The organism is Ruminococcus flavefaciens, assembly GCF_900108555.1.
GTDB classification, from domain to species: Bacteria; Bacillota; Clostridia; order Oscillospirales; family Ruminococcaceae; genus Ruminococcus; species Ruminococcus flavefaciens_P.
Genome location: NZ_FNWV01000004.1, coordinates 57,672 through 114,732, shown reverse-complemented (window position 1 = coordinate 114,732; position 57,061 = coordinate 57,672). Strand labels below are relative to the sequence as shown.

64 protein-coding genes and 3 tRNA genes (2 of these 67 only partly in view) are annotated in these 57,061 nt (G+C 44.5%); 55 read left to right on the top strand and 12 right to left on the bottom strand.

The window, feature by feature from the left end; genetic code table 11:
• The 3 genes in view from BLW60_RS07260 to BLW60_RS07250 are tightly spaced (at most 27 nt apart) and all read right to left on the bottom strand, a layout consistent with a single transcriptional unit that may run on beyond the window.
• Nucleotides 1–598 carry the start of an adenylosuccinate synthetase gene (locus tag BLW60_RS07260; protein WP_074715856.1) on the bottom strand. 605 nt of this gene lie to the left of the window's left edge, so the window shows 598 of its 1,203 coding nt (coding positions 1–598); its start codon is at nt 596–598; its stop codon lies off the left edge, out of view.
• Nucleotides 599–608: 10 nt separating this feature from the next.
• Nucleotides 609–1,517 (bottom strand): hypothetical protein, encoded by a 909-nt coding sequence (locus BLW60_RS07255; RefSeq protein ID WP_074715853.1) that lies wholly within the window; start codon nt 1,515–1,517, stop codon nt 609–611.
• Nucleotides 1,518–1,544: 27 nt separating this feature from the next.
• On the bottom strand, nt 1,545–2,516 hold the full coding sequence (locus tag BLW60_RS07250) for a J domain-containing protein (protein ID WP_074715850.1): 972 nt from the start codon (nt 2,514–2,516) through the stop codon (nt 1,545–1,547).
• Nucleotides 2,517–2,782: 266 nt separating this feature from the next.
• Between BLW60_RS07250 and BLW60_RS07245 the strand changes: the two genes are divergently transcribed.
• A complete protein-coding gene (locus BLW60_RS07245) occupies nt 2,783–3,577 on the top strand; it encodes an NrtR DNA-binding winged helix domain-containing protein (protein WP_175460905.1) in 795 nt (264 codons plus the stop codon).
• 48 nt (nt 3,578–3,625) lie between these two features.
• Here the strand turns inward: BLW60_RS07245 and BLW60_RS07240 are convergent, their stop codons facing one another.
• Nucleotides 3,626–4,021, bottom strand: a complete 396-nt coding sequence (locus tag BLW60_RS07240) for a helix-turn-helix domain-containing protein (RefSeq protein WP_074715843.1) — start codon at nt 4,019–4,021, stop codon at nt 3,626–3,628.
• A gap of 2 nt (nt 4,022–4,023) precedes the next feature.
• A complete protein-coding gene (locus tag BLW60_RS07235; RefSeq protein ID WP_074715841.1) occupies nt 4,024–4,947 on the bottom strand; it encodes a CPBP family intramembrane glutamic endopeptidase in 924 nt (307 codons plus the stop codon).
• Nucleotides 4,948–5,295: 348 nt separating this feature from the next.
• Here BLW60_RS07235 and BLW60_RS07230 point away from each other — a divergent pair, with 348 nt between their 5' ends.
• Nucleotides 5,296–6,027: a glycosyltransferase family 2 protein gene (locus tag BLW60_RS07230; protein ID WP_207645921.1), complete on the top strand. Its 732-nt coding sequence runs from the start codon at nt 5,296–5,298 to the stop codon at nt 6,025–6,027.
• Nucleotides 6,028–6,287: 260 nt separating this feature from the next.
• Nucleotides 6,288–7,667: a leucine-rich repeat protein gene (locus BLW60_RS07225; protein ID WP_074715839.1), complete on the top strand. Its 1,380-nt coding sequence runs from the start codon at nt 6,288–6,290 to the stop codon at nt 7,665–7,667.
• A 188-nt stretch (nt 7,668–7,855) separates the two neighbouring features.
• On the opposite strand, the gene BLW60_RS07220 is transcribed toward BLW60_RS07225, so the two are convergent.
• The 3 genes from BLW60_RS07220 to BLW60_RS07210 form a co-directional block, all read right to left on the bottom strand.
• Nucleotides 7,856–7,931 (bottom strand) — tRNA-His (locus tag BLW60_RS07220).
• A gap of 63 nt (nt 7,932–7,994) precedes the next feature.
• Nucleotides 7,995–8,071 (bottom strand) — tRNA-Arg (locus BLW60_RS07215).
• A gap of 35 nt (nt 8,072–8,106) precedes the next feature.
• Nucleotides 8,107–8,180, bottom strand: a tRNA-Gly gene (locus tag BLW60_RS07210).
• Between the two features lie 781 nt (nt 8,181–8,961).
• Here BLW60_RS07210 and BLW60_RS07205 point away from each other — a divergent pair.
• The 8 genes from BLW60_RS07205 (at nt 8,962) to deoD (ending at nt 19,062) form a co-directional block, all read left to right on the top strand.
• Nucleotides 8,962–9,849, top strand: coding sequence for a carbohydrate ABC transporter permease (locus BLW60_RS07205; RefSeq protein WP_081348163.1), 888 nt, complete (start codon nt 8,962–8,964; stop codon nt 9,847–9,849).
• A complete protein-coding gene (locus BLW60_RS07200; RefSeq protein WP_074715837.1) occupies nt 9,849–10,760 on the top strand; it encodes a carbohydrate ABC transporter permease in 912 nt (303 codons plus the stop codon). The genes BLW60_RS07205 and BLW60_RS07200 overlap by 1 nt, the downstream gene beginning before the upstream one ends.
• Before the next feature lie 79 nt (nt 10,761–10,839).
• A complete protein-coding gene (locus tag BLW60_RS07195) occupies nt 10,840–12,573 on the top strand; it encodes an HlyD family efflux transporter periplasmic adaptor subunit (RefSeq protein ID WP_074715835.1) in 1,734 nt (577 codons plus the stop codon).
• Nucleotides 12,574–12,586: 13 nt separating this feature from the next.
• Nucleotides 12,587–13,726: an ABC transporter permease gene (locus BLW60_RS07190; protein WP_074715832.1), complete on the top strand. Its 1,140-nt coding sequence runs from the start codon at nt 12,587–12,589 to the stop codon at nt 13,724–13,726.
• Nucleotides 13,727–13,787: 61 nt separating this feature from the next.
• Nucleotides 13,788–16,172, top strand: coding sequence for an ABC transporter substrate-binding protein (locus BLW60_RS07185; protein WP_074715830.1), 2,385 nt, complete (start codon nt 13,788–13,790; stop codon nt 16,170–16,172).
• 226 nt (nt 16,173–16,398) lie between these two features.
• The gene (locus tag BLW60_RS07180; protein WP_207645920.1) at nt 16,399–16,740 is read left to right on the top strand and encodes a DUF2752 domain-containing protein; all 342 of its coding nucleotides are present in this window, start codon (nt 16,399–16,401) and stop codon (nt 16,738–16,740) included.
• 109 nt (nt 16,741–16,849) lie between these two features.
• The gene (locus BLW60_RS07175; RefSeq protein WP_074715826.1) at nt 16,850–18,280 is read left to right on the top strand and encodes an MATE family efflux transporter; all 1,431 of its coding nucleotides are present in this window, start codon (nt 16,850–16,852) and stop codon (nt 18,278–18,280) included.
• Nucleotides 18,281–18,351: 71 nt separating this feature from the next.
• A complete protein-coding gene (gene deoD, locus BLW60_RS07170; RefSeq protein ID WP_074715824.1) occupies nt 18,352–19,062 on the top strand; it encodes a purine-nucleoside phosphorylase in 711 nt (236 codons plus the stop codon).
• Nucleotides 19,063–19,291: 229 nt separating this feature from the next.
• Here the strand turns inward: deoD and BLW60_RS07165 are convergent, their stop codons facing one another.
• Both BLW60_RS07165 and BLW60_RS07160 read right to left on the bottom strand, forming a co-directional pair.
• On the bottom strand, nt 19,292–20,632 hold the full coding sequence (locus BLW60_RS07165) for an ABC transporter permease (protein ID WP_074715822.1): 1,341 nt from the start codon (nt 20,630–20,632) through the stop codon (nt 19,292–19,294).
• On the bottom strand, nt 20,619–21,359 hold the full coding sequence (locus tag BLW60_RS07160) for an ABC transporter ATP-binding protein (protein WP_074715820.1): 741 nt from the start codon (nt 21,357–21,359) through the stop codon (nt 20,619–20,621). Before BLW60_RS07160 ends, BLW60_RS07165 begins: the two co-directional genes overlap by 14 nt.
• A 449-nt stretch (nt 21,360–21,808) precedes the next feature.
• Between BLW60_RS07160 and BLW60_RS07155 the strand changes: the two genes are divergently transcribed.
• From BLW60_RS07155 to BLW60_RS06940, 44 genes are all read left to right on the top strand, one after another.
• Nucleotides 21,809–24,745 (top strand): extracellular solute-binding protein, encoded by a 2,937-nt coding sequence (locus tag BLW60_RS07155; protein ID WP_081348162.1) that lies wholly within the window; start codon nt 21,809–21,811, stop codon nt 24,743–24,745.
• A gap of 272 nt (nt 24,746–25,017) precedes the next feature.
• A complete protein-coding gene (locus tag BLW60_RS07150; RefSeq protein WP_081348161.1) occupies nt 25,018–25,956 on the top strand; it encodes a carbohydrate ABC transporter permease in 939 nt (312 codons plus the stop codon).
• 12 nt (nt 25,957–25,968) lie between these two features.
• Nucleotides 25,969–26,847: a carbohydrate ABC transporter permease gene (locus BLW60_RS07145; protein WP_074715819.1), complete on the top strand. Its 879-nt coding sequence runs from the start codon at nt 25,969–25,971 to the stop codon at nt 26,845–26,847.
• A gap of 197 nt (nt 26,848–27,044) precedes the next feature.
• Nucleotides 27,045–28,550 carry a hypothetical protein gene (locus BLW60_RS07140; RefSeq protein ID WP_081348160.1) on the top strand — a complete coding sequence of 502 codons (1,506 nt, stop codon included), beginning with the start codon at nt 27,045–27,047 and terminating at the stop codon, nt 28,548–28,550.
• The gene (locus BLW60_RS07135) at nt 28,547–29,176 is read left to right on the top strand and encodes a Yip1 family protein (protein WP_074715817.1); all 630 of its coding nucleotides are present in this window, start codon (nt 28,547–28,549) and stop codon (nt 29,174–29,176) included. Before BLW60_RS07140 ends, BLW60_RS07135 begins: the two co-directional genes overlap by 4 nt.
• A gap of 12 nt (nt 29,177–29,188) precedes the next feature.
• On the top strand, nt 29,189–31,993 hold the full coding sequence (locus BLW60_RS07130) for a DUF5696 domain-containing protein (RefSeq protein WP_074715815.1): 2,805 nt from the start codon (nt 29,189–29,191) through the stop codon (nt 31,991–31,993).
• Nucleotides 31,993–32,925 (top strand): carbohydrate ABC transporter permease, encoded by a 933-nt coding sequence (locus BLW60_RS07125; RefSeq protein ID WP_074715810.1) that lies wholly within the window; start codon nt 31,993–31,995, stop codon nt 32,923–32,925. Before BLW60_RS07130 ends, BLW60_RS07125 begins: the two co-directional genes overlap by 1 nt.
• A gap of 12 nt (nt 32,926–32,937) precedes the next feature.
• A complete protein-coding gene (locus tag BLW60_RS07120; protein ID WP_074715808.1) occupies nt 32,938–33,957 on the top strand; it encodes a carbohydrate ABC transporter permease in 1,020 nt (339 codons plus the stop codon).
• A 121-nt stretch (nt 33,958–34,078) separates the two neighbouring features.
• A complete protein-coding gene (locus tag BLW60_RS07115) occupies nt 34,079–35,890 on the top strand; it encodes a glycerophosphodiester phosphodiesterase family protein (RefSeq protein WP_074715805.1) in 1,812 nt (603 codons plus the stop codon).
• Nucleotides 35,891–36,022: 132 nt separating this feature from the next.
• Nucleotides 36,023–37,309: an acyltransferase family protein gene (locus BLW60_RS07110; RefSeq protein WP_074715803.1), complete on the top strand. Its 1,287-nt coding sequence runs from the start codon at nt 36,023–36,025 to the stop codon at nt 37,307–37,309.
• A 474-nt stretch (nt 37,310–37,783) separates the two neighbouring features.
• A complete protein-coding gene (rpsJ, locus tag BLW60_RS07105; RefSeq protein ID WP_019680098.1) occupies nt 37,784–38,098 on the top strand; it encodes a 30S ribosomal protein S10 in 315 nt (104 codons plus the stop codon).
• A gap of 110 nt (nt 38,099–38,208) precedes the next feature.
• Nucleotides 38,209–38,841 (top strand): 50S ribosomal protein L3, encoded by a 633-nt coding sequence (gene rplC, locus BLW60_RS07100; protein WP_028517924.1) that lies wholly within the window; start codon nt 38,209–38,211, stop codon nt 38,839–38,841.
• A gap of 17 nt (nt 38,842–38,858) precedes the next feature.
• Nucleotides 38,859–39,482 carry a 50S ribosomal protein L4 gene (rplD, locus tag BLW60_RS07095; RefSeq protein WP_074715801.1) on the top strand — a complete coding sequence of 208 codons (624 nt, stop codon included), beginning with the start codon at nt 38,859–38,861 and terminating at the stop codon, nt 39,480–39,482.
• A complete protein-coding gene (rplW, locus tag BLW60_RS07090) occupies nt 39,482–39,775 on the top strand; it encodes a 50S ribosomal protein L23 (RefSeq protein WP_074715799.1) in 294 nt (97 codons plus the stop codon). Before rplD ends, rplW begins: the two co-directional genes overlap by 1 nt.
• Before the next feature lie 75 nt (nt 39,776–39,850).
• On the top strand, nt 39,851–40,684 hold the full coding sequence (gene rplB, locus BLW60_RS07085; RefSeq protein WP_074715797.1) for a 50S ribosomal protein L2: 834 nt from the start codon (nt 39,851–39,853) through the stop codon (nt 40,682–40,684).
• A gap of 21 nt (nt 40,685–40,705) precedes the next feature.
• The gene (rpsS, locus tag BLW60_RS07080; protein ID WP_009984992.1) at nt 40,706–40,990 is read left to right on the top strand and encodes a 30S ribosomal protein S19; all 285 of its coding nucleotides are present in this window, start codon (nt 40,706–40,708) and stop codon (nt 40,988–40,990) included.
• A 20-nt stretch (nt 40,991–41,010) separates the two neighbouring features.
• Nucleotides 41,011–41,346 (top strand): 50S ribosomal protein L22, encoded by a 336-nt coding sequence (gene rplV / locus BLW60_RS07075; protein WP_028517928.1) that lies wholly within the window; start codon nt 41,011–41,013, stop codon nt 41,344–41,346.
• Nucleotides 41,347–41,365: 19 nt separating this feature from the next.
• Nucleotides 41,366–42,160 (top strand): 30S ribosomal protein S3, encoded by a 795-nt coding sequence (gene rpsC / locus BLW60_RS07070; protein ID WP_028517929.1) that lies wholly within the window; start codon nt 41,366–41,368, stop codon nt 42,158–42,160.
• Entirely contained in the window at nt 42,160–42,585 is a 426-nt protein-coding gene (gene rplP, locus BLW60_RS07065) for a 50S ribosomal protein L16 (RefSeq protein ID WP_009984988.1), read from the top strand. The genes rpsC and rplP overlap by 1 nt, the downstream gene beginning before the upstream one ends.
• Nucleotides 42,585–42,785, top strand: coding sequence for a 50S ribosomal protein L29 (gene rpmC / locus BLW60_RS07060; protein WP_028517930.1), 201 nt, complete (start codon nt 42,585–42,587; stop codon nt 42,783–42,785). The genes rplP and rpmC overlap by 1 nt, the downstream gene beginning before the upstream one ends.
• Before the next feature lie 19 nt (nt 42,786–42,804).
• Nucleotides 42,805–43,065: a 30S ribosomal protein S17 gene (gene rpsQ, locus BLW60_RS07055; protein WP_019680108.1), complete on the top strand. Its 261-nt coding sequence runs from the start codon at nt 42,805–42,807 to the stop codon at nt 43,063–43,065.
• 40 nt (nt 43,066–43,105) lie between these two features.
• A complete protein-coding gene (rplN, locus tag BLW60_RS07050) occupies nt 43,106–43,474 on the top strand; it encodes a 50S ribosomal protein L14 (RefSeq protein ID WP_009984984.1) in 369 nt (122 codons plus the stop codon).
• A gap of 18 nt (nt 43,475–43,492) precedes the next feature.
• A complete protein-coding gene (gene rplX / locus BLW60_RS07045) occupies nt 43,493–43,834 on the top strand; it encodes a 50S ribosomal protein L24 (RefSeq protein WP_028517931.1) in 342 nt (113 codons plus the stop codon).
• A gap of 18 nt (nt 43,835–43,852) precedes the next feature.
• Nucleotides 43,853–44,392 carry a 50S ribosomal protein L5 gene (gene rplE, locus BLW60_RS07040; protein WP_072951424.1) on the top strand — a complete coding sequence of 180 codons (540 nt, stop codon included), beginning with the start codon at nt 43,853–43,855 and terminating at the stop codon, nt 44,390–44,392.
• A gap of 16 nt (nt 44,393–44,408) precedes the next feature.
• On the top strand, nt 44,409–44,594 hold the full coding sequence (locus tag BLW60_RS07035) for a type Z 30S ribosomal protein S14 (protein WP_009984979.1): 186 nt from the start codon (nt 44,409–44,411) through the stop codon (nt 44,592–44,594).
• A gap of 24 nt (nt 44,595–44,618) precedes the next feature.
• Nucleotides 44,619–45,017 (top strand): 30S ribosomal protein S8, encoded by a 399-nt coding sequence (gene rpsH / locus BLW60_RS07030; protein WP_019680111.1) that lies wholly within the window; start codon nt 44,619–44,621, stop codon nt 45,015–45,017.
• A 14-nt stretch (nt 45,018–45,031) separates the two neighbouring features.
• Complete coding sequence (gene rplF, locus BLW60_RS07025) at nt 45,032–45,577, top strand: 50S ribosomal protein L6 (RefSeq protein ID WP_074715795.1); 546 nt, start codon at nt 45,032–45,034, stop codon at nt 45,575–45,577.
• 19 nt (nt 45,578–45,596) lie between these two features.
• Nucleotides 45,597–45,956: a 50S ribosomal protein L18 gene (gene rplR / locus BLW60_RS07020; protein ID WP_024860940.1), complete on the top strand. Its 360-nt coding sequence runs from the start codon at nt 45,597–45,599 to the stop codon at nt 45,954–45,956.
• A gap of 15 nt (nt 45,957–45,971) precedes the next feature.
• The gene (gene rpsE, locus BLW60_RS07015; protein WP_024860939.1) at nt 45,972–46,472 is read left to right on the top strand and encodes a 30S ribosomal protein S5; all 501 of its coding nucleotides are present in this window, start codon (nt 45,972–45,974) and stop codon (nt 46,470–46,472) included.
• Between the two features lie 14 nt (nt 46,473–46,486).
• The gene (gene rpmD / locus BLW60_RS07010; protein ID WP_019680115.1) at nt 46,487–46,663 is read left to right on the top strand and encodes a 50S ribosomal protein L30; all 177 of its coding nucleotides are present in this window, start codon (nt 46,487–46,489) and stop codon (nt 46,661–46,663) included.
• Nucleotides 46,664–46,681: 18 nt separating this feature from the next.
• Nucleotides 46,682–47,122, top strand: coding sequence for a 50S ribosomal protein L15 (rplO, locus tag BLW60_RS07005; protein WP_074715793.1), 441 nt, complete (start codon nt 46,682–46,684; stop codon nt 47,120–47,122).
• Nucleotide 47,123: 1 nt separating this feature from the next.
• Nucleotides 47,124–48,476 carry a preprotein translocase subunit SecY gene (secY, locus tag BLW60_RS07000; protein WP_074715791.1) on the top strand — a complete coding sequence of 451 codons (1,353 nt, stop codon included), beginning with the start codon at nt 47,124–47,126 and terminating at the stop codon, nt 48,474–48,476.
• A gap of 15 nt (nt 48,477–48,491) precedes the next feature.
• A complete protein-coding gene (locus tag BLW60_RS06995) occupies nt 48,492–49,130 on the top strand; it encodes an adenylate kinase (protein WP_028517936.1) in 639 nt (212 codons plus the stop codon).
• A complete protein-coding gene (gene map / locus BLW60_RS06990) occupies nt 49,130–49,882 on the top strand; it encodes a type I methionyl aminopeptidase (protein ID WP_074715789.1) in 753 nt (250 codons plus the stop codon). The genes BLW60_RS06995 and map overlap by 1 nt, the downstream gene beginning before the upstream one ends.
• A gap of 14 nt (nt 49,883–49,896) precedes the next feature.
• Entirely contained in the window at nt 49,897–50,139 is a 243-nt protein-coding gene (locus BLW60_RS06985) for a KOW domain-containing RNA-binding protein (RefSeq protein ID WP_081348159.1), read from the top strand.
• A 14-nt stretch (nt 50,140–50,153) separates the two neighbouring features.
• Entirely contained in the window at nt 50,154–50,372 is a 219-nt protein-coding gene (gene infA / locus BLW60_RS06980) for a translation initiation factor IF-1 (protein ID WP_009984966.1), read from the top strand.
• A 50-nt stretch (nt 50,373–50,422) separates the two neighbouring features.
• Nucleotides 50,423–50,536 (top strand): 50S ribosomal protein L36, encoded by a 114-nt coding sequence (rpmJ, locus tag BLW60_RS06975; protein ID WP_009984964.1) that lies wholly within the window; start codon nt 50,423–50,425, stop codon nt 50,534–50,536.
• Nucleotides 50,537–50,571: 35 nt separating this feature from the next.
• Nucleotides 50,572–50,940, top strand: coding sequence for a 30S ribosomal protein S13 (rpsM, locus tag BLW60_RS06970; RefSeq protein ID WP_028517939.1), 369 nt, complete (start codon nt 50,572–50,574; stop codon nt 50,938–50,940).
• Between the two features lie 14 nt (nt 50,941–50,954).
• On the top strand, nt 50,955–51,359 hold the full coding sequence (gene rpsK, locus BLW60_RS06965) for a 30S ribosomal protein S11 (RefSeq protein WP_009984961.1): 405 nt from the start codon (nt 50,955–50,957) through the stop codon (nt 51,357–51,359).
• A 21-nt stretch (nt 51,360–51,380) separates the two neighbouring features.
• A complete protein-coding gene (rpsD, locus tag BLW60_RS06960) occupies nt 51,381–51,980 on the top strand; it encodes a 30S ribosomal protein S4 (RefSeq protein WP_072951437.1) in 600 nt (199 codons plus the stop codon).
• A gap of 69 nt (nt 51,981–52,049) precedes the next feature.
• Nucleotides 52,050–53,015 carry a DNA-directed RNA polymerase subunit alpha gene (locus BLW60_RS06955; protein WP_028517941.1) on the top strand — a complete coding sequence of 322 codons (966 nt, stop codon included), beginning with the start codon at nt 52,050–52,052 and terminating at the stop codon, nt 53,013–53,015.
• Nucleotides 53,016–53,063: 48 nt separating this feature from the next.
• Entirely contained in the window at nt 53,064–53,405 is a 342-nt protein-coding gene (gene rplQ, locus BLW60_RS06950; protein WP_074715783.1) for a 50S ribosomal protein L17, read from the top strand.
• A gap of 168 nt (nt 53,406–53,573) precedes the next feature.
• On the top strand, nt 53,574–54,089 hold the full coding sequence (yajC, locus tag BLW60_RS06945; protein ID WP_074715781.1) for a preprotein translocase subunit YajC: 516 nt from the start codon (nt 53,574–53,576) through the stop codon (nt 54,087–54,089).
• Between the two features lie 52 nt (nt 54,090–54,141).
• Entirely contained in the window at nt 54,142–54,543 is a 402-nt protein-coding gene (locus tag BLW60_RS06940) for a TIGR04086 family membrane protein (RefSeq protein ID WP_074715779.1), read from the top strand.
• On the opposite strand, the gene BLW60_RS06935 is transcribed toward BLW60_RS06940, so the two are convergent.
• Nucleotides 54,537–56,111, bottom strand: coding sequence for a S1C family serine protease (locus BLW60_RS06935; protein WP_074715777.1), 1,575 nt, complete (start codon nt 56,109–56,111; stop codon nt 54,537–54,539). The genes BLW60_RS06940 and BLW60_RS06935 overlap by 7 nt on opposite strands.
• Nucleotides 56,112–56,114: 3 nt before the next feature.
• A protein-coding gene (locus tag BLW60_RS06930; protein WP_074715775.1) for a sensor histidine kinase crosses the window boundary here: on the bottom strand, nt 56,115–57,061 show its 3' portion. It continues 520 nt past the right edge of the window; only the last 947 of its 1,467 coding nucleotides appear in the window; its start codon lies beyond the right edge, outside the window — the gene reads right to left on this strand; it ends in the stop codon at nt 56,115–56,117.

Genomic DNA, 57,061 nt, shown 5'->3' with positions numbered 1-57,061 from the left:
TTTCAGTCAGTACTTCATTTGCCAATATATTCATTAGTTCCTTTTTAGCTTTGCCTGTGATGCCCAGCTCTGCTGCTCTTTCAGGGCAGTACTTCATATTTATTGTGCTTATCATAGCTGTCAGCGCCTGCCTGTCGGCTTTCAGCATATCTTTGTATCGCATTGCGTATCTGCTGTCGCGGTTTCTGACTATTGTCTCGAATATGCCCACACCGCAGCTGCCGTGACGGCTTTTGCCGCGGACTGTCTCTGCGAACTGATTAAGGAGCATATCGCAGGGGAGAGTTACCATGCATCGGCTGTCGATGAAGATATTTCCCATGCAGTATCCGAGTGTGGTTGCCTCCTTTGAAAAAAGCATAGGGTTAAGGATAAAATACTCGGAAAGATATGTATCAGCACCTGCAAAGCAGCCTGAACCTATGTGTGAAAAGACGTGCCTTTTGCCGTCAGATGTGCATACAGTATGTCCTGCCTGCGCGCCGCCGTTGCTCCTTATGTTTATCACTTTGTCTCCAAGTCGGCAGTAATAGTCTGTCATCAGACCTTTTCCCTCGTCGCCGAAATTAGCTCCTATGACCGCATATGCTTTTTTCATATTTATCACCTCAGAATTTTATAATGCTGCTCAGCAGCCCCCTTTTCCGTGCAGGGAGTCCGCCGAGAGCGTCCCTTACAGCAAGCTGTGTATCGCCGTCCCATGAATTGATGATATCCTCTGTATCTCTTCCTGCAACGCTCTCCAGAAGCGAAACTATTATCTCGGGGATAGCATTCACATTAGTTACGGATATTGCCCTTTCACCCATGAGTCTGCGCCATTTCGGCAGCTTTACCACCTGTTCGTTTCGTCCGTCCATTACCATAAGGTGGAACACATCGTAACGTCTGCTCACCTGTGAAAGGAGCGCGGCTGTATCTATGTCTTCCCTTACATTATCACCGAATACTCTCTCTATCTCCTGTTTCAGCAGCTTTTCGGGGTAGCCGTCGTCACCGAGAGTGAATATCACGCCCTTTTTCTGACGCTTTTCCCATGCGTCCGTCTTTGTTTTGTTTGCTACGAAATACCATACAAGCGGATAGCTCTCGAAGCCGTTTCCGCCGCCGCCTTTCTCGAACCACAGGTCTGTGAGCTGGCTTGCTATGCGTATATCGGACTCGAACTGCGTAGCCTGTAAAGGTGAACGGTCGCATCTTGAGTCGCCCACGGCGCAGAACATTATCTGCGGACCTTCTACGGGCTGACGTTCAAGTATATCCTTTACCATTTCACCCAGCTTCTGAGCTGTAACATTGAGCAGGTCACTCATTGAACCTGTAACATCAAGACCTATTATAATAGGTGTTGTTATCGGGTGATCCTCCGAATCGCAGCTTTCTCTCACATTTATCCTTTGCGGATCGTACTTCGGATCAATTTTTGTCGCTCTGTAGATGTCATTTATCTTTTTTCCTATGATCTTTGCAGACGAATATCTTTTCCAGTCTGCTGAGCTCCATGCACCGTGTCCCATATTTTTACCTCCTGTGTTTTTTTATTTTCAGCCTGCAATATCAGGCAGTCTGACGTTCATGTGTGTGAATTTTCTTTCACCGTACCCCTTGATTATTGCCTCTTCCCATTTTTCCATTTCCTCGAAAGCAGAGCTGCTGCATATGCTTTCGGCGTTATCCCTTATAGCAGACGGAGCTTCGTCGGACAGCAGCCTTCTCGCTATAGCCTTTACGCTTTCAAGATCGTTGATATGCCGTGCGATACCGTCAGTCTTTGTCAGTGATGAAAAAGACTCGTATACCCTCGACTGCACTCCTGTCATCTTGTGCCCCTCATTTGCAGCGAACCACCAGCCGCCGCCGACTCTTACTGTATGCTCGGCAGGATCGATAAGGAGATTTTCTTCGGTGAGACAGTTCCAGACTATCCCTTTTGCCTCTGCATAACAGCACATTCCGAGCAGACGTGATATTATCCATGCGGCGTGTCGGTGATCGAGGCAGCCGCTGTAGAAATCCACTATCTTTGAAAGGGGAAGCTCTCCTGCACGTTTACAGGTCTCGATGAGCAGTCCGTCATCGGTGTTGAATATCCGCGAAACCAGCGGCAGAAATACCTCAGCCTGTGCCAGTATCTGCTGCGGAAGATACTCCTTGAAGAAAAGGTCAGTTCGCGCTTCCGAATTGACGAAGCAGTCGGCAAATTCATCACTGATAAATAAGTAAACATTTTTATAGCCGACGTATTCCGCGCCGTATTCCTGTTTTATGTCCATGAGATAATTTATCTCAATAGCCTGACTTCCGCAGCAGAACAGCTTTTCCTTACAGGTGTATGACCTTTTCAGCTTGCCGTACAGCTCGTTTATGACTGCCGCAGCTTCGGACGCTCTCGGATCGCTGCACTTGTCAGGGTGATATTTCAGCATGAGTGCCATGTAGAGCGGCTGAGCAAGGTTTATATCCTCGGGGAATATGTCGTGGCAGCACTTGCATTTCAGGATCTCGGATATGTCCATATCTACTCCCTCCTTACGTTATAATCAAAATGATATTATCAAAGCTTAAAAATAAAAGGCGTTTGAATTAATATCCTTTTGTTATTATCATAATAGCATTAACAGTTTGATTTGTCAATGATTTTGAAACAGTTTCTCTGTTTATGATAAATAGTTATTATCAAAATGATATTATCTATGTACAGAGTGTACAAAGCAAAGCTGCATATTGACAGAGGAGCATGATTTGTGTTATTATTAATCAGATATTATCATCGGAGGTTACTATGGATTACGATATAACAAAATATGACAGACCGTCTGTGGCTGCGGATATTGTGGTATTTACCGTCCGCAAGAGCAGCAGCGAGAGCTACAGACATCTTGCAAAGCCTGTGCTTTCGGTACTTCTTATAAAGCGTACGGAAGAGCCATTTGAAAAAATGCTTTCACTTCCCGGCGGATTTTGCTGCCGCCAGGAGACTATTGAGGAGACTGCGTTCCGAAAGCTCAAAGAGAAAACAGGTGTGGACTGTCCGCCGCTGTCGCTGCTGTGCAATCTTTCAAGATATGGCAGAGATCCCAGAGGCTGGATAATCTCATGCTGCTATTGGACTGTTATAGACTATACAAAGACGGCTATAGAAAAAAATGCGGAGTGGTATGAGGTCTTGCTGAAGGAGTCTGAGGGCAGGCATACGCTCGTTCTTACAGGAGATGACGGCAGGGAATACGTTTCCGAGGTAAGGATAAATAATACCAATGAGCTGTATAACCAGTCCGCAGAAGCTGAAATACCTAAGAACAGCCTTGCTTTCGATCACGCAGAGATAATCGTCAATGCGCTGTTAAAACTGAGAAGCAGCCTTGAGAGGCCCTATGCAGCTTTCAGACTGCTGCCCGAGAAATTCACGCTCACTGATTTGCAGCAGATATATGAAGCCATACTTGACAAAAAGCTGTTAATGGCGAATTTCAGGCGAAAGATAGCTCCCTATGTCGAAGAGACAGGAGATATTGAGGGCGGAGCAGGTCATCGTCCGTCCAAGCTGTTCACAAAGAAGTTTATCGAAAATGAGTAAAATTAACAAGCCCCGAGGCATTTGAACTGCCTCGGGGCTAAATCTTTTTTATTTTGGAAAGCCGTTCAAGGCTACGTAGACAGCAAAGGATATTGCGTCTATTGCAAGGATAATTCCGAATATGATAAGTGCTATCTTTGCGCCTTTCTTCATTTTCTTCCTGTTTTCGTCGGTCAATACTTTTTCTTTGATATCCTTGTAAAGTTCAGACTGAGCAGGAGCTTGAACAGTTGGCGCAGGCTCGGGAGTTTTGTCCAGTATCAGTTCGTCAAGTGATATGCCGAACAGGTCGCTCATAGCGATAAGCTTTTCCATATCGGGCGTGGAGTCGCCGACCTCCCACTTGGAAATAGTCTGTCTTGATACGTTAAGACGGTTCGCAAGCTCCTCCTGTGATAAGCCTTTCTGCTTGCGCAGTTCATACAGTTTATTATTGAACTCCATATTTACGCCTGCCTTTCTGTATTATTCTTTTTGTACATGAGCCACAGCAGTACAGCTGCCGCAGATATTACTATAGCGGCTATAATGCTTGCTTCTATGCCGTATGCTCCGCCGTTGAGGAGATTTTTGCCGACACTTTTCATATTGATGAGCGCAGTTGAAGCTCCCTCGCTGCCGCTGAGGTCGAGCCCGAGAACACAGCTCAGACAGAAATTCCACACAGAATGGAGTCCGCAGGCTGCCCATATGTTCCCCGTGCGGAGCGTAAGGAATGAAAATACGAATGAGATAACGACTAAGCAGAGCAGTCCCGAGAGAACGTACTGCGGCTCAAATTCACGAAGCGTACTCCAATGCGGATAAATGAATGTCAGTGTGCTGACTGCAACGGCAACGGGAAGCGGTACTCTGTCCTTGAGCGAGCAGAGAACGAGTCCTCGGCAAAGAAACTCCTCGGCAGCTCCCTGAATGACAAATCCGCCAAACATGAGCAATATCATTAAGGCATCGGGGTTACTGAACACACCCTCAAATCTGATACTGCCAGTGAGGGCGATAGCAGCAGTGCATACGGTAAGCAGTCCAACGCCGATCAGAGCACCCATAAACCAGCCGCCGATATGTTTTGTCACTCCCATTTCTGAGAGTTTACGTTTCCCTATAAGCTTCCAGCAGAGGACGCTTACTCCTATAATAACTATCATACCATAGTATTTGAGCAGGTCCATGACATTGTCGCTGAACATTTCGCCCTGCATAAAGTTTTTTCCGCAGACGAACATCACTCCTATAACAATTCCTTCAGCAAGGAGCAAGCCTGTCCAGTAACATAAAATGAACGCCAGCAGTATTTTCGTTACGAGCATTGCAGTCGGCATATCCGTTCTGTTGTTGAACGGACTGATTTTTTTGATGAAATTTTTCATAATAGAGTCCTCCTGTTCTATCTCTCGGCGATAGTGTTTTCCTGATGGATACATAGTACCATTTCTGCTCGGAGAAGTCTACCAACTGCCCTTGGAAATCCGTCAACGTACGTTAACGATCGTGTTAACTGCCGTTGCATTGGCTGTAAATAGCCGAATTCGGAATTGCGCTCTGAATGTGCTCCCAGATACATTATATCATGTTCGCTATGAAAAAACAATACAAAAAGTCTCTGCTGTGCGGACTTGTTCATATATTTTTACTTGACTTTTGGCAGCCGTGCATTGTATAATGTTAATGTCAAAAATGTTAATATGACAAATCGGAGATTAGGGGGCGCTTTGGATATGATAAAATTTTCTGTTGTTATTCCTGCACATAATGAAGAAAAGTATATTGGCAGATGTATTCGTGCTGTTATCAGTGCGTCTAAATACGTTAAACCCGAAAGAGTTGAAATAATTGTGGTGGCAAACAGATGTACCGACAGGACCTGTGCGATCGCAAAACACTACGGTGCGAAAGTGATTATAAATGATGACAAATGTATCGCGGCTATCAGAAATACAGGGGTTAAGGCTGCAAAAGGGAAGATAGTGGTAACGATCGACGCAGACAGCCTTATGACAAAATATTCCCTTGTTGAAATAAGAGAAAGACTTGAAAGCGGAAAATACATCGGCGGCGGCACTAATCCCAGATTTGAGAGAATGTCTCTGGGAATAGCGGTTTCGACCATGTATGTCCTTTTAAAGCTTCTGCCAGTTATGATAAAAAACGGCGGATTTTTAAGCGGTGCTATGTTCTGGTTCTACAAGCATGACTTTGAAGCTGTAAACGGATTTGACGAGAGTCTGGTAAGTCTTGAGGATATGGATTTTGCTGTTCGCTTAAAGAAACTTGGCAGGCAGAAAGGCAAGAAATACGGAACACTGAAGCGATCGTATATAACGACTTCCTCGCGAAAATTTGATGAATTCGGTGACTGGTATCTTATAAAGAACCGCAAGCTGACGAAACGTATTTTTAGCGGAAAAGACCGTCAGGCTGCGGATAGTTTCTATTATGACGTGCGCTGAATACCGATTTGTCTCAGTGTTTATATTAATGGAATGATACGGCAATTCCCCGTGATATCGGGGGATTGTTAACATATTCCTGCTTGACTTCGGACGATAGCGCGGTATATAATATGGATAGCGCGTAGTTTTCTCTATTTATATCGTCTAATAAATATATGGATAACTTCACAGGCTCAAATATCCCTCTTTTGATCCTGATGCAGAATTCAGCGAAGTATCAAGGAATGAAACCAAATAAAACGATAAGGAGCAAAGTTATGAAAATGAAGAAAGCAATACCATTTATTATGTCACTTGCGATCGTTGGTTCATGTTGTATGTTAAATAATACTGTTAATGACAGGTGCTCAGCAATTACAGCGATCAAGATCGTTGAACAGGGAACATATGAAGTTGACGAAAATACATCATTTGAGTATAAAGTAACAGAACATGATGATACCTATATCGGCAGGTATACAGGTACTGCCACAGAAGTTGTTATCCCTTCTGAGATCAACGGCAAAAAAGTTATAGGAATATCCGGAAATGCATTCTATAATCGTGCTGATGTAACTTCGGTCACTATCCCCGACGGTATCAAATCAATTTCAATGTCAGCTTTTGAGAAATGTACAGGTCTAACGTCCATAACCATTCCCGAGGGAGTTGAAGAGATATCACACAGCCTTTTCATGGATTGCAGCAACTTAAAATCAGTTACTCTGCCTGAAAGTATTAAGTACATTGATTATGAAGCATTTAAAAACTGTACTGCATTAGAGTCGATAAATATTCCTGACGGACTGGAGTATGTTATGCTTAATGCATTTGAAAATACAAAGTGGTACGACGATCAGCCTGACGGAATGATCATCCTCGGAAAGACCTTATTTAAATATAAGGGAACAATGCCTGAAAACACAGATGTTGTTATCCCTGAGGGTGTTAAATGTATCAGCGGCAAGGCGTTTGCAGGCTGTACAGGTATGACCTCTGTAGCTATCCCCGACAGTGTTGAATTAATTGAAAATGATGCTTTTTCGGGTTGCAGCGGTCTCACCTCTGTGACTATCCCTGACTCTGTTTTGGAAATGGGACATTATATTTTTGAGGACTGTACAGGGCTGACTTCTGTAAAACTTCCTGAAGGTATCAAATATTTTGCTTACGGAACTTTAAAAGGCTGTACAAGCTTGACTTCAGTGACCCTTCCAAGCAGTCTGCTCGCAGTTGGTCTGGAAACTTTTGAAGGCTGTACAGGTCTTACCTCAATAACCATTCCTGATAATGTTACTGATATTTTGGATAATGCATTTAAGGACTGCACTGATCTAACTAAAATAGTCATTCCCCAAAACGTATCATATATCCATGAAAGTGCATTTTCGGGCTGTACTAACCTGACTATCTATGGATATAAGGGTTCAGAAGCCGAAAAACACGCTAAGGATAATAATATCAAATTCGTTGCGCTTGATGCGGAAACTACTCAGCAAGCCGCTAAAACTACAGCAAAAGTTACGACCACAACAAAAGCTGCTACTGCAAAAAGCAACTCCCCTCAGACAGGAGATAAAGGCAGCGCAGGACTTGTTTCAGCAGGCTTAGTCGCATCAGCACTTGCATTCGTATCATTCAAGAAGAGAAGGAAATAACCAAAAGCCCCTTTTTAGGGGCTTTTTTATTAGGAAAATATTAGTAAAACAACGAAAAAGCACTTCCGATCTCTCGAAAGTGCCGTTATGTGTCATAAACTAAACTTACATAAAAAGTATTATACGCGGCGAAAAGTCGCGTTCCAGTAAAACTGAAACGCGACTTGCCTGCGGGGGCTCCCCGCTGAGGGTGGGAGATGGGATTCGAACCCACGGTCTTCGGGACCACAATCCGACGCTTTAACCAGCTAAGCTACACCCACCATATTCAATAAATAAAAACGAAGCTCTCCATTAGATGGAGTCAAGTAACGGAGAGTTTCGGTTTGGCGCGCCTTGCTGGATTCGAACCAGCGGCTTACTGCTTAGAAGGCAGTTACTCTATCCAGCTGAGTTAAAGGCGCATAGAAAAGATTAGCAGCCATAGCTGCTAAATAAATGGAGCGGGTGATGGGAATCGAACCCACGTGTTCAGCTTGGAAGGCTGACATTCTACCATTGAACTACACCCGCACGGCGTTTCAACAGAAAATATTCTACCACATTCTAAGCGTAATGTCAATAGCATAATCAAAAAAAAGTCATATTGACTAATTTTTTTTCTTCGTTAAGATGTTCAGGTGACAAAATGCTGATTAAATGTCCTGCGCTTTAAAAAGAATAAAAAATTTGTCACAAAATGGGCATAATATGCGTCTTATATAATAGGGAGTTTGAGTACAGATCGGAAAAAACAGAAAAGTGACGATTTTGTAATGTAAAAGTCACGTTAATGTCATGCAGATGTTGTACAATGGTAACATACTAAAGAAAACAGAAAATTTGTGTTATAATAATGTTACAAAATTTTTGAGCAGAAACAGCAATGTCTTGAAAAAGATTAAGATTTTGTCTCTGAAAGAGAAAAAAGTCTTACTATAAACTTGACAATCCTTTGTCAATGTTATATTATAGATAATTGAGAGATATTGTTTCAGTTTTGTTTTTGTCAGGAATGAAAAAATTTTTGTATCAATGCACAAAATTTGCTATTTCATTTGTTTATTATATGCAAGAGTATTTTTTCAGACAGCAGGACTGAAAATGCGGAGTATGATATAGGGATCATGCTCGGGGAGTTATTTTAGAAACGGAGGGGTAAATAATACGATATAGTTTTAATTCTGTTAAAACAAAAAAATATATCTTTTCATCGTCTTTTTCGGTCTTTGGATACACTAATTATACGGAGTCTGAAAAAGATGAATGAAAAGATAATTTCAGAACAAAAGATTTTTTGTGAGGTTGTATTCAAATGAAAAATAAAACAAAAAATCAGTGCGGAAGAAGGGGTGAGCGCATTTTCAGCAACGTCTGTATTATGCCGAGCCTTATCGGAGTATTGGTATTCTTCATTGTTCCGTTCTGCATAGTAATATACTATTCTCTGATCAACAACCCTGTACTGAAAGAGTTTGTAGGGCTTGAAAATTACACCAAGCTTTTCCACAATGTTGCTTTCACAAAGGCGGTAAAGAATACAGCGTTCTTTTCACTTGTTGCAGTTCCGCTTTCGGTGATACTTTCTCTTGGGCTTGCGATGCTTCTTGAGAGGAAGATACCCGGTAAAAGTATATTCAGAACATTTTTCCTGAGTCCGCTCATGGTACCGACGGCATCGGTAGTTCTTGTATGGCAGGTTCTTTTCCATAATCACGGTACTATCAATCAGATAATAGAGAAATTTGGCGGACACGGTATAGACTGGATAAAGTCTCCTTACGGACAGGTCATCATCATATGTATGTTCCTCTGGAAAAACCTCGGATATAATATGATACTGTTCATGTCGGCACTTTGCGCTATACCTCGTGATATAATAGAGGTCGCTGACCTTGAAGGTGCAAGCAGTCTCTACAAATTCGTACATATCAAGCTGAGATACCTTTCACCGACGATACTTTTCGTACTTATCCTTTCAATGATAAATTCATTCAAGATATTCAGAGAGGTATATCTGCTTACAGGCAATTATCCGCAGGATAAGCTTTATATGCTCCAGCACTTTATGAATAATACCTTCAACAGTCTGGATTATCAGAAGCTTTCAGCAGCGGCAGTGCTCTTTGCACTTGTTATGATAGTCGTCATGGCTATACTCCTCATCGCGGAGAATATCTTCGGAAAGGATGTGGAGAACTGATGGGGCTCAGATTACCGATACCCGATAAAAAAAGGCGGGGAAAGATGTTCGATATAATAGTTCTCATCTTTATACTGCTTGTTGCAGTATTGTTCCTTTTCCCGACAGTGGTGACTATCGCAAATTCATTTATGACTTCAAATGAGATAACGGCGAATTACGGCGCGATGTTCTCAAATATGACAGAGAAGCAAAAAACATTCATATCAAGTAATGTTAATCTGAAGCTCATACCTGATAAAGTTACTTTTGATCAGTATAAAGCAGTATTGATACAGAATTCGGATTATCTTATCAAGTTCTGGAATTCCGTTATCCTTACAGTACCGATAACAGTTTTTCAGATGCTTGTTGCGATACTTACTTCATACGGATTTTCAAGATATCCGAACAAGTTCAAGGGCATTATCTTTTTTGCATACATAATCCTTATGATAATGCCGTATCAGGTAACTCTTGTACCTAATTTCCTTGTAGCGGATAAGTTCGGTATGCTGGAAACGAGAAAGGCTATCATACTTCCTGCTATATTCTCGCCGTTCAGCATATTCCTGCTGACAAAGGTAATGAGACGTATACCTATTTCGTATGTTGAGGCTGCTAAGCTTGACGGTGCAGGCGAGTTCAAGATACTCACAAAGATATATGTACCGCTTTGCAAGGGCGCGATAGCTTCCATAGCAATGCTTGTATTCATTGATTACTGGAACATGGTGGAACAGCCTCTTGTACTTATGAAGGAAAGCACCTATCATCCGCTTTCGGTATTCCTGTCACAGATAAATACAGGAGATATAGGACTTGCCTTTGCTGTAGGAACAGTGTACATGATACCTACCATACTGATGTTCCTTTACGGAGAGGATTACCTGGTTGAGGGTATAACCTATTCGGGAGGAATAAAGGGCTGAGTTGAGAAAAAGTTGAAAAGTACACGATAATATATTTAAGAACAGTTGTCAAAGCTATTCTCTCAGAAGGAGTAATAATATGAATGAGACAAAAGAAGTTAAGGATATAAAGCTTTTGGGCGATGAAAAAGAAAAAATGTCGCCCGAAAAAAGAAGAGATATCATAAAGACAGTCATTATCATTTTTCTTGCGGTAATGCTTGTTCTTACTTTCTTCTCAAATACGATAATGAACAAGTCTCTGGCTGAGATATCAACAGAGAATGTTACCTCGGGAAAGCTTACCGAGCGTATAGAAAAAAACGGCACGGTAGAGGCTAATCAGTCTTACAACGTAACCGTTGAGGGAAACAGAGTCGTTGAGAAGATACATATCAAAAAGGGACAGGAAGTGCAGAAAGGAGATGTGCTCTTTACTATAAATACTGTTTCTAATGATAAGCTTGAAACCGCAGAAGCTGATCTCGACAAGGCAAAGCTTGAATATGAAACAGCTCTTCTTGTAGATCCTGTGGATTATTCGGAAAAAAATCAAGATATCAAGGCTGCCCGTGAGGCACTTAATGCAGCTGTTGCAAAGCGTGATGCGGCAAGAGTAAACGAAGCAAATGCTTCCTATGCAAAATCAGAATACAACTCAAACAAGACTGAGCTCGCTAAGCTCAAAGCCGAGCAGGAAAAGCTTGATTCAGCTGTCAAGGCTATACGCATGAATAACTATGAAGAAGCACCATATGAGTATGTCGGCGAGCTTCCTGCACTTTACAGTGATTTTACATTTGCTGATTCCGAATACAAGGACGCAGCAGAAACATATCAGACACTTCTCGGAAGTGACAGTGCAAACTTTGAGATCGCAAAGGCTGAGCGTGATGCAAAGCAGGCTGCAAGAGAAGAAGCGGAACGCGCTTACAATGACAAGAAGAACTCAGTGCGCAGCGACCTTGAATCACGTCTTAATGATCTGGAAGGTCCTATAGCTGATCTTAACAGCAGGATAGCTGATTATGAGGCAGAATACGGCGATAAGAGCACATCATCATATGAGACGCTTGCAGAAGATGTAGTTACAAAGCAGAATGCACTTGAAAAGCTTATCATTGATCTTGATGCTGAAAAGAAGAAAAACTCAATAACAGACAAGAAGAACGATCTTGATTTTGCGGCAAAGAAAAAGAATATTGAAAAGCTTCAGGAAAAAGTTGACAAGATGAAGAAGGAAAGCAAGGCTACTGAGGTCAAGTCCAAGTATTCGGGCGTTGTTAATTCCATAAACGTTCAGCCTGATGCAACAACTACAGAAGGCGACCCACTTGCAGTTATCGACCTTGTTGAGGACGGCTTTACAGTAAAGATATCCGTTGAAAATCAGTATCTGAAGAAGGTCAAAAAGGGTATTAAAGCTGATATACTCAATAACTACGGTGACGATATAGAAGCTGTTCTTACCGATATAAAGAACGATACAACAAATTCAAAGAACAAGGAGCTCGTATTTGCTGTAACAGGTGATGTTGAAGCAGGCGAAGAGCTGACGCTTTCAATACCGCTGGGCACAGGAACATATGATGCGATAGTTCCGAGAAGTGCAGTAAAATCCGATAACGGTGCAGACGCGTATTTATATAAAGTTCGTACAAAGAATACACCTCTCGGAAATCGCTACTACGTTGAGAAAGTCAATGTAAATGTAGAGGCTAAGGACGCTACTTCATGTGCTGTTTCAGGCGGTGTAAGCAGAGATGATTATGTTATAACCGCAGCCAGCAAGCCTATCAGTGCAGGCGATCAGATACGCATGAAGGATAAATAAGGTGGTGGACCTTATGAGATCAAAGTTCAAACTGAGACATAAGATAATAGCTGCGGTAAATGCCGCTGCTGTAGTGGGTGCGATAATACTCACAGCAGTCGGAAGCTCCGCAGCAAGAGCTCAGAAATATAATTATGCGGCTGAACGCTGGAAAAACGAGAGCAAGAAAGATTTCGGACAGGTAAGCTGTTTCTTTGGCAAGGAGTCAGGCTTTGATCTGAAAAGCGTCGAAAGCATGAAAGCCGAGTTTTATGCCAAGCTTAAAGAGGCTTCGATAGAACCTGAGGAAGGAAAGACGCTTGTCCCGTACGCTTACAGCAATCCGGTAGGAAAAGCTGTAATAAGCGGTGATGACCTCGGAACTACAGAAGCGGATATAACGGCTGTTGGCGGAAAGTTCTTCTTTTTCAGAGATTTCGATCTTCTTACAGGAGCATTCTTTGAAGACGATGACCTTATGAAAACAGGAGTCGTTGTAGATCGTCAGGTGGCATTTTCGTTATACGGTTCTGATGATATCGCAGGCAAGAACCTTTACATAAATAATGTTAAACTGTTCGTTTCGGGAGTTATCGACTTTCCCGAAACAAAAGCGGAGAAAAACTGTGCAGGCAAAACTCCGAAAGCTTATATCTCATATGATGCGGCTAAAATGATATTCGGCGGCGGAAATGATGCTTTTGGACAGAGCAGCAGCACGGAGCTTAACAGGGTCACCTGCTACGAGTGTATATCTCCCGAGCCTGTTGAGAATTTTACATACAATGTCGTAAAGGATAAATGTGCCGAAGTTTATAAGGGCAAGATAAAAATAGTAAACAATGTCACTCGCTTTGAACCGAGTAAAAGGATCAAGGCACTGAAAAAATTAGAGGACAATGTTGTGGTCAGGGAAGACATTATTTACCCTTACTGGGAAAATGCTTCGAGAATAATCGACCTCAAACTGTCATTCATTTACGGAGCACGAAGGCTCCTTCTTATAATACCGATTATAACATTGGCAGTACTTCTTATAAAGGCGGTCATGTTATATAATAGAAAAAAAGCAGGTCTGAAAAAAGCTTTGGCTGACAATATGTCAGTAAAGTGGAGCGAATTTAAAAAGAAGTTCTCCAAAAAAGCGGCTCAGACCACAGAAAAAGAAAGCTGAAGCGTAAAGCAGAGGCAAACAAAAGAAAGTATTTATAAAAAAACTGAAATGAGGGAATATTATGGAAAAGAATTTTTCTAAACGTATCGCAGCATTATCCGCAGCACTTGCAGTAATAGCAGGTTCAGCAGTTTCATGTGGTAAGAAAGAAGACAGTAAAGATGAGAAAAAGACATCTCAGCAGTTAATGGCAACTTCTTACCGCGCTGAACTGCTCGATACAGGAATTGAGTGTGATAATGTCAGCAGTATGGCAAAGCTTGATGACGGACGTGTTTTCGTAAACACAAGAAACTATGAAAGCACTACACCAACATTCTATATTGCAGATGCTGCAATGACTAATTTTGATGAGGTCAAGATCGATCTCGGAATAAAGGACGATGAGGACGTTAGCACTATTGCAGATCTTGCTCCTGACGGAAACGTAATTGTAATGGCTACGTTCACTGATTACGGCGACATGAAAAAGCCTGACTATGATGATCCGAACTTTGATCCCGAAAAATATGACTTTGATGCGCTCAGAAAAAATATGAAGCAGACATACAAGTTATATACTGTTGACCTTGAAGGAAAGGTACTCGCTGAAAATGATATCAAGGGACTTGACGATTACGCCAGAGAGGAAGGCGGACTTAGCATAGGCGATTTCTGCCCATGCAGCGGCGGAAAGGCAATACTTACAATATACGGTGATATGGATCAGTCGTATGTTGCGCTGAATTCTGACGGAAGCTTTGATCAGGAGCTCAAGTTTGACGACTTTAACTGGATCAGCAGATTTATGGCTGTAGACAAAGATACGATCGCAGTTATGGGCGGTACAAACAAGGGAAGCAATGTACAGTTCCTCAATGCAGATAGCTTTGAGAAAGTAGACTCGGGAATGGATTTTAATGATCTTGGCTATTCAGACATAAGCGGATTGTTCGTCGGAAATGATACGTATAAGTATTTTATGTCGACAGATCAGGGTATCTCAGGTATTGATAAAGACGGCAAGGCAACAGAGCTCATCAACTGGGTGGATTCTGATATGGGTTCAGGATATGTAAGCTCATTTATCCCTGTAGGAAACGATGAGTATGTCATTTATTACAGCGAATATATGTCAGATTCAGGAAACGGTTTTTACAAACTTACAAAGCGTGATGCTTCAGAGCTTGAAAATGTCAAGGTCATTACAATTGCCACACTTTATGACGACTGGCAGGTAAATTCTAAGGTAACTGCTTTCAACAAGTCACATGACGGTGTAAGATTTAAGGTTCAAGACTACAGCAAGTATGATGACTATGATATGGAAAGCGGTCAGATAAATAATATGGGCATTTCACAGCTCAAAAAGGATATCGGTTCAGGAAATGCACCTGACATTATTGTTTCATATGATACAGGACTTTTCGACAGCCTTTACAATAAGGGACTCTTTGTAGACCTTTATGAGTATATGGATAAGGATCCCGATCTTAGCAAGGACAAGATCATGCCTAATGTTCTTCAGGCTTGCGAGAAAAACGGAAAGCTCTATTATCTCTCACCTTCTTTCTCTGTAATGACATTAGCTGCAAAGAAGTCAAATTGTGATAAGGAAAACTGGACTATCGACGAAATGATAGAAGAGTATGATAAGCTCCCCGAGGGCATGAAGCTTACTGAATCTGATTCTAAGGAATCTATGCTCGAAATGACAACAGCTATGCTTTCAGATGCTATAGATTACGAAAAGGGTACCTGCAACTTTGATACTCCTGATTTCAAAAAGCTCCTTTCATTCATAGATAAGTTCCCGTCGGAAAAGGATCTTGAAGACGAAGACGGAGACGAAGCAAATTATTACGGCAGTGAAGATATCAAGAATAATAAGGCACTCGTTGGAAATATGTATTTATATGATTTTGAAAGTTATACACAAGAGCTCAAGGGTAATTATGAAGGTGATATCTCATTTGTCGGATTTCCTTCCTCAGACGGAAGAGGCGGTGTATTATCCTTCAATGAGAGCATAGGTATTTCTGTAAAATCCGAGAATAAGGATGAGTGCTGGGAATTCCTCAAGTCATTCTTTGAAGAACCTGATGAAGATGATGAGTCGTACGGTATGGGCGGATTCTCATCACTCAAGTCTGCATTTGATAAAGCAGCTGAAAAGAGCATGAAGAAGCCTACTTACAAGGACGAGAACGGCAAGGTGGTCGAACATGATCTTACTATCTATTCAAATGGCAAGGAAATCAAGATAGATCCTCTTAATGAGAAGGAAAAGGATTTCATTGTTGATTATATCCTTAGCACAACAAAGATAAACGGTTCTGTGGATCCTGATGTTTCCATGATCCTTTATGAAGAAATAATGGCTTATATCAATGGCGAAAAGAAGGCTGATGAGATAATCGATCTCCTTCAGAACCGTATATCACTTCTCGTAAGTGAGCAGAGCTGATAAAACTTTTATCGGCGCATAAAAATGATATTCAGATATTTTCGTATATAAATACAACCTCCTTAATTTTTGGCTCTGCCGTTTACTGCGGCAGAGCCTTTTCCTTTGTGTTGACAATAAAATACAAAAATGCTATACTTGTTTTTACAAAATAAAAATGGTAAGGAGCAGTATGAGCAGGCGTTTTAGAGTGATTACAGCGTTTTTATTTCCGTGCGCTGTTGTATTGATATATTTTTTCAGAGATCAGTTAATACATTCAGCACATTTGCTGCCCGAATGTAAGATACATAAGTATACGGGGCTATGGTGTACGGGCTGCGGCAATACAAGGAGCGTTACTGCGCTTCTGCACGGTCAGCTGTGGCGCGCAGTAAGATGCAACCCTGCCATACCCTTTCTTGCTTTGACGGCGTTGCTGCTGTATGCAGAGACCGTCATAGGCATATGGAACAAAAGGGTAAAGCTCCTTCCGCGGAATAAGTGGATATGGTGGACGGTATTGGCAGTGTTTCTTGTTTTCTGTATTATAAGGAATTTCTTTGATGTGCTCGCACCGCCTCTTTAAAAATGGAGATTTCAGCCAAATAGTCAGGAAAATCTTTTTTGTACGGACGTTGATTTATTAAAATATGTATGATATAATAATAACATACAATATTTTCGGAGTGTTAAAAATGAACAAATATAAAAAACTGGTCTTTAATACGGGTATCTTTGCCATTGGAACCTTTGGCTCGAAAATACTTGTTTTACTGCTCAATCGTCTTTATACAGCCAATTTAAGCTCTCACAATCTCGGAATAAAGGGACTCCTCGTCACAATGGCTCTGTTTTTGCAGCCTATCTTCACTTTTGCTTTGCAGGAGTATCTTATCCGTTTCGGACTTGACAAGGAATATGACAAACGTCAGGTGTTCAATACATCTGCTGTAATGACTACAGCAGGAATGTTGCTTATGGCGATAGCAATGCCGCTGCTTGCCGCAGTTCCTGCGCTGGACTTTGTAAAGGGGTATTCGCTGCTGCTTATAGTATACGTTATAACGTCGTCTTTCCGTATGCTGTGTCAGCAGTTCGTCCGCGCACTTGATAAGGTCAAGCTTTTTTCCATAGACGGTATCTTTGCGGTGCTCACGCTGCTGATTTTTAATGTCATATTTATTTCTATACTGCACTGGGGCGTAAAGGGCTTTATGCTTGCAACTATACTCTCAGACCTTTGCTCGGTAGTATTCCTCTTTTCTGCCGCAAAACTGAAGAAATACACAGGCATACGCTACTTCAATAAGGAGCTTGCAGGAGAGATGCTAAGGTTTGCAGGTCCGTTTATCCCGACTATTGTAATGTGGACCATAACGAGCCTTTCCGACAGACTTTTCATCAATAAGATGCACAGTGAATACCATGAACTGGGAAAATCCGCTGTTGGTATCTACGACTGCGCAAACGTAATACCCAATCTTATCTCAATGGTATCGACTATTTTCTATCAGGCATGGAGTATGTCTGCCATAAACGAGAATTCCTCCGCAGACAGAAACAAGTTCTACGAAAAGGTATATTCTGCATATGAGGCAATGCTTTTCATAGCGTCCGCAGGACTTCTTCTCCTTATAAAGCCTGTAACGTCCATATTTATGGTTTCGAGCACGTATTCGGAGTATTCAACGGTATATCTTTATACGCCTATTCTGATCGTAGCTGTACTGTTTATGAGCCTTAACCAGTTCCTAGGCAGTATCTACTCCGCCACGAAGCACCCGAAAAACTCATGCTATACGGCTCTTGCTGCCTGCATCGTAAATATCCCCATGAATTACTTCCTCATACCCATATGGGGCATAAACGGTGCGGCTATAGCAACTCTGCTCAGCTATCTTATCTGCTTCTGGGCACGTATAATAGATGCAAGATATTATGTACCGTTCCGCTTTAACGGAGTCAAGAACCTTGCAAATACGGCACTGCTTCTTCTCATGTGTGCTGTAATGATGACAGAGGTCAAGTACTATATATTCGGTGCGCTTGTCTTTGCCGCAGCAGTGGCAGCTATGAATTACAAGTCGCTGCTTATCACAGTAAACAAGCTTCTCAAGAGAAGCTGAAAAATCAAGGAACGCTGTCTCAGGCGTTCCTTGTTTATATAAGACTGTATTAAAATGAAGGAGGGCTAAATATGCCGACACCACACAATAATGCAAAGAAAGGCGATATCGCTAAAACTGTTCTCATGCCCGGAGATCCCCTGAGAGCAAAATTCATCGCCGAGAATTACCTTGAGAACCCCGTCTGCTATAACGAGGTAAGAGGTATGCTTGGATATACGGGTACTTACAAGGGCGTTCCCGTATCCGTACAGGGAAGCGGCATGGGTATGCCGTCTATAGGTATCTATTCATGGGAACTTTTCAACGAGTACGGCGTTGAGAATATTATCAGAGTAGGTACAGCAGGAGCTGTTGCAGACAGCGTACAGCTTCGTGATGTAGTCATAGGAATGAGTGCCAGCACCAATTCCGCTTATGCTTCACAGTACAGACTCCCGGGAACTTATGCACCAACAGCTTCATGGAGTTTGCTTTCAGCGGCTGTAAAGGCTGCTGAGGCTAAGGGAAGCAGCTTCCATGTGGGAAATATACTTTCAAGCGATACTTTCTACGATGACGCAGACAGCCTTGCCGACTGGCAGAAAATGAATGTGCTTGCCATAGAAATGGAGGCAGCTGCACTTTATATGAATGCTGCAAGAGCAGGGAAGAACGCACTGTGCATACTTACGGTGTCCGACTGTCCTCTGAAGGGATTATCCACTACTGCGGAGGAGAGACAGACCACTTTCCGTGACATGATGGAGATTGCTCTTGAAACAGCTTATTCTCTTAAATAAAAATTTAGGTAAATTTAAGATAACTTTAAGATTATTTTAAGGTTGGATTGGTATATTATTAGTGGATTAAGTAATCCCCCAATTCCCCTTCTATATTTATTCATTTCATTTTTCTTGGCTATGCTTCGTGCATAGCTTTTTACTTTATACGGAAAAAATACGTAAAAAAACGCAGCGGTTTCGGTGCTAACGAAACAGCTGCGTCTTTTCATGGGGAAAGGGAAGAGGCTCAATCCTCGGTGGTTTTTCTTGATTTTTTAAATCTGGACTTCTGACCGAAGTTCAGAGATATCGTGAGTATCTTGTCTGATTTGAAAAGCTTTAATGCAAAGAACATCACGATAAGGAATATTACGAACTGATAGCCTAAACCAAGCCAGAACTCTGTTATGTTTCCGAACATAAGGTTTGGTATCGAGGTAAATGTGTGAGTAAAAGGTATCGCATACACGATAAGCTTTGCAGCTAATGGAAGTGCGTTCACATCTGTGAATACGGATATGAGCCACGGTATCATTACCATCATCATTATCGGCAGGAGCATTGTCTGTGCCGACTTTGAGTCGTTGACAAGTGCGCCGAGGATAATTGATATCGCAAGGCATATCATGATTGTAAGGAAGAGCTGAACTCCTACCATTGCATAATCCATAGCGGAAAGGTTGAGTCCCAGCTGTCTGAAAGCTTCATCTGCGGATAAGGTCTTGGTAACTGCCTCTGTTATTCCCAGATCGCTTGTTACAGCACTTGTCATTCCTTTGGTATATGTTGAGAAGCCAAACATCATTACGCCTGCGTTTATGAGAGCAACTATTGCTGCTGCAAGCATTTTGGCTGTTATAACAGATCCTCGTGTCACAGGGGTGGAAAGGAGAGTTTCGAGGGTCTTGTCTATCTTTTCATTTGATATCGAAGCTATGAGCGACTGCGAAGTAAGCATCAGGAGCACGAGAACGATGATAGGAAGTATCATATTCTGTGTGGATATCTTACCGAGTATGGTACTGCTTGATATCTTTGCCGATCTGTCGGCTACAACTGTATGGTCTTCAACACTGAGCGGTGCTTCGATGATACTGAGGTTTTCTTCCGAAACGCCCTGCTGATCTGCAAGCTCATAGGAGATATACGAATTTATAAGAGAAGTCGTACCATCTGTGCCGCCTGTAAAGCTGCTTAATGTTGAAGCAGACTTTATTTTATTTACAGATATTACCGAGGGCTTTTTGCCGCTTTTAAGTTCATCGGTAAAGCCTTTCGGGATAACCACATAGCTTTTTATATCGCTGCCTTTCAATGCAGCTGCATAATCATCATTTGTGACTGATAAGATAGTGACATTTGAACCTTTCTCCTTGAAAGACTCTATCATGCCATTTGTGTAGTCCGTATCATCAAGGTCACAGATATTGATCTTTGGATTGACCGCGTCCTCAGCCATCTCTTGTGTTACCGACTGCATGACGTTACCCATTATCATGAATATTGCCAGCGAGAATATCAAAGAGAATATCATCTGAGCGTTTATGAGCTCGGAAAGCTCTTTTTTCAGGAGGTTAATGAACTTCATTCTCATTCACCACCCTTTCAAATACTTCCTCGAGGTTAGGAGCGTTATAGCGTTCCTTGAGTTCGTCTGTACGACCTGTTACCATGAGATGTCCCTTTGAGACTATACCCACACGGTCGGAAACGAATTCGATCTCGAGCATATTGTGTGATGAGAGAAGGAAGGACATTCCTTCTTCCTCGGCGAGCTTCTTTATCATCTTGCGTATCTCGATAGCGTTGAGTACGTCAAGACCGCTTGTAGGCTCGTCAAGTATTGCAAGCCTTGGCTTTGTCATTACAGCCCTTGCAAGGAGAAGCTTGCGTATCATTCCTCGGCTGTAGCTTCCGATCTTATCGTTGAGCCTGTCGCCGAGTCCGCAGATATTCTTCGCACGTTCAACACAGGAATTTATCCCGTCGATGTCGCTGGTGAAAAGACCTGCCATAAATCTCAGGTACTTTATACCTGTCATCTGTTTATATGCACCTGCTTCGTCGGGGAGGTAAGTGATACATTCCCTGACCTTTTCAGGAGCTTTTATAATGCTGTGCCCTGCTACGACAGCATCGCCGTCGGTAGGCTTCAGCAGTGTTGAAATCATTCTTATAGTAGTAGTCTTGCCTGCGCCGTTGGGTCCGATGAGAGCGAATATCTCACCTTCGCCTATTTCAAAGGATATCTTGTCAACAGCCAGGACTTTGGTGTACTGCTTTGACAGTCCCTTTACTTCAAGAACATTTGCCAAGAATATCTCTCCTTATTAAATGGAGTCAAGTAGTGAAACTGTTACTTCTTCTACACTTGTATCATACCATAAATAGCCTCAAATGTCAATACAAAAAGTAGAATGTCGATAAGATTTTACAGTTTTTTAATAATAGTAAGATTTAGGCATTAAATTAAAAGAATGAGGCAAAGTTTATTGTAACAGCTTACAGTTTCTCTACGCGCTGTTTGTACAATATCATTATAGATTTTGATAATTTAGCTAAAATACTCATGGTAAAAAATATTATTATTTATACGGGCGGAAGGGATTTCTTGACATTATACGATAAATTTGTTATACTGATTTTGATAGATATATGCAATTTTGTCAGACTTGGTAAGTGTTGTCCGTGCGCATAATTCCCGACGCGGGGAGCTTGCGCTTTTTTATTTGTCAGTTTTTGAGTGGAAGGCGGTGAATAGCGGATGAAGAGAGCTTTCAGAGCTGCGGCTGCGGCTTTTCTGACCTGTATTTTTGCTTCGGGGAGCTCTGTGGGAGTGCTGAAAGCGGCTGCGGAGGCAAATGAGCCGTCAGCGGCTACGGCTGCGGCAATGGCTGAGGACTATTATCACATAGATGATAAAGACATGAATATGACCACATTCAGCGAATACTACGATCTTCACTCCGCTGATGCCCGTCCCGATGATGAGATATTTATAAAAGGAAGCAGCTTTGTTTCCGCTGAGAACGGAGATATTTCCGCAGGCAGCTTTACCGACAGCAGCGGTGATACCCGTAAAGATACATTATTATGGAACAGCCTGTCGGGGGAGGTGACCTATGATTTCGAGGTGGCTGAAAGCGGAGTTTACTGCCTTGAAGCAAGCTACTGCCCCATGATATCCAACAGCTCCTCGATAGAGCTGAAAGTGGAGATAGACGGCGAGATACCATATGATACGGCTTCAAGCCTTTATCTCAGTCAGGTCTGGGTAAACGAAAAGGATATTTACACCGACAGCCGCGGAAATCAGGTAAGACCGACTCAGGTGCAGACTGAGATGTGGCAGAAGTGCTTTTTCGGCGACAGGAACGGACTTTTCAGCGAGCCGCTGTTCTTCGCACTTGAAAAAGGTGAGCACACCCTTAAACTGAGTTCGGAACGCGCAAAGCTTGCTATCGAGAGCCTATGTTTCAGAAATCCCGAAAAGCTGCCGTCCTACAGCGAGTATAAAGCTTCTGCGGAAGCAAGCGTAACTCCCGAGAGTACTCCGTCCGCAAGCTTTAAGATAGAGGGAGAAAAGGCTGTATACAAGTCAGATCCTACTCTCTACCCCACATATGACAATACAAGCTACCTTGCATCGCCCTCAGATCCATGCAAGGTGGTTTATAATACCATAGGCAGCGGCAGCTGGCGAAAGGCGTTACAGTCGGCAACGTGGGATATACCTGCCGACAAGGTAGGCAGCGGCGGCTGGTATAAGATAGGCATAAAGGCGCGACAGGATCAGATACGCGGCTTCTGCTCGGCAAGACGAATTTACATCGACGGCGAAGTACCGTGCAGCGAGCTTGACAGCGTAAAGTTTCGCTATGATACAGACTGGTCGGTGGTAAGTCCCAAAAGCGGCGGAGAATATATCTTTGTATGGCTTGAGGGCGGCAAAGACCACACTATCACCCTTGAAGCTGTGCCAAGCGATATCAGCGAGTATCTCCGCAGGCTTGAAGCCGATGTGAACGAGCTCAATACCTATTACAGAAAGGTACTGATGATAACAGGTCCTTCTCCCGATAAGTATACGGATTATTACGTACACGAGAAGATACCCGAATTAGTGGATAAATTCAGCAGCATTTCCGCGGAGCTCAAAGATGTGCAGAAAGGCATAGAAAAGCTTTCGGAGTCAAGCGGTTCTGAGGCGGCTGCACTGGAAAATATGGCGGTAATACTGGATAAATGCGTTGACAAGCCGCTGAAGATACCGTCTTATCTTTCACAGATAAAGGACAGCATAACGTCACTTTCTGCGTGGATGAGGGATAACCGCGATCAGCCTCTTGAAGTGGACTATATCGAATTCGCAACCGCTGACCGCAGTTTTACAAGCTGTGAAGAAAAGCTTGGCAAGTCGCTGAAATTCGGCTTTGATGCCTTTATCGGCTCATTCTTTGAGGACTACACCACCCTTTCCGATGTTACGGGAGAGGACGCAATAGAGGTGTGGGTATCGCTTGGACGAGATCAGGCTCAGGTAGTCAAGGAAATGACGGAAAATCAGTTTACTCAGGAAACAGGCATACCTGTCTCGGTAAATCTTGTGACAGGCGGCGTGGTCGAGGCTTCGCTTGCGGGAAAAGGTCCTGATGTGGCACTATTCCTCGGTGGAGAGTTCCCCGTGAATCTTGCCGCGCGTGATATGCTGGTGGATATATCGCAGTTTGACGACTATGAGGACGTAAAGCAGCGTTTCCAGAAAAACGCCATGACGCAGTACAGCTACAACGGCGGCTGTTACGGACTGCCTATAAGTCAGAGCTTCCCCATGATGTTCTACAGGAAAGATGTGCTCACGGAGCTTGGATATACCTCGCCTCCCGAGACATGGGAAAAGCTCATAGATATGCTGCCTGCACTGCAAAGGAATTATATGTCGGTGGGACTTGTTCTGCCGCCGAATAATATTTCCCCTGCAACGGAAACGGGACATACCTTTGCAATGCTCATGCTGCAAAAGGGCATTAACTATTATAATGAGGAGCAAACGGCTTCAACGTTCAATTCCACAGAGGCAGTCCAGTCCTTTGAGGAGTGGACGGATTTCTATACGAAATACAGCTTTGAGCAGACCTATGATGCTTTCAGCAGGTTCAGAACAGGCGAGTATCCCATAGTTATTGCCAATTACACCTTTTTCAATCAGCTTACGGCAGCATCGCCAGAAATAAGCGGTCTGTGGGATTTCTGTCCCGTACCTGCAACTGTAAGGGCAGACGGAACGGTCTCTCATGCGGCTAATTCCAACGGTGCAGGAGCTGTTATATTTAAAAAGGTGAAGAACAAGGAAAATGCGTGGAAGTTCATCAAGTGGTTCACCGATACGGATACGCAGGTGCAGTACGCATCGCAGATAGAGGGACTTCTCGGTACTATGGGACGTTTCGATACTGCAAACGTTGAAGCACTGGGACAGCTCTCATGGTCTGAGGACGAGCTTGCAAGGCTTCGCGCACAGCAGCAGGAGCTTGAGGAAATACCGATAATACCTGCGTCCTATGCTGTTACGCGAAATATAATGAACGCTTTCAGAGAGACTATCAACGAAAAGGCAAATCCCCGTGATACACTTATATGGTACAACAGGGACATCAACGAGGAAATAACACGAAAGCGTAAAAACCTCGGACTTGAGTAAGTTTAGAGTTGAGAATTGAGAGTTGAGAGTTGAGCGCGGAGTCCACGCTGGCTCCCCCCGTTGTCACTTGTAATCTCGTTCACTATTTTCAAAACTGATAATCGTACATCGCTTACGGTACTTTTAATTATTTAATTGAGTTGAAAGTTGAGAGTTATGGTGTCGCCTGTCGGCGATATAATTCAGATACGTCCGCGCAAGCGGACACAACAACTTTCAACTCTAAACTCTCAACTCTAAACTAAAGATTAAACAGAAAGGAGTGTGAAAAAATGGCTGTTTCAGCAGAAAATATCGGAAAACGTACCAAAAAGGAAAAGCGCAGTATGCTCTGGCGCGATGTTAAGAAAAACAAAGCCTGCTATGGCATGATAGCGCCGTTTATGATATTCTTTATCATATTTACAATAATCCCCGTAGTTATGTCGCTGCCTATGGGCTTTACCGATTTCAATATGGTGCAGCCTCCGAAATTTGTAGGACTTTCAAATTTCACCACACTTTTCCTTTCGGACAAGATATTCATGAAGTCCATAAGAGTTACGCTGGTTTTCGCGCTGTTTACAGGTCCGATAAGCTATGTGCTGTGCTTTTTGCTGGCATGGCTCATAAACGAGATGCACCCGAAGCTGAAAACAGTTTTCACGCTCATATTCTATGCTCCGTCTATGGCTAATGTCTATACGGTGTGGCAGCTCATATTCAGCGGCGATATGAACGGCTATGTGAACTCTTTCCTCATCAATCTCGGCATTATCAATTCGCCTGTGCAGTGGCTCACGGACGGAAGATACGTCCTCGGAGTAACTATAGTCGTACAGCTGTGGATATCTCTCGGAGCAGGCTTCCTTGCGCTCCGTGCAGGCTTTCAGAATATCGACCGCTCCATGTATGAGGCAGGTGCTATCGAGGGCATACGCACACGCTGGCAGGAGCTAATATACATAGTCATACCATCAATGGGACCTCAGCTCATGTTTGCGGCTGTGATGCAGATAGTAAGCTCATTTACCGCAGGCACAGTTGCACAGAACCTCGTAGGCTTCCCGAGTACGGACTACAAGGCTCATACGATAATGACACACGCATTTGATTACGGCTGGCAGCGTTTTGAAATGGGCTATGCCTCGGCGATTTGTATGGTGCTCTTTGTTGCCATGTTCGCCTGCAACAAGCTCATAAACAAGGTGCTGGGCAAGTATATGGACTGAGGAGGCGAAGCTGTGGCACAGGTAAATACCGCGAAGCTTCACGCTTCCAACAGACAGGCAGGCAGAAAGATAGGCGGAAGTGTGGTTATATTCCTGCTTTTGGCTATACTCGGACTTTTTATGGCTCTGCCTATATATCTTACTATCGTTATGTCAATAAAGCCCATAGAGGAGCTTTTCGTGTTCCCACCGAAGCTATATGCGGCGCGACCTACCCTTGATAATTTCAGGGATATGTTCAGGGTGCTGCATCAGAACCGCGTACCTTTTTCACGTTACGTGTTCAACAGCGTTTTTGTAACGGCAACAGTAACGGTACTGCAATGCTTTTTCTCGTCTATGGCTGCATTTGTACTGGCAAAGTGCAAGTTCCCGGGCGGAAAGATAATAAACGGCATAATCGTAGTTGCACTTCTCTACCAGAGCAACGTTATCTACATCATGCAGTATATCGTAATGGCGAAAATGCACATGATAGATACCTACATGGCACTTATTTTCCCTGCTATAGCTTCGCCTATGGGACTGTTCCTTATGCGCCAGTCTATAAGTCAGGTGCCCGATTCCATGATAGAAGCGGCAAAGGTGGACGGAGCAGGACTTTTCCGCATATGCTGGCAGGTGGTAATGCCAAATCAGAAGCCTGCACTTATGACTCTTATCATATTCGCATTTCAGGGCGCATGGAATATCCAGACAGGCTCGGTTGTGTTCAGGGAAGAATACAAGACCCTGCCTACTGTTGTAAGTCAGGCTGCGGCTTCGGGACTTGCAAGGGCAGGAGTTGCTATGGCAGCAGCCGTGTTCCTGCTGATACCGCCTATCGTCATATTTATGCTTGCACAGAGACAAGTCATCGAAACTATGGCTCATTCGGGAATAAAAGAGTGATTAGTTTTTAGTGAATAGTGATTAGTAGGGGTGAATTCCGTTCGCCTGCAAATTACAAACAGCAGTATGTAGGGGCGCACAGTGTGCGCCTGTATGAAATACAATTAAAAAATGTATGGACGACCATTGGTCGTCCGAATTATCAAAATACCGCGGCGGACGCCCAATGGGCGTCCCTACAGAAGGAAGTGAAGCAAATGAAGTCAAAACTGAAAAGATGTATAACAGCAATGGCTGCATTTGCTGCACTTGCTTCATCTGGAGCTGTCTCAGCAGCCGCAGGCGAGCCCTATGACTCCTATAACTACGACCGCTGGGGCGAGGCTGTACCCTCGCAGGCAGGCTTTACCGCAGAGCGTTCCGTATCGGGCTATGACCTCGGTGTGGGGGCTTTTGACAGCCCAAGCGATATATTCTGCGACCATGAGCACATCTTCTATATCGCTGATACGGGAAATAACCGCATAGTGGCTGTTGATACGGATTTTAACAACACTGTAAAGGTGTATGACAGTTTTACTATGCCCGACGGCACGGAAACTACCCTCAATAAGCCTATGGGAGTGTATGTTTCCGCTGAAAATGACCTCATATACATTGCAGACAGCGACAACGCCCGTGTACTCATCTCCGATAAGGACGGAAATGTGCAGGGAACGATAACGAAGCCGACTTCCGAGGTGTACGACCAGAAAAGGACATTTCTGCCCCAGAGAGTCATTGCGGACAAGGCAGGTAATGTATACGTAGTTCTCGGCAATATAACCACAGGTGCGGCAATGTTTGCTCCTGACGGCAGCTTTATGGGCTTTTACGGAGCTAACCGCGTTGAACCCACTGCAAAGATAGTCAGCAACTACATAAGAAGCATATTCATGTCTGATGAAAAAAAGGCTCGCAGGACAAGGACTGTTCCCACAGGTATTACAAGCTTTGATATTGACGGAGACTTTATTTTCACCTGTACTTCGTCATCTACACAGACTACGGATACGGTCAAGAAGCTCAATGCCGCAGGAAAGAACATTTTTGCAGATCTTGAGCTTTCATTCGGCGATTATAAGCCTGTTTACGATACTTCGCAGAATAAGGTGCTTTCGCCTGCCATAGTGGATATAGATGTGGCTGAGGACGGCTGTATAAACTGCCTTGATCTCACCACGGGCAGAGTTTTTCAGTACGATGAGGACTGCAACCTGCTGTTCATTACAGGTGCTATAGCAAAGCAGACAGGCGGCTTTGACCATGTGGCAGCACTGGAATCACTTGACAACGATCTGTATGTACTTGACTCCTCAAAGGATACAGTTACTATATTCAGAGAGACTTCATTCGGCAAGGCGGTCCACAAGGCTGCTGCACTATATAATGCAGGATATTATGAGGAAGCTCTTGAACCGTGGCAGGACGTTCTCAAACGTGACGGCAATTATCACAGAGCTTATGTCGGCATAGCTTCTGCACTTCTCCGCAAGGGCGACTACAAGGGCGCGATGAAGTACGCGAAGCTCTCCGACGCAGGAGATATATACAATAAGGCTTTCGAGGGCTACCGCAGGGAGTTTTTGAGAGAGCATTTCACAGCTATAGCCGCAGGGCTTGTTATACTTATAGCAGGAGCTGTAACTTACGGCAAGTTCAGGAAAAAGCGCAGGGGCAGGACTGCTGACAACATAACGGAAAAGGAGGAGAAGCAGGCATGATGGACCTTACTCAGAAGCAGTGGGTAAAGTATGCGGTAACTCACCCCTTTGAGGGCTTTGAGGATATGCGCTGGAAAAAATCGGGCTCACTGAAAATAGCCATGCTCATCATAGTCCTGCTCTTTTTCGGACAGATAGCCTACGGCAGACTTTATGGCGCACAGTTTTTCATAAGCAATGACAAGACTTTCAATATTATCCCGTACATCGTGCGGAGCTTCGTGCTTTTCGGCGCATGGGTGATAGGGAATTGGGCGGTGTGTACTCTCCTTGACGGCGAGGGTACTCTGAAAAACATCTGTATCTACAGTGCCTACGCGCTTATACCCTATGTGGTGCAGCTTTATATAAATGTGGGACTTTCGCACATACTCATACGTGATGAATATATCTTCATGCAGGTAATAGAGATAATAGGGACGGGCTGGACGGTGCTGCTGCTGTTTTCGGCTGTGAAGTCGGTACATCAGTATTCTTTCGGCAAGACAGTATTTGCGGTAGTTCTTACCATTGCCGCAATGCTCATAATGCTGTTCCTGCTTGTGCTCTTTATGTCGCTGATACAGCAGGTATACATATTCATATCCACTATCTACACCGAGCTGTCCTACAGGGCAAGAGTCTGAGGAGGCGGTGCAATGGTGAAAATAAAAAAGCTTTTGCTGTGCCTTCTTGCTGTGTCATCTGTGACTATCTCGGGCAGGACTTTAGCTGCGGAAGATGATATCGAGTTATCTGCCGAGACTTCCGAAGCTGAGGTTGAAGAAGCCGAAAAGGCTAAACGCTCGGAAACAGTTGAGAAAGCGGAGCTGTCCGCAGATGACGCTGAGAAGTATCTGGAAAAGATAGGTACTTCCGACGGCTATGACATATACCGCAAGTATAAGGACTTCGATGATAAGCTGTGGGAGTCAGTCGGCGGAAAGCCCAAAAGCAAAAAGGACTACACAGACGAGCAGCAGCTCGTTGCCGATAAGATAGATGAGCTGAAAAAGCTTGGGGAGCTTGTTGCTGTTGACACAAAAACGGGCAAGGCGGCAGCTTCATTCAAAAGCGGCAGCAAGTGCGATGAGGGAAAGCTGTGGTTAAGCGATGCAGGCAGATTTTTCGTTATCACCGATGAAGATGCATCAAAGGTCGTAAGAGTGAGACAGATGATCTCTTCCCTTGACAGCAAATACGCATTTCTTTCTGCTGACGGAAAAACGCTGGAGCTTCTGCAAAAGGACCTGAAAAAGCCCGATATCACTCTTTCATACAGCGGAAAAGAGGACGGCAAAAAGGTCTATAAGGCTGAAAGCGGCGAATTTGCGTGGCTCAATGCTGACGGCAGCCATTTTCTCGGAGTTTTCAGATACGGTGCGGAAAATGATAAATTCCGCATTATAGTTGACGACAGAAGTGCCATATTCGGCATTGAAAACAAGGAAACAGGCTATATATGGTGGTCATCGCCTCTTGAAGCAGCGCAGGACAAGACTGCTACATCGCTGCTTGCAGACGAACTTAGGTCATCGAATATGCTGAGATACGGTGTACCACTGAGCCGCTCTGGAAATAATATGCTCAGGTCGGGCAGCGAGGGCGACTGCAAGTTTGAGGTAAGCGATATCAAAGACGGCATACGTGTGGTCTATAATTACGAAAAGGCAGGCTTTAAGTACCCTGTGGAGTATACACTTGAGGACGACCATTTGAAGGCAAGCGTCAAGGTATCCGAGATAGAGGAGAGCAAAAACGCCAATATCGCTACGGAAATGACGGTGCTCGGCTGTTTCGGAGCAGCTTCCGATAAGGAGGAGGGATATTTCGTTATCCCTGACGGAAGCGGTGCGCTGGTAAGGTTCAACAACAACCGCTCATTCCAGACGAATACCTATCAGCAGAGAGTCTACGGAAACGATGTTACGGCTGTACCTCAGACTAAGGGAGCTGTTACCGAGCAGATATACCTGCCCGTTTACGGCATAGTCAAGGAGGATAACGCCCTGCTTGCAGTCGCAGCTAAAGGGGACTCCAACGCTTATATCACCGCGAATGTGTCAAAGCAGTCCAACAGCAGCTATAATATATGCAGATTTACATTCATTCTCCGCGCAATGGACAGCTTCTATATGTCGGGCAGCAGCAACGAGCGATATACCGTATTTGAAAAGGGCGATATAAAGTCCGACGATATAGAGATGCTGTACTATCCTATCTCTAAAAAGGGCGCGGACTATACAGATATAGCTGCCCGTTACAGACAGTACCTCATGGAGGAGCAGGGAGTCGCAAAGAAGTGTACTGCTGACAGCTCCGCCCTGTATCTGGGACTTTACGGCGGCACTATGAAAAAGAAGAATATCCTCGGCATACCTGTGAATATGAAAACTTCCGTAACAGACTATTCTCAGGCAGCTGATATCATAAGTGAGCTCAGCGGCAAGGGCGTTGAGGATATGGTCATATCCTACAGCAACTGGACCAATGACGGCATGAAGAACAAGGTGGACACCGATGCAGACCCGTCGGGAAAGCTGGGCGGCAAAAGCGATTTCAAGAAGCTCACCGACCTTATAGACAAAAACGGATATGCTTTTTATCCCGTTTCGGATAACAGGGATTTCCTTTCGGGCAACGGTTATTACTCATTTACCGATACGGCTGTGAGAGTTTCGGGCGCTTATTCACAGATAGTCAGCTATGACAGGGCTTACGGTATACCTGACGGCTTCCGAAAGAATATGTCACTGCTTTCACCCGGCTATTACAGCAAGGTTTTCGGCGATATGGCAGACAGCTACTCAAAATCGGGACTTGACGGCGTATCACTGGCAAGCCTTACGACTTCGCTTTACGGAGACTACGGCAAGAAGAACATCTCCCGTGCAAAAGCAGAGAAAATACTTGCAGACAGCTACGGGAAGATAGATGATAAACTCAGCAGCGGTATACTTGCAGAGGGCGCAAATGCCTATGCGCTGCCATATTTGAGCTGTATAACCGATGTTCCCGACAGTTCGAGCAGATTTGATATGTTCGATGAGGATATACCGTTCTATCAGCTTGTGCTCCACGGGATCATACCTTATTCCACAAAAGCCGTGAACGGTGATCCTGATCCCGAAAAGCTCATGCTCATGGCAGCGGCTACGGGAAGCAGTCTCAGCTTTGATATGATATACGAGGAGACAAGCAGTCTTAAAGATACTGAGTACGACTGGCTTTATTATGCCGATCACAGGTACTGGACGGATACTGCTGCAAAGTATCATACTCTTATCGAGCCTGTGCTGAGAAAGGTGTCGGACAGCTTCATCGAGGACTACAGCGTTGACGGAGATATAATAACAAGTGAATACGAAAACGGCACAGTCATAAAGGTGGACATGAAAAATCGCACTATCGACTGCGGAGCCGTGCATATAGAGCTTTCGGAGGAAGGGGGAGACGGTAACTGATGAGCGTAAAAACAGAGGCATCTGCGGAGAAAAAACGCCGCAGAATGTCATATGAGCGTAAAAAGTCGCTGTACGGCTATGGATTTATCGGTCTGTGGCTGGTGGGAACCGTTATATTCTTCCTTATCCCTCTGGGTAAGTCTCTGTGGTACTCGTTCTGTGATGTTTCGGTAGACCCCGGTTCGCTGAAAACAAAATTCACAGGTCTCGGGAACTACTTCTCCGTGCTCTCGGAGGATCCCTATTATACCGAATATCTCGGCGATACACTTCTTGAGGCGTTATGGAAAACGCCGCTGATACTTATTTTCTCGCTGTTCATCGCTGTGATACTCAATCAGAAATTCAGGGGCAGGACTCTTGCAAGAGCGGTCTTTTTCCTGCCTGTAATAATAGCTACTGGACCTGTTTACAAAATAATCAGCGGCGATATGAGCTCTACGGGCAATTCGGGCGCACAGCAGTTCTCGACCATGTTCTCCACCGATCTTGTGGGAGAGCTTATGCAGTTTCTCGGCATATACGGTATCAGCGACAGAATGAGCGGTATCATATCGGCTGTAGCCGATAACATCTTCGGTATCGTCTGGAGCGCGGGAATACAGATACTGCTGTTCCTTGCGGCTTTGCAGAATATACCTTCATCTGCAAGAGAAGCAGCACAGCTTGAAGGAGCTACTGCATGGGAGTATTTCTGGAAGATAACCTTTCCTTATGTGAGCCCGTTCATACTCGCAAATCTTATCTTTACCATAATAGATTCGTTCACTAACCCTATGAACAGCGTCATGAACCGTATCGTATCAATGAAAAATCAGTGGGAATTCGGTGCGGCTTCGGCAATGGCGTGGATATATTTTGTCATAGTTCTTGCGGTGATATCTGTTATCGCAGCTGTAGTCGGACGGTTTATCTATTATGAGAACGACTGAGGAGGGGGATAAATGGACGATGTTACTGCTCCAAAGACAGCAGGCTCGGGAAAAGGACTGAGCCGAAAGGAAATGCGCAAAAAGCACATTGAGAATATGTCGGCGGAGGAAAGAGCCTATCTCCGCCGAAAGTCTGTAAAGGATAAGGTCTGGCCCTTCTTTAGGTTCGTTATCCTTGTGGGACTCAGCTTCGTTATACTGTATCCCCTTATTTATATGGTAAGCTGCGCTTTCAGAGAAAGGGGAGACATGAGCGATCCTACGGTAATGTGGATACCTCGGCATTATACCCTCGATATCATCAGAGAGACCATAGATGCAATGGACTTCTGGGAAACGCTGAAAAACACGGTGCTGCTGAATGTAGGCTGTTCGCTGGTGCAGGTGATCTCCTGCGCAATTACGGGATACGGCTTTGCAAGATTTAAGTTCAAGGGCAAAAAGCTGCTTTTCGGCATAGTTATCCTTATGATACTTGTGCCGACGCAGGTAATAGCTCTGCCGCTGTATACTCAGTTCAGATACTTCGGCATTAAGGGATTGTTTTCGGTAAATCTCATTGACAGCAGACTTACCATGTATCTGCCTGCTATGACTGCAAACGGCATACGTGCAGGACTTATGATACTTATTTTCAGACAGTTCTTCAAGGGGCTTCCCCGTGAGCTTGAGGACGCAGCTTATATAGACGGCTGCGGTCCTTTTATGACCTTCGTGAGAGTAATGGCTCCCAATGCTGCACCTGCCTTTCTGACAGTGTTCCTGTTCTCCGTTGTATGGTACTGGAACGATTATTATGTCAGCAACACATTCTTTACAGCTCCTAAGACTGTTGCGCTTATGCTTACAAATCTGGACAGTCAGCTAAAGATCAAGCTGTTCAACGATCCGTCTGTGCAGATAAGCCTGCGTGAGCAGATAGTGTGGAAGGAAGCAGGCTGTCTGCTTTCAATAGCACCTGTCCTACTTATGTATGTGTTCCTGCAAAAGCATTTTACCGAGGGCATAGAGCGTTCGGGTATCGTTGGCTGAACAAGCTCCGTCTTTCGTGACCTTTTATGTGAAAATAAGGTCATGAAAGGCGGATTTTTTTATTGACATCGGGCGAAAAACAGCGTATAATTGAAGTATATTATTTGTTCGGAGCAAACCTATGAAAAAAATAATCAGACCTGCGGGTGTTTTTCTGAGAGCTGTTCCTCATTTTCTTGTATTTGAACTGATATTCAAGCTCATGCTCCTTGCCATAGGAACGCCTGTGCTTGCTCTTCTTCTCAAGCTTACGATGAAGCTTTCGGGAATAAACTACCTTAATGATGAAAATCTACTTATCTATTTAAAGCATCCTGCGACGATAACCGTTATAATCGTCATGCTTTTCTTTTATGCCTTTTTCTCTTTTGTGGAGCTGTCCGCACTGGCGGCGTGTTTCTCCTGCTTTGAGAAAAAGCAGCGTATCTTTACGGGCGGAATGTTCCGCACGGGCATACGTTCCTTTGTAAAAGCCTTCAAGGGCTCGGGGATATTTGCTTTCATCGGATATATGGCTGTCATGCCGCTGGCACAGTTCTCGCTGTCGTCAGGTATGTTCATGGCACCGCTCATGCCTGTGCTCAAAAGGATATTCTCCTCCGTGAACGGTGCTCTGGGAGTAGTTGCATACATATTGATACAGCTTCTTTTTATAATACTTATCATAAGCGGCTGTTACAGTATCCATTACCTTATACTTACACGTTCTTCCTTCGGTGAGTGTCTGAAAAAGAGCAAGGAGAAAATGGAGGGGCAGCGTTTCAGCATGATATTCAAGCTCCTCGGCTTCAGCCTTGCGGTAATGTTATTCATTGCTGTCGCTACATTCGGTATAAGCTTTGTCATCGTTTATGTTATCAAGGGCTTGAAGGCAAATGCAGCCTTTGGTATGTCGCTGAGGATACTGCGCTATGCATGGAACGTATTCACGGCAATATCGGCTTTTGTTTCCGCACCTGTGGTAATGAGCTGGCTCACTCATAAATTCATGAAGGATAATGAGGGCGAGACATTTGACCTTCCTAATAAAAGAGAGTACAAAATGCGGCTCAGGCACAGCGTTGTCATAGTCGTTGTACTTATCGCTGCGGCACTTGTTATGAACCTTTCTTACTTCAAGGCGCTTTATCAGGGCAACGTAAATATTAATGTGGGCGTTCTTTCACGTACACAGGTAAGTGCGCACAGAGGCTTTTCTCATGTTGCGCCTGAAAACACTATGCCTGCATTTCAGGCAGCGATCGACAGCGGTGCCGATTATATCGAGCTCGATGTGCAGCTTACAGCCGATGACCAACTCGTAGTATTCCATGACGACCGCATAGACCGTACCACAAACGGCAAAGGAATGCTGAAAAACTATACCTATGAGCAGCTTCAGCAGTTCTCGGCAGGTTCGTGGTTCAGCAAGGACGGAGAGTTCGATGATGTGAAGATACCGCTGCTTACGGAAGTGCTTGACCTTGTAGGCAATGATATCATGCTGAATATAGAGATAAAGCGTTCGGGAGAGCCGAAAAAGACCGCCGAACGTGTTGTTGAGCTGGTAAAGGAGTACGGCATAGCCAATTCCTGCTATATCACTTCTTTTTCCTACGACGCACTCAAAAAGGTGAAGCAGCTCGATCCCAAAATAAAGACGGGATATATAGCGAACCTGTCTACGGCTACATCGTATTCGCGTCTGCCGTACATAGACGCAGTAAGCATGAATTACCTCTTTGTAAACCAGAGCGTGGTCAATTCCGCTCATCACAACGGGAAGCGTATATTCGTCTGGACAGTTGACAGACAGAGCGAAGTACAGCGTATGATGGCTCTCGGCGTAGATAATATCATTACCAATCGTCCCGATAAGGTTCTTGAAGTAGTTGACTCTAAGAAGGTCGGCGACACTGTGCTCACAGTGCTGAAATATATTTTCGGAAGTTGAGAGTTTTTGAAAGCTGCTTCGTCTAATAAATAGAAATGTCGATTTTTCATTGACATAACAAACAATATAGGATATAATGTAACAGTGAATGTATTATTGCATTATTCAGAAAAAACAAGGAGGTCCGACGAAATGGGCAGTAAAAAGAGTCCCGAAACCACCGAAAAAGAAAAATCGGCGGTAAAGGCAACCAAGTCTGCTGATGAAAAGAGCAGCAGTAAAGAAAAGGCGAAAAAGCAGGATAAGGCAGCAGGTACAGCTGCTGTGGCTGCGGCACCTGTGAAACCGTATTTTGCAGGAATAGACATTGTAAAGATACTTGCTGTATTTCTTGTAGTAAGTGTACACTTCTTCCTTTATAACGGTTTTTATTATGAACCTCTTACCAATTCTTCGGCTTTAGGACCGATAGCCTTCCGCTGGCTGGCTTATATATGCGTTCCGCTGTTTATGATAGCAACTGGATACCTGATGAAGAACAAGACCTTCAGCGCAAAGTTCTACACGGGACTCATAAAGATAATAGTTATCTATATTTTTATAAGCATAATATGTATCAAGTTCAAGGAACACCATTTCCATGAGGAATTCACCGCATGGAAGACTCTCAAAGGATATATCGACCTTTATAACAATGCACAGTACGGCTGGTACATCAATTATTATATTGCTATCTTCCTTTCTGTTCCGTTCCTTAATCTTGCATTCAATGGCTGCAAGAACAACAAGCAGAAATTCGCACTGGTTTTAACAGTTACTATGCTGACTATCGTTGCAAGAAGCTTCTTCCTCGGATTTGAGAGAGATGACCAGATAAGAGCACTTCCTGATTACCTCAGCGGTGCATGGCCGCTTGCATACTACTTCACAGGCGCATTTTTACGTGACTGCCCTCCAAAGAGATGTGTACGCAACAAGCTTATAATCTTCGCTGTGCTTTGCCTTTCTACATGGTTCATCACATACAGCACCTATAAGCAGTCAGTCGCAGATGAAATAAACGATCAGCACTTCCTTTCATGGCACTTCAACGACTACGGCACATATCCCGTATATATAATGGCAACTTGCGTGTTCATGCTTCTCTTTGACATAACCACAACAAACAAGGGCGTCAAGTTCGTTCTGAGACAGATCTCGGGTGTAACACTTTCGCTTTACATGATCTCCTATATCTTTGATAATATGTTCTACGGCGGCTGGCAGATGAACGAGACAAGCGTCCGTCATCAGGGCTTCTGTGAGAAGTATTTGGAAGTAGGCGACAGACTTGCTCACTGGTACGAAATAATACCTAAGGTATTCTTCTGCTCACTCATATGCGCTATCATTATCCATAAGCTTTATGACGGCGCAGCATACCTAGTTAAGCAGGGTATTGAAGCTATAAAGGCAGAAAAGGCTGCAAGAGACGAATAATTTATCAGTTCCCGAGGGTAATAAAGCCTTCGGGAACTCTTGCGTTTTTCGGGAAAATAATAATAGTTAAAACAAAATTATCATTCATTAAAAATTTACAAATGTAATTCCTGTAAAACCTTGATTTCTCCCTTTATATATGATATAATTGGTTACGTTGAGTGCGCTGGTATGCGCACTGACTGCAGAAGATATGCGTTGAAGCGGAAGGTTGCTGCCGGTATGGCAGGTAATTTCCGTGGAGTATGTCCGATTTTAAACCGGGCGATTGGGATATCGAACACAGTTTGTGGTTATTCTTCACGCAGCTTGCGTATGCGTGAACTATGCTCTTTTTGTGCTCAAATATTGCTAAGACCGCTCGGAAAACACCAGTTTTTCGAGTTTTTTTGTCAGATAAAGCATGAAACACACGGAAACGTGTGAATATCTCATATCTGCGTCCCCGTAATCAATTTCAAGGAGGCGAAAATAATGGCAGTCAACGAAAAGATCAGATTCAAGATCAAGGGTTACGATCACGCTACAGTTGATATTGCAGCAGCTAAGATCGTAGAGGCAGCTAAGAGAAGCGGTGCAAGAGTTTCAGGACCTATCCCGCTCCCTACAGATAAGGAAGTTGTTACTATCCTTCGTGCTGTACACAAGTACAAGGACAGCCGTGAGCAGTTCGAGATGAGAACTCACAAGAGACTCGTAGACGTTATCCGTCCTACAGAGAAGACAACAGCTGCTCTTGACAAGCTTGAGATCCCCGCAGGCGTAGACGTAGTAATGGAGGTTAAGTAATTAACCGATATCTCGCTTGAAACTACCGCTCGGGAAGCGGAATGACGGTGATCCGTCGGTCAAGTTGATGCGTAAATCATCAACCAATAACCTAACAGGAGGAAAAGAAAATGCAGAAAGGCATTATCGGCAAGAAGATCGGTATGACTCAGATCTTCGACGAAGCAGGAAAAGTTGTTCCTGTAACAGTAATTGAAGCCGGCCCATGTGTCGTTGTACAGAAGAAAACTGTAGAGAACGACGGTTATGCAGCTCTTCAGCTGGGCTACGGCGACGTAAAGGTACAGAGAGTAAACAAGCCAATGAAGGGTCACTTCGATAAGGCAGACGTTGCCTGCAAGAAGACACTCAAGGAGTTCAGACTTGCAGACTGCGATTCACTTAACGTAGGCGACATCATCAAGGCTGATACATTTGCTGTAGGCGACGCAATCGACGTTGTCGGCACAAGCAAAGGTAAGGGATTCGCTGGTGCTATCAAGAGACACAACCAGCACAGACTCAAGGAAACTCACGGTACAGGTCCTGTACACAGACAGGCTGGATCAATGGGTGCTTGTTCATCTCCTTCAAGAATTTATAAGGGCAAGGGCATGGCAGGTCACATGGGTGCTGAGCAGGTAACAGTTCAGAATCTCGAGATCGTTAAAATAGACGTTGAAAACAATCTTATCGCTATCAAGGGTGCTGTTCCGGGACCTAAGGGCGGTATCGTTTATATCGTTGACAGCGTAAAGGCTTAAGGAAGGAGGAAGCGTAAATGTCTACAATTTCAGTTTTTGATATGACAGGTAAGCAGGTTTCCGAGACAGAGCTTAATGATTCAGTATTCGGAATCACTCCCAACGAAGGTGTTATGCACGCTGCAGTTGTTAATTACCTCGCAAACCAGAGACAGGGCACACAGTCAACACTTACAAGAACAGAAGTAAGCGGCGGCGGAAGAAAGCCTTGGAGACAGAAGGGTACAGGTCACGCAAGACAGGGTTCGACACGTGCTCCTCAGTGGATACACGGTGGAATCGCACTTGGACCTAAGCCAAGAGATTACAGATACGAGCTTAACAAGAAGGTAAAGAGACTCGCTATGAAGTCTGCGCTTTCTACTAAGGTTATCGACAACAACATGATCGTTCTTGATGCTCTCACACTTGACAGCTACAAGACAAAGACAGTTGTTGAAATGCTCAAGGCTCTCGGCGTTGAGGGCAAGGCTCTCATCGTAACAGCAGAGGCTGATGCAAAGGTTATCAAGAGCGCAGCTAACATCCCAGGTGTTAAGACTGCTGCTGTAAATACACTTAATGTTTATGACATTCTCAACTATGACAAGTTCATCGTTGTTAAGAATGCAGTAGGAAAGATCGAGGAGGTGTACGCATAATGAAAACAGCTCAGGATATCATTCTTAAGCCTGTAATCACTGAGAAGTCAATGGACGATCTTCAGACAGGAAAGTACACCTTTAAGGTAGCTAAGGACGCTAACAAGTCCGAGATCAAGAAGGCTGTTGAAGAGCTCTTCGACGTTAAGGTTGCTAAGGTAAACACAATGAACTGCAACGGTCGCGCTAAGAGAGTCGGAAGATTCGCTGGCAAGACTCCTGATTGGAAGAAGGCTATCATCACTCTTACAGAGGGTTCAAAGGCAATCGAATTCTTCGAGGGTATGGTTTGATCCCATTATTAAATAAGTAAGAGAGTTATGGGAGTAATGCTCCCGCAAAAAATGCATTAAAGGAGAAAAGTTAAAATGGCTATAAAGACTTATAAGCCTACGACACCTTCGAGACGTCAGATGACTGTAACTGACTACTCGGTTCTGTCAAAGGTTGAGCCGGAGAAGAGCCTTCTCGAACCAATGAAGAAGAAGTCGGGAAGAAACAGCTACGGCCGTATAACAGTTCGCCACAGAGGCGGCGGTAACAGAAGAAAGTACCGTGTAATAGATTTCAAGAGAGACAAGGACGATGTAATCGCAGTTGTTAAGACTCTTGAGTATGATCCAAACAGAAGCGCATTCATCGCACTCGTTGAGTACGAGGATGGCGAGAAGAGATATATCCTTGCTCCTAACGGACTCAAGGTTGGCGATAAGATCGAGTCAGGTGCTGAGGCTGATATCAAGCCTGGCAACGCACTCAAGCTCGCTGATATCCCTGTTGGTACATTTATCCACGCTATCGAGCTTTATCCGGGTAAGGGCGCACAGCTCGTAAGAAGTGCAGGTAATCAGGCACAGCTCATGGGTAAAGAAGACAAGTATGCACTTGTTAGACTTCCTTCAGGCGAAATGAGAAAAGTTCCGATCGACTGCAAGGCTGCTATCGGTCAGGTTTCAAACATTGATCACGAGAACGTTAACTACGGTAAGGCTGGTAGAGTCCGCAACATGGGCTGGAGACCTACTGTACGTGGTTCTGTCATGAACCCATGCGATCACCCACACGGTGGTGGTGAAGGTAAATCACCTGTCGGACGTCCGGGCCCTGTAACCCCATGGGGTAAGCCAGCACTCGGCTATAAGACACGTAAGAAGCATCACAGAACTGATAAGTTCATCGTAAAGCGCCGCAACGGCAAATAATCTGAAAGGAGGAACTATTAAATGAGCAGAAGTATCAAGAAGGGTCCTTATGTCCAGGAAGTTCTCCTGAAGAGGGTCGTTGCAATGAACGAAGCAGGTGAAAAGAAGGTTCTCAAGACATGGAGCCGTTCTTCAACAATATTCCCTGATTTCGTAGGTCACACATTCGCTGTACACGACGGTCGTAAGCACGTTCCGGTATACGTTACAGAGGATATGGTAGGTCACAAGCTCGGTGAGTTTGCTCCTACAAGAACTTACAAGGGCCACGCAGGCTCAAAGACATCTAACAACGGTAAGAAATAAGCGGAAGGAGGAGCTCAGAGATGGAAGCAAGAGCTTATTTAAGAAATGCTCGTATATCACCCAGAAAGGTGCAGATTGTTCTGGATCTTATCAGAAACAAGCCTGTTGATCTCGCTTTAGCTACTTTAGATCTTACTCCTAAGGCTGCAAGTCCTATCGTTGCAAAGCTTGTAAAGTCCGCTCAGGCAAACGCTGAAAACAACTTCAGCATGGATAAGGATAATCTCGTGGTTTCAGAGTGCTTCGTTACTCCAGGACCAATAATGAAGAGAATCATGCCAAGAGCACAGGGCAGAGCATATAGAATTTTAAAGAGAACATCACACATCACAGTTGTTCTTAAAGAAAAAGACTAATCCCAAGGAGGTTTGAAGAATGGGCCAGAAAGTTAATCCACACGGTCTTCGTGTCGGCGTTATAAAAGATTGGGATTCTCGTTGGTATGCAAATAAGTCTGATTTCGGCAATGCCCTCGTTGAGGATTACAACGTTCGTAACTTCATCAAGAAGAGCCTGTATGCAGCAGGTGTTCCAAGAATCGAGATCGAGCGTTTTGCTGACAAGGTCAGAATCCACATCCACTGCGCTAAGCCGGGTATCGTAATCGGCAGAGGCGGCGCAGAGATCGAGAAGCTCAGAGCACAGCTCGAGAAGATGATGAACAAGCAGGTTTTCATCAACATCATTGAAGTTAAGCAGCCAGATATGGACAGCCAGCTCGTTGCTGAAAAGATCGCTCTTGATCTTGAGAACAGAGTATCTTTCAGAAGAGCTATGAAGCAGTCAATCGGCAGAACAATGCGTCTTGGCGCAAAGGGTATCAAGGTTAAGGTATCAGGCAGACTTGCCGGTGCCGAGATTGCAAGAAGCGAGAGCTACCACGAGGGTACAATCCCGCTCCAGACTATCCGTGCTGATATCGACTACGGTTTCGCTGAGGCTGATACAACATACGGTAAGCTTGGCGTTAAGGTTTGGATCTACAAGGGCGAAGTTCTCAAGGGCGATGCTGCTAAGGCTGCTGCTCAGAGAGAAAAGCTCGAGAGAAAGAACGATACAAGAAATAATGACCGCCGTCGCCGTGACGACAAGCGTGACGGAAACAACAACAGACGCGGCGGAAACAGAAATTTCAATCGTGACGCTAAAAGAGAAGGAGGTAATCAGTAATGCTTCTTCCAAAGAGAGTTAAGTACCGCAGAGTCCACAGAGGACGTCTTAAGGGTAAGGCATACAGAGGAAACAAGGTAACATACGGTGATTTCGGTCTTCAGGCACTTGAGCCTGCTTGGATCACATCCAACCAGATCGAGTCTGCCCGTATCGCTATGACTCGTTACATCAAGAGAGGCGGTCAGGTTTGGATCAAGATATTCCCTGACAAGCCTATCACAGAAAAGCCCGCTGAAACACGAATGGGTTCAGGTAAGGGTTCACCGGAATACTGGGTAGCAGTAGTTAAGCCAGGCCGTGTTCTTTTTGAGATCAAGGGCGTTGCTGAGGAAACTGCAAGAGAAGCTATGCGTCTTGCTATGCACAAGCTTCCTATCAAGTGTAAGTTCGTAACTAAAGCAGAGCAGGAGGTTGAGCAGTAATGAAGGCATCAGAAATCAGAGAAATGTCAGTTGATGAGCTCAACGAAAAGCTCACAAGCCTTAAGGAAGAGCTCTTCGCTCTCCGTTTCCAGCACGCTATCAATCAGCTGGATAATACAGCAAGACTCAAGGCTGTAAAAAAGGATATTGCACGCATCAAGACATCTCTGCGTGAGGCAGAGCTTGCTGCGCAGCAGTAAGAAAGGGAGGATTTAGCTAATGTCTACTGAGAGAAACCTTAGAAAAACAAGAGTAGGTAAGGTTGTAAGCGATAAGATGGATAAAACCGTCGTAGTTGCTATCGTTGATAACGTTAAACACCCGCTTTATAAGAAGATCATCAAGCGTACCGTTAAGCTTAAGGCTCACGATGAAAACAATGAGTGCAGAATCGGTGACCGCGTTGAGGTTATGGAAACACGTCCGCTTTCAAAGGATAAGAGATGGCGTGTAACAAATATCATTGAAAAGGCTAAGTAATTTTTGATAGAAGCTTAAAGCTTGAAAGGAGGAACTCGCTGTGATACAGATGCAGACTTATCTTAAAGTCGCTGATAACACAGGCGCAAAGGAGCTTATGTGTATCAGAGTTCTGGGAGGTACACGCAGAAGATATGCAAATATCGGCGATGTAGTAGTTGCTTCAGTTAAGAAAGCAACACCCGGAGGCGTTGTAAAGAAGGGCGATGTTGTAAAGGCAGTTATCGTTCGTTCAGCAAAGGGTCTCAGAAGAGAGGACGGTACTTACATCCGTTTCGATGAGAACGCTGCTGTTATTATTAAGGAAGACAAGAACCCAAAGGGTACCCGTATTTTCGGACCTGTTGCTAAGGAGCTCCGTGAAAAGGAGTATACAAAGATCCTGAGCCTTGCCCCAGAAGTTCTTTAATGGAGGTGTCATTCGATTATGAGTAAAGTACACGTAAAAACCGGTGACACTGTAATCCTTCTCACCGGCAAGTATGAGGATAAATTCGACAGCAAGGGCGACAGAAAGACAGGTAAGGTCGTAGAAGTAAGCCCTAAGGAAGACAAGGTCATCGTTGAGGGAATCAACATGATCACAAAGCACGTAAAGCCTACAAGAATGGGCGAAAAGGGCGGCATCATCAATACTGAGGCTCCTGTTTACGCTTGCAAGGTACAGCTCGTTTGCCCTAAGTGCGGCAAGCCTACAAGAGTAGGTCACGTTGTAGAGGACGGCAAGAAGCTCCGCGTTTGCAAGAAGTGCGGCAAGTCTTTTGAATAATAGTAAAGGAGAAACGACATGGCAAGTTTAAAGGATTTTTATGTTAGCGACGTTGCTCCTGCACTTATGAAGAAGTTCAACTACAAGAGTGTTATGCAGATCCCGAAGCTCGACAAGGTTGTTATCAACGTCGGCGCAGGTGAAGCAAAGGACAACGCAAAGGTTATAGATGCTATCATGACTGATCTTGCAGCAATCACAGGTCAGAAGCCTGTAGTGTGCAGAGCTAAGAAGTCAGTAGCAAACTTCAAGCTTCGTGAGGGTATGCCTATCGGCGTTAAAGTAACTCTCAGAGGCGAGAGAATGTATGAATTTGTAAACAAGCTCTTCAACGTTGCGTTCCCACGTGTTCGTGACTTCAGAGGAATCAGCGCAAATTCATTCGACGGCAAGGGCAATTATTCCACAGGTATCAAGGAACAGCTCATCTTCCCTGAGATCGAGTACGATAAGATCGACAAGGTAAGAGGTATGGATATAAACTTCATCACTACAGCACAGACTGATGAAGAGGCAAGAGAGCTCCTTTCACTTATGGGTGCTCCATTCATCAAGTAATCAGGGAGGAAATAAAATGGCTAAGAAGGCAATGATCAATAAGCAGCAGAGAACTCCCAAGTATTCCACAAGAGCTTACAACAGATGTAAGATCTGTGGCAGACCGCACGCATATCTCAGAAAGTTCGGCATCTGCCGTATCTGTTTCAGAGAGCTTGCACACGACGGTCAGATCCCCGGCGTTAAAAAGGCAAGCTGGTAAAATACAAGAAGGAGGTCATTCGGCATGCAGATAACTGATACAATCGCTGATCTTTTAACAAGAATTCGCAATGCGAATACTGCTAAGCACGCCACTGTTGACGTTCCCGCTTCAAGAGTTAAGAAGGACATCACACAGATCCTCGTAGACGAAGGATATGTAAAGGGCTTCCAGCTCATCGAAGACGGAAAGCAGGGTGTTATCAGAATCACGCTTAAATACGGTGACAACAAGTCTCCCGTTATAACAGGCCTTAGAAGAGTTTCTAAGCCAGGTCTGCGTATCTATTCAAGCTGCGCAGATATGCCTAAGGTAAGAAAAGGCCTTGGTATCGCAATCGTTTCAACTTCAAAGGGAATCGTAACAGACAAGAAGGCAAGAGAGCTCAATGTCGGCGGCGAAGTCCTTGCATACATCTGGTAAGGAGGATACTGATCATGTCAAGAATCGGTAAAATGCCCATCAGCGTTCCTGCAGGTGTAGAGGTTAAGAATGAGAACAATCTTATCACTGTAAAGGGACCTAAGGGTCAGCTTTCAAGACAGTTCAGTGCAGAACTCGGCATTGATGTCGAGAACGGCACTATAACAGTTACAAGACCAAACGATGACAAGCGTCTTCGTTCACTTCACGGTCTTACAAGAACACTTATCAACAACATGGTTGAGGGTGTAACAAACGGATATTCAAAGACTCTCGAGATCGAGGGTGTCGGCTACCGTGCTGCAAAGAGCGGCAACAAGGTAAATCTTAACCTTGGCTTCTCACATCCTGTTGTACTTGAGGAAACAGATGCTATCAAGCTTGAAGTTCCTCAGCCAAACAAGATCATCGTAAGCGGTATCGACAAGCAGGCTGTAGGTCAGTTTGCAGCTGAAATACGCGAAAAGCGTCCACCTGAGCCATACAAGGGCAAGGGTATCAGATACGAAGGCGAGCATATCATCCGCAAGGAAGGTAAAGCTGGTAAGGGTAAGAAGTAATTAGAAGGAGCAAATTGCTATGATTAAGAAATTTGACAGCAATAAGGCAAGATTAAAGAGACATCGCAGAGTTCGTGCAAAGATCTCAGGAACTCCCGAGCGTCCCCGTCTCAATGTGTTCCGTTCAACAAAGCATATCTATGCACAGCTTATCGATGATGTAAACGGTGTTACTCTCGCTTCTGCATCAAGCATGGATAAGGGCTTTGAGGGCAACGGCGGCAACGTTGAGGGTGCTCGCAAGGTTGGCGAGATGATCGCTAAGAACGCAGCTGATAAGGGTATCAGCGAAGTAGTTTTCGACAGAGGCGGCTACCTCTACCACGGCAGAGTCAAGGAACTCGCAGAGGGCGCACGTGAAAACGGATTAAAGTTCTAAGAGGGAGGTAAAACAATGGCTAATATTGAAACACAGGCTCCTGAGTTCGTTGAGAAGGTTGTTGCTATCAACCGTGTATCAAAGACAGTTAAGGGCGGTCGTATCATGAAGTTCTCAGCACTCGTTGTTGTAGGTGACGGAAATGGTACAGTCGGCTTCGGACTTGGAAAGTCAGGAGAAGTTCCCGATGCTATCCGTAAGGGTATCGAGGACGCAAAGAAGAACCTTGTAAAGGTTGCTCTCAAGGGAACAACAATCCCTCACGAAATCGTTGGCGCATTCGGCGCAGGCAGAGTTCTTATGAAGCCGGCTGCACCCGGTACCGGTGTTATCGCAGGCGGTCCTGTTCGTGCCGTTATCGAAGTTGCAGGTATAAAGGATATCAGAACAAAGTCACTTCGTTCAAACAATCCATGCAACGTAGTAAGAGCTACTATCGATGGCCTCGTAAACTGCACATCTGCAAAGGATGTAGCTGCTAAGAGAGGCAAGTCTGTCAAGGAAATTTTAGGTTAAGGAGGCAGTAAGAAATGGCAAAGAATATCAAGCTCGTAAAGAGCCTCATTGGTAGAAAGCAGGACCAGATCGCTACTGCTCAGTCACTTGGCCTCAAGAAGGTCGGAGATGTAACAACACAGCCCGACAATGAGCAGACAAACGGCAAAATAAAGAAGATCTCACACCTCGTTGAGGTTACAGAAGCGTAAACAAGGAGGTGCAATCAAATGAAAATTCATGAATTAACACCTGCACTCGATTCCAACAAGGCTGTAAAGCGTATCGGCAGAGGCCACGGTTCGGGTAACGGCAAGACAGCTGGCAAGGGCCACAAGGGTCAGAATGCTCGTAGCGGCGGCGGCGTAAGAATCGGCTTTGAAGGCGGACAGATGCCACTCGCAAGAAGAATCCCTAAGAGAGGCTTCAACAACATTTTCGCTACAAAGTATGCTATTGTTAACGTTTCTGATCTCAACAAGTTCAAGGACGGCACAGTAGTTGATACAGAGCTCCTCGTAGCTTCAGGTCTTGTTAAGAAGATCAACGACGGAGTAAAGATCCTCGGTAATGGAGAGCTTACCGCTAAGCTGACAGTTAAAGCTGCAAAATTCTCACAGAGTGCTGTTGAGAAGATAGAAAAGGCAGGCGGAAAGACTGAGGTGATGTAATGTGTTTCAGACGCTGAGAAAGGCGTGGGGTGTACCCGAGATACGCAAAAAGATCTTATACACATTACTCATGATAATCCTGTTCAGATTCGGAAGTGCAGTAACCGTTCCTTTCCTCAATCCCGATGTCGTAAAGGCTTGGATGGAGACAAACGCTAAGGACGGCGGCTTTCTCGATTACATGAATACGATCACCGGTGGCGCGATGTCACAGGCTACAGTTTTTTCACTTTCGATAACACCATTCATTAACGCTTCCATCATCATGCAGCTGCTGACCTATGCACTGCCTCCTCTCGAGCGAATGCGCGACGAGGGCGAAGAGGGAAGAAAGAAGATCGACAGGATCACAGCCGTAGTTGCTATGGTTCTTGCGGTATTCATGTCTTACGCATATTATCTTACATTGAACCGTATGACAAATGTTGAGGACAAGAACGGAAATGTTATCGGCAACGCTCTTAAATATATGAGCGGCGGACAAGGCGTTTTCGCAGCGTTCGTAATCATTGCCTGCTTCGTAGCAGGTGCACTCATCGTTGTATGGATGGGTAACAGAGTCAGCGACAAGGGTATCGGTAACGGTATATCAGTTATACTCTTTGCCGGTATCGCAGCAAGATTCCCTACCGACGCTGCTCTTCTTATAAACCTTACAAAGAACAGTATCAAGAATAATGAAAATGGTAAATACCTCTGGGTAACCATTGCATATTATCTCTTCATACTCGCAGAGATCGCTTTCATCGTTTATATGAACGAAGCTGAAAGACGTATCCCGATACAGTACGCAAAGCGCGTAGTCGGCAGAAAGCAGTATGGCGGACAGAAGACACATATCCCGATAAAGGTGATCATGAGCGGTGTTATGCCGATCATCTTCGCTATGTCATTTATGTCTCTTCCAAGTGCTATAGCAATGTTCAAAAAGCCTAAGGCAGGAACATTCTATGAGAGCTTCATCAATTTCTTCAGCACAAGAAGCTGGAGCTACGCTATAATCTACTTCCTGCTCATCATAGCGTTCAACTACTTCTACGTTTCGATACAGTACAATCCTATTGAGATCGCTAACAACCTTCGTCAGTCAAACGGCGGTATCCCCGGTATTAGACCAGGTAAGCCAACATCTGACTATATCCAGAGAGTACTCAATAAGATCTCTCTCGTTGGTGCGATCTTCCTTGGCTTCATCGCTGTTATCCCGATCTTCATCTCGATGGCAGACGAACAGCTCAAGACACTTTCAATGGGCGGTACTACGATCCTTATCGCAGTAAGCGTTGCGCTTGAAACAACAAGAACACTTGAATCACATCTTATGATGCGTCATCATAAGGGCTTCTTACAGTAAAGGAGGACCGACAATATGAACCTTATCTTTTTAGGCGCACCGGGCGCAGGCAAAGGTACTCAGGCTGAGGTAGTTTCCGATGCACTGAATATCCCACAGATATCTACAGGTAATATACTTCGTGAAGCTGCTAAGAACGGCACAGAGTACGGCCTTAAGGCTAAGGCTGCAATGGATGCCGGTGCTCTCGTATCAGACGATATCGTTATCGGTATCCTGAAGGAGAGAATTGCAGAGGACGACTGTAAAAATGGTTTTATCCTCGACGGTTTCCCAAGAACGGTACCTCAGGCAGAGGCTCTTGATAAAATGAACATCCAGATCGACAAGGTAATTGAGATCCACGTTCCCGATGAGACTATCAAGCAGAGAGTTTCAGGCAGAAGAGTCTGCCAGGGCTGCGGAGCTTCTTACCACGTTGAATACAAGCCTACTAAGGTCGAGGGTGTTTGCGATAAGTGCGGTGACAAGACTATCGTTCGTAAGGACGATCAGCCGGAAGTCGTTCTCGACAGACTTGCAACTTATCACGAGAAAACAGCTCCTCTCAAGGACTATTACGAGAAGCAGGGCAAGCTTGTTACTGTTATCGGTCAGGAAGAGGTCGCTGAAACTTCAAAGCTCACACTGGCAGCAGTAGGGGTAGAGAAGTAATGAGCATAACGATCAAATCAAAGTCCGAACTCGCCATAATGCGTGAAGCAGGTAGGATTACCTGCGGCGCAATATGGTATGCGGGCGAAAGGTTAAAGCCGGGAATGTCAACACTCGATGTTGATAAGCTGGTGGGTGAGTATTTTGCCCGCCATGACAGCAAATCCTGCTTTAAAGGTCTTTACGGATTTCCGGGAAACGCTTGTATCTCAGTAAATGAGGAGATCATCCACGGTATCCCTAAGGCAAGCCACAGATTAAAAGAAGGCGATATAGTAAGCATCGACACGGGAGCTGCGTACAAGGGCTTCAATGGAGACAGCTGCTGGACCTTCCCTGTGGGAAAAATTTCTGATGAAGCTAAGGCATTGCTTGAGGTTACAGAGGCGAGCCTGTATGAAGGTATCGCTCAAGCTCAGGTTGGCGCAAGGGTCGGAGATATTTCTCATGCTGTAGAAGAGTATTGTGCTTCACGAGGCTACGGAATCGTAAGAAATTACTGCGGCCACGGAATCGGCAGAGAAGTTCACGAATCACCCGAAATACCGAACTGGGGCAAGGCAGGTCACGGACCCAGACTGGTAGCGGGAATGACTTTCTGCATAGAGCCCATGATAAATGTCAAGGGCGACGATGTCAAAGTTATGAAAGACAACTGGACAGTCGTTACAAAAAGTGGTTCACTTTCAGCTCACTTTGAGCATATGATCGCAATAACTCCTGACGGTCCCGTCATTCTGACACAGCCCTGACGGAGGAAATTATAGTGAAGCTGCTTAAAGGCTCTGTTGTAAGAGCGGAGGCAGGTCGAGACGGCGGAGGATACTTCGCAGTTACAGATTATGATGAAAAGTATTGCTTCATCGCAGACGGTAAGAGCAGAAAGCTCGACAAGCCAAAGCGAAAGAATATAAAACATATCCGCATTACAGACAGTATGATCGATCTAAACGATATAACTGATAAAAAACTCAGAAACATACTGAAGCAATTCGGTGATACTGAGTAAAGGAGGTTATGCAAGTGTCAAAAGAAGATGTAATCGAGGTTGAGGGCGTTGTAACTGACGCTCTGCCAAATGCAATGTTCAAGGTTCAGCTTGAGAACGGACATGAGGTATTATCTCACGTTTCGGGTAAGCTCAGAATGAATTATATCAGAATAGTTCCAGGCGACAAGGTAAAGCTTGAAATGTCACCCTATGATCTTTCAAAGGGTCGTATCACCTGGCGCGTTAAGTAATAATACAGGATATCAAGTATATCCGTTATCCGCTAAAGGAGGTATTTTCAATGAAAGTCAGACCTTCAGTAAAACCTATTTGCGAAAAGTGCAAGGTTATCAAACGTAAAGGCAGAATCATGGTGATCTGCGAAAACCCAAAGCATAAGCAGCGTCAGGGTTAATGCCCCGGGCGCATTAATGGAGGTGCAATTATAATATGGCAAGAATAGCCGGTGTTGACCTTCCAAAGAATAAGAGAATCGAAATCGGTCTCACTTATATCTACGGAATCGGTCGTCAGACTGCAACAAATATCCTCGCAGCAACAGGCGTTGATCCTGACGTAAGAGTTAAGGATCTCGCAGAAGAGGATGTAGCTAAGCTTCGTGACTATATAGACGAGCATTACACAGTTGAGGGTGACCTCCGCCGTGAAGTTGCTCTTAACATCAAGAGACTTGTTGAAATAGGCTGCTACAGAGGCGTTCGTCATCGTAAGGGTCTCCCTGTAAGAGGACAGAGAACAAAGACAAACGCAAGAACTCGTAAGGGTCCTGTAAAGACTATCGCAAACAAGAAGAAGTAAGGAGGTTATGAGCTTTGGCACAGCAGAAGGGTAAAAAAGTTACTACTATCAGAAGACGTAGAGAACGTAAGAATATCGAAAGCGGCGCAGTTCATATTCAGTCCACTTTCAATAATACGATCGTAACTATTACAGATACAGCCGGAAACGCAATTTCATGGGCAAGCGCAGGCGAGCTCGGTTTCAGAGGCTCAAAGAAGTCAACTCCTTTCGCAGCACAGACAGCTGCTGAAACAGCTGCAAAGGCTGCTATGGAGCATGGACTCAAGAATGTAGAAGTATACGTAAAGGGACCTGGTGCAGGTCGTGAAGCAGCTATCAGAGCACTTCAGACAGTAGGCCTTGAGGTAAGAATGATCAAGGACGTAACACCTATCCCGCACAATGGCTGCCGTCCGCCTAAGAGACGTCGTGTCTGATCAAATTGGAGGTGTATTAAAATGGCAGTACAGAAAGAACCAATTCTTAAAAAGTGCAGATATCTGGGCATCAGCCCTGCTGTAATGGGCGTTTCAAAGAAGGAGTCTATCCGTTTCAAGAACGCTAACAACAGAAAGAAGATCTCTGAATACGGACTTCAGCTCAAGGAAAAGCAGAAGCTGAAGTTTATCTACGGCGTACTTGAGAAGCCTTTCAGACATTATTTCTCAATCGCTGAAAAGATGGAGGGTAAAGCAGGTGATAACCTTATCACTGTTCTCGAATCCAGACTTGATAGTGTTGTATACAGAATGGGTCTCGCTCTTACAAGAAGAGAAGCAAGACAGCTCGTTGTACACAGCCACTATACAGTAAACGGCAAGAAGGTAAACATTCCTTCCTATAGAGTTAAGGTTGGCGACGTTATCGCTCTCAAGGAGAAGGACAGAACTTCTGAAAAGTTCAAGGCTACAGTAGAGGAAACTAAGGACAGACTCGTTCCTGTATGGCTCACAGCTAACAAGGATGATTTCTCTGCTACAGTTAATCGTCTCCCCTCAGCTGAGGATATTGACTACGAGGTAGCTACTCACCTCATCGTCGAGCTGTACTCCAAGTAATCCGAAAGAGGATCTGCTTGAAGCGTCAGTATTCGAAATCAACATTAATTGCGAAATAGGAGGGTTTTTATGCTGGAAAAAATTAATAAGCCTGATATTGATATTGTCGAGCTTAAAAGTGACGGCAAATACGGCAAATTCGTTTTAGCACCGCTGGAGCGTGGATACGGTATTACACTTGGAAACAGCCTCAGACGTGTGCTGCTCTCCTCACTTCCTGGTGTGGCTGTAACATCTGTAAAGCTTTCGGGTAAGGATGGTACAGTTCACCATGAGTTGTCAACTATTCCGGGCGTAAAAGAAGACGTTACGGAAATAATCCTCAGTATTAAAGGACTGACGGCAAAACTTTACGGAGAAGGTCCTAAGACAGTATATATAGAGGCAGAGGGCGAATGTGAGATCACTGCCGGCGATATAAAGACAGATTCAGAGGTAAATATCCTGGATCCGGGTATGCATATCGCAACACTTGGCAAGGACGCTAAGCTCTATATGGAGATCACTATCGACAGAGGCAGAGGCTATGTTTCAGCAGAAAGAAACAAGAAGCAGATCAACCTCCCAGTTGATGTTATCGCTGTAGACAGCATCTATACTCCTGTTCTTAAGGTTAATTATACCGTAGAGGATACACGACTCGGTCAGGTCACAGACTATGATAAGCTTACAATGGAGGTATGGACCGATGGTACTATCTCTGCTAAGGAAGCATTATCACAGGCAGCCAATCTCCTCAACGAGCATCTGAAGCTGTTCATCGACCTCTCAGAAGAGGCTGGACTTGCTGAGGTCCTTGTTGAAAAGGACGAGAAGGGTAAGGAAAAAATCCTTGAGATGACCATTGAGGATCTTGACTTATCTGTACGTTCATTCAATTGTCTGAAGCGTGCAGGAATCAATACCGTGGATGACTTGATCAATAAGTCAGAGGAAGAAATGATGAAGGTTAGAAACCTTGGAAAGAAATCCTTCGATGAGGTCAAGGAAAAGCTCCAGTCATTGGGCTTCGACCTCTCATCAGAAGAGGAATAAATCTTAAAACGTGCGTAAAGCGCACAACTATAAAAAGGAGTGAATACAATGCCGGGTACAAGAAAGCTGGGCAGAACATCTGATCATAGAAAGGCTATGCTCAGAGGCATGGTAACTTTCCTGCTTGAGAACGGTCAGATCGAAACTACCGTAACAAGAGCTAAGGAAGTACGTGCAGTTGCAGAAAAAATGATCACTATCGGTAAAAATGATGATCTGCACTCCAAGCGTCAGGTATATTCATACATCACTAAGGAGTCCGTTGCAAAGAAGATTTTCGACGAGATCGCTCCAAAGTATGCTGATAAGAACGGTGGTTACACACAGATCGTAAAGATCGGTCCTCGCCGTGGTGACGCTGCTGAAATGGCTATCATCAAGCTCGTTTGATCGCAGATATCGAATAACAAGAGCCGTTCCCGTTAAGGGAGCGGCTTTTCTGTATACAGACAATAAAAAAATACGAAAAATCGCCTTAAAGTACTTGCAAAAATATTCGGGATATGATATAATATACATCGTATGAATTACAAATCAAAAAGATTGGAGAATTAGTATATGAAGATCAATAAGTTAATCGCTTCTATTACAGCTGCTGCTTCAACAGCCGTGACAGCAAGTGCTACAGCTCTGAATGCTTTCGCAGAGGAATCACAGCAGACAACTACAGCAAACCAGCAGCAGGCAAGCATGGGCAGTCTTCTTTCAATGCCTCTCATGCTCGTTGTAATGTTCGTTCTGCTTTATTTTATAGCTATCAGACCTCAGAAAAAGCGCGACAGAGAGCTCAAGGAAATGCAGCAGAGCTTACAGGTAGGCGATGAAGTAGTTACAGGCGGCGGTATCGTTGGTATCGTTGTAAGCGTGGGCGAAGATACAGTTGTTATCGAAACAGGCGGTGCTAAGCACAAGCTCAGAATAAAGAACTGGGCTATCACAGAGAACGTTTCAGCTGCTGAGCGTTTCAAGGAAGCTAAGTCAGCAGGCAAGACTTCCTCAACAGTAGAAGCTGCTGCGGTAGTTGACGATGATGACAATAAGAAGTCAAAGAAAAAGAAGAACGACGAAGAATAAATAATAAGACCTCCGCATAGAATTAGTAATAATTCTACAGCGGAGGTTTTTTATGCGCAGACAAAGGAAAAGCCTGTGGTCAGGCTGGGGGAGCAGTGTGCTCGTATCTGTCCTTGCAGGAGCTTTATGTATCGGTGCAGGTGCAGTTCTTACAGCTGCCATAGTATATTTCGTTATGAAAGATATGACAATGATAAGAGCCTTTGCAGGAGTATCTCTTGCGGCAGGTGCGTACATAGCTGCATATATCTGCGGCAAATACAGGCGCAGAAAAGGACTCGTCTGCGGTATAGTCTGCGGAGCGCTGCTGTACGCCGTTATAAACCTGCTGGCGATAATAATACTTGGAGAATGGGCAGGCATAAAAAAACTCCTTCTGCTGACCGTTTTCGGTGCAGCAGGAGGAGTCGCAGGTGTTAATTCAAAGCGTCCAAAGAAGCTCCGGGATCAATAATTGCCCGAGGTATCTTCTACAAGCTTGAATTCAATGTCATAATAGGTAATTTCGCCGTTTTTGTCAACGTGAGCACAGGTAGCAGGTACTTTGTCTCCTGCCTTGTATTTGCTGCTTATGGCATCATAAAGCTCGTAATAGGTGCTTACATTAGTACCGTCTATAGCGGTTATAAAGTCGCCTTCCTTGAGGTCGGTATTAGCGATATCATAATCCTTTTCGATCTTTATGATGTATACGCCCTTGAAGTCCTCGGGAAGATCAAAGCCAAGCTCTTCCTGTATTTTCTTGATATTGCCCTCAGAGCTCATATCATAGAGCTGTATGCCTATCTTGAAGCGTCCGCCCACATAGCCGTTTTTGATAAGCTCTTCTATGACAGGAGTTGCTTCGTTTATCGTTATTGCAAAGCCCAGACCTTCAAATTCGGCACTTACATATTTTGAAGATGTGATGCCGATGACCTGACCGTACATATTCACAAGCGCACCGCCTGAGTTACCGGGGCTTATATCAGCGTTTGTCTGTATGCAGTCCATTTCAAAGCCGCCTGAGTCGCTGCTTATTTTACGGTTCACAGCCGAAACTATGCCGTCTGTTACAGTGCTTGCAAGGTTAGCCGGATTACCGATAGCGATGACCTGCTCGCCTACAACAGCTTCATCGGAGTTGCCCAGTGTAGCAGGTTTTAGTCCGTCAGCCTCGACTTTTACAACAGCGATATCTGTTTTTGAGTCTCTGCCGATGACCTTTGCAGTGTATGTCTCGCCATCGACCGTCTCTACTACGTGATAGCCGTCTGCTTCGAGAACATGGGCATTTGTAGCAATATAGCCGTCCTCATTGAGAACTATGCCCGAGCCTGTTCCTATAGGGTGCTTTGATGTGAAGTTGCTGTAATCCTTGTAGGTGTATATCTTTACGATAGAAGGCTTTACCAGTGCAGCAGCACCTTCGGGAGTATATTTGCCGTTTTCGTCCTTGAATTTTTCTTCTGAAGCAGCACCTTCGGGCTTTGATTCTTTATACAGTATCACAGGCTTGGGAGAGCCTATTTTATCAACTACATTCTTGCTGTTGATGATATCATAGATTATTCCGCAAACAGCCATAAGTGCTGCAATGATTATGAGTATGACGAACATTATGAGCACACCCGACTGTCCTTTCGGACGGCGCTGTGAAGCATCTGTGCCGTCAGAACTCAGGTTATTGTTCTGACCGCGTTCAAGCTCCTCGAAGCCTATGGGCTCGTACATGAATTTGTCGTACACAGGTCTGCGGGGCTGACCGTAAGGCTGCTGATCGTAGAAATTTCGGGGCTGCTGTCCGTATCCGTTCTGATAGCCGTTATTGTAGTTGTTCTGCGGCTGTGAATAGCCGTTAGGCTGACTGTAAGCGGTGTTCTGAGGCGGAGGCGGAGCATAGCCTGTATTGGCGTTATTCTGCTCTGTATTCTGCATACCGCCTGCACCGATGTTATCAGCAGGTCTCTCATGCTGAGGAGTATATGGCTGCTGAGAGGCATTTTCAGACGGTTCGCGGTAAATATTATCTCTTTCGTCCATTGTTTATCCTTTCGCTTTTGGCTGCTTTTCAGGCAGCTGAATAAGAAACTCGGTATATTCTCCGTACACGCTCTTAACAACTATATGACCGTGGTGGAGATGAACTATCTTACGTGATATAGCCAGACCGAGACCAAGACCTGTAGTATCCTTGCCTCGTGATGAATCTGTCTTGTAGAAGCGGTCAAAGACCTGAGTTATCTCGTCATTTTTCAGACCTTCACCTGTATTCTTTATGCCTATGGTACAATTACCGTTTACGGAACGCTCAAAGCGGAACGAGAGCGTACCGCCTGTATTTATGAATTTTACTGCGTTCTCCACGAGATTGTATATTACCTGCTGTAAGAGGTCTGCATCGACTTCACAGGTCATTCTTTCACTTCCGAGACCTTCAACTTCAAGGTTTTTATCCTCGATCTTTTTCTCGAACATGAGAACGGTCTGTATAACTATCTCGGTAAGGTTTACATCGCGGAAATTAGGTCTGAGAGTACCTGTCTCAAATCTCGACATATTGAGCATTGACGAGATGAGGATACGCAGACGCTTGATCTCCTTTGAAACAAGAACAAGGTACTCGTTCTGTCTGCCCTTGGTGATAGTACCGTCAAGGATACCGTCAACAAATCCGCCTATGGTAGTGATAGGAGTCCTGAGCTCATGTGAGACATTGGCGATGAAGGTCTTACTTGTCTCTTCACTCTTTGCAACGTCAGCAGCGACTGCATTGACGTAATCTGCGATCTCAGATGAGGTATACGGGACATTTGTAGGGATAGTCTCAGAGAAGTCACGTCTTGCGTACTGTTCGGATATCCTTGCAAATATCCTTTCGTATTCGTCAAGCTTGTTGAATCTTCTCTTTATGAGCAAAAGCTGCACCGCTATGCTAAGAGCACATATGAGAGTATAGAATACTGCTATTTTCAGTGCGAAGGAGTTGATAC

Bases quoted from the DNA above. Each gene is read 5' to 3' on its own strand.
- BLW60_RS07205 (WP_081348163.1), top strand. From the start codon at position 8,962: ATGAAAAATAAAACAAAAAATCAGTGCGGAAGAAGGGGTGAGCGCATT.
- BLW60_RS06995 (WP_028517936.1), top strand. From the start codon at position 48,492: ATGAACCTTATCTTTTTAGGCGCACCGGGCGCAGGCAAAGGTACTCAG.
- BLW60_RS07140 (WP_081348160.1), top strand. From the start codon at position 27,045: ATGAAGTCAAAACTGAAAAGATGTATAACAGCAATGGCTGCATTTGCT.
- rplV (WP_028517928.1), top strand. From the start codon at position 41,011: ATGGAAGCAAGAGCTTATTTAAGAAATGCTCGTATATCACCCAGAAAG.
- rplF (WP_074715795.1), top strand. From the start codon at position 45,032: ATGTCAAGAATCGGTAAAATGCCCATCAGCGTTCCTGCAGGTGTAGAG.
- BLW60_RS07240 (WP_074715843.1), bottom strand. From the start codon at position 4,021: ATGGAGTTCAATAATAAACTGTATGAACTGCGCAAGCAGAAAGGCTTA.
- BLW60_RS07185 (WP_074715830.1), top strand. From the start codon at position 13,788: ATGGAAAAGAATTTTTCTAAACGTATCGCAGCATTATCCGCAGCACTT.
- BLW60_RS06935 (WP_074715777.1), bottom strand. From the start codon at position 56,111: ATGGACGAAAGAGATAATATTTACCGCGAACCGTCTGAAAATGCCTCT.
- BLW60_RS07245 (WP_175460905.1), top strand. From the start codon at position 2,783: ATGGATTACGATATAACAAAATATGACAGACCGTCTGTGGCTGCGGAT.
- BLW60_RS06955 (WP_028517941.1), top strand. From the start codon at position 52,050: ATGCTGGAAAAAATTAATAAGCCTGATATTGATATTGTCGAGCTTAAA.
- BLW60_RS06940 (WP_074715779.1), top strand. From the start codon at position 54,142: ATGCGCAGACAAAGGAAAAGCCTGTGGTCAGGCTGGGGGAGCAGTGTG.
- rpsQ (WP_019680108.1), top strand. From the start codon at position 42,805: ATGTCTACTGAGAGAAACCTTAGAAAAACAAGAGTAGGTAAGGTTGTA.
- map (WP_074715789.1), top strand. From the start codon at position 49,130: ATGAGCATAACGATCAAATCAAAGTCCGAACTCGCCATAATGCGTGAA.
- BLW60_RS07130 (WP_074715815.1), top strand. From the start codon at position 29,189: ATGGTGAAAATAAAAAAGCTTTTGCTGTGCCTTCTTGCTGTGTCATCT.
- BLW60_RS07235 (WP_074715841.1), bottom strand. From the start codon at position 4,947: ATGAAAAATTTCATCAAAAAAATCAGTCCGTTCAACAACAGAACGGAT.
- rpsD (WP_072951437.1), top strand. From the start codon at position 51,381: ATGGCAGTACAGAAAGAACCAATTCTTAAAAAGTGCAGATATCTGGGC.
- rplB (WP_074715797.1), top strand. From the start codon at position 39,851: ATGGCTATAAAGACTTATAAGCCTACGACACCTTCGAGACGTCAGATG.
- rplE (WP_072951424.1), top strand. From the start codon at position 43,853: ATGGCAAGTTTAAAGGATTTTTATGTTAGCGACGTTGCTCCTGCACTT.
- BLW60_RS07110 (WP_074715803.1), top strand. From the start codon at position 36,023: ATGGGCAGTAAAAAGAGTCCCGAAACCACCGAAAAAGAAAAATCGGCG.
- rpsC (WP_028517929.1), top strand. From the start codon at position 41,366: ATGGGCCAGAAAGTTAATCCACACGGTCTTCGTGTCGGCGTTATAAAA.
- BLW60_RS07125 (WP_074715810.1), top strand. From the start codon at position 31,993: ATGAGCGTAAAAACAGAGGCATCTGCGGAGAAAAAACGCCGCAGAATG.
- deoD (WP_074715824.1), top strand. From the start codon at position 18,352: ATGCCGACACCACACAATAATGCAAAGAAAGGCGATATCGCTAAAACT.
- BLW60_RS07190 (WP_074715832.1), top strand. From the start codon at position 12,587: ATGAGATCAAAGTTCAAACTGAGACATAAGATAATAGCTGCGGTAAAT.
- BLW60_RS07250 (WP_074715850.1), bottom strand. From the start codon at position 2,516: ATGGACATATCCGAGATCCTGAAATGCAAGTGCTGCCACGACATATTC.
- BLW60_RS07120 (WP_074715808.1), top strand. From the start codon at position 32,938: ATGGACGATGTTACTGCTCCAAAGACAGCAGGCTCGGGAAAAGGACTG.
- yajC (WP_074715781.1), top strand. From the start codon at position 53,574: ATGAAGATCAATAAGTTAATCGCTTCTATTACAGCTGCTGCTTCAACA.
- BLW60_RS07175 (WP_074715826.1), top strand. From the start codon at position 16,850: ATGAACAAATATAAAAAACTGGTCTTTAATACGGGTATCTTTGCCATT.
- rpmD (WP_019680115.1), top strand. From the start codon at position 46,487: ATGGCAAAGAATATCAAGCTCGTAAAGAGCCTCATTGGTAGAAAGCAG.
- rplC (WP_028517924.1), top strand. From the start codon at position 38,209: ATGCAGAAAGGCATTATCGGCAAGAAGATCGGTATGACTCAGATCTTC.
- rplQ (WP_074715783.1), top strand. From the start codon at position 53,064: ATGCCGGGTACAAGAAAGCTGGGCAGAACATCTGATCATAGAAAGGCT.
- BLW60_RS07225 (WP_074715839.1), top strand. From the start codon at position 6,288: ATGAAAATGAAGAAAGCAATACCATTTATTATGTCACTTGCGATCGTT.
- BLW60_RS07150 (WP_081348161.1), top strand. From the start codon at position 25,018: ATGGCTGTTTCAGCAGAAAATATCGGAAAACGTACCAAAAAGGAAAAG.
- BLW60_RS07115 (WP_074715805.1), top strand. From the start codon at position 34,079: ATGAAAAAAATAATCAGACCTGCGGGTGTTTTTCTGAGAGCTGTTCCT.
- rpsH (WP_019680111.1), top strand. From the start codon at position 44,619: ATGCAGATAACTGATACAATCGCTGATCTTTTAACAAGAATTCGCAAT.
- BLW60_RS07255 (WP_074715853.1), bottom strand. From the start codon at position 1,517: ATGGGACACGGTGCATGGAGCTCAGCAGACTGGAAAAGATATTCGTCT.
- rplX (WP_028517931.1), top strand. From the start codon at position 43,493: ATGAGTAAAGTACACGTAAAAACCGGTGACACTGTAATCCTTCTCACC.
- BLW60_RS07155 (WP_081348162.1), top strand. From the start codon at position 21,809: ATGAAGAGAGCTTTCAGAGCTGCGGCTGCGGCTTTTCTGACCTGTATT.
- BLW60_RS07135 (WP_074715817.1), top strand. From the start codon at position 28,547: ATGATGGACCTTACTCAGAAGCAGTGGGTAAAGTATGCGGTAACTCAC.
- rpsJ (WP_019680098.1), top strand. From the start codon at position 37,784: ATGGCAGTCAACGAAAAGATCAGATTCAAGATCAAGGGTTACGATCAC.
- rplD (WP_074715801.1), top strand. From the start codon at position 38,859: ATGTCTACAATTTCAGTTTTTGATATGACAGGTAAGCAGGTTTCCGAG.
- rplW (WP_074715799.1), top strand. From the start codon at position 39,482: ATGAAAACAGCTCAGGATATCATTCTTAAGCCTGTAATCACTGAGAAG.
- rpsS (WP_009984992.1), top strand. From the start codon at position 40,706: ATGAGCAGAAGTATCAAGAAGGGTCCTTATGTCCAGGAAGTTCTCCTG.
- BLW60_RS07230 (WP_207645921.1), top strand. From the start codon at position 5,296: ATGATAAAATTTTCTGTTGTTATTCCTGCACATAATGAAGAAAAGTAT.
- rpsE (WP_024860939.1), top strand. From the start codon at position 45,972: ATGGCTAATATTGAAACACAGGCTCCTGAGTTCGTTGAGAAGGTTGTT.
- rpmJ (WP_009984964.1), top strand. From the start codon at position 50,423: ATGAAAGTCAGACCTTCAGTAAAACCTATTTGCGAAAAGTGCAAGGTT.
- BLW60_RS07195 (WP_074715835.1), top strand. From the start codon at position 10,840: ATGAATGAGACAAAAGAAGTTAAGGATATAAAGCTTTTGGGCGATGAA.
- BLW60_RS07200 (WP_074715837.1), top strand. From the start codon at position 9,849: ATGGGGCTCAGATTACCGATACCCGATAAAAAAAGGCGGGGAAAGATG.
- rpmC (WP_028517930.1), top strand. From the start codon at position 42,585: ATGAAGGCATCAGAAATCAGAGAAATGTCAGTTGATGAGCTCAACGAA.
- rplP (WP_009984988.1), top strand. From the start codon at position 42,160: ATGCTTCTTCCAAAGAGAGTTAAGTACCGCAGAGTCCACAGAGGACGT.
- rplR (WP_024860940.1), top strand. From the start codon at position 45,597: ATGATTAAGAAATTTGACAGCAATAAGGCAAGATTAAAGAGACATCGC.
- rplO (WP_074715793.1), top strand. From the start codon at position 46,682: ATGAAAATTCATGAATTAACACCTGCACTCGATTCCAACAAGGCTGTA.
- rpsM (WP_028517939.1), top strand. From the start codon at position 50,572: ATGGCAAGAATAGCCGGTGTTGACCTTCCAAAGAATAAGAGAATCGAA.
- BLW60_RS07165 (WP_074715822.1), bottom strand. From the start codon at position 20,632: ATGAAGTTCATTAACCTCCTGAAAAAAGAGCTTTCCGAGCTCATAAAC.
- BLW60_RS07035 (WP_009984979.1), top strand. From the start codon at position 44,409: ATGGCTAAGAAGGCAATGATCAATAAGCAGCAGAGAACTCCCAAGTAT.